Annotated in this window: 43 protein-coding genes (1 of these 43 running past the window's edge); 21 read left to right on the forward strand and 22 right to left on the reverse strand. The window is 45.6% G+C overall.

The genetic code is table 11. The annotated features are described in order from the left end of the window. Nucleotides 1-229: 229 nt before the first annotated feature. On the reverse strand, nt 230-2,887 hold the full coding sequence (locus tag BLV62_RS21655; RefSeq protein WP_089764235.1) for a TonB-dependent receptor: 2,658 nt from the start codon (nt 2,885-2,887) through the stop codon (nt 230-232). A 9-nt stretch (nt 2,888-2,896) separates the two neighbouring features. After that, nucleotides 2,897-3,733 carry a GLPGLI family protein gene (locus BLV62_RS21660; RefSeq protein WP_089764236.1) on the reverse strand — a complete coding sequence of 279 codons (837 nt, stop codon included), beginning with the start codon at nt 3,731-3,733 and terminating at the stop codon, nt 2,897-2,899. Between the two features lie 440 nt (nt 3,734-4,173). Between BLV62_RS21660 and BLV62_RS21670 the strand changes: the two genes are divergently transcribed. Together BLV62_RS21670 and BLV62_RS21675 are read left to right on the forward strand one after the other, a co-directional pair. Continuing rightward, nucleotides 4,174-6,084: a histidine kinase gene (locus BLV62_RS21670; protein WP_089764240.1), complete on the forward strand. Its 1,911-nt coding sequence runs from the start codon at nt 4,174-4,176 to the stop codon at nt 6,082-6,084. Nucleotides 6,085-6,095: 11 nt separating this feature from the next. Further along, nucleotides 6,096-6,842 carry a LytR/AlgR family response regulator transcription factor gene (locus BLV62_RS21675; protein WP_089764241.1) on the forward strand — a complete coding sequence of 249 codons (747 nt, stop codon included), beginning with the start codon at nt 6,096-6,098 and terminating at the stop codon, nt 6,840-6,842. Nucleotides 6,843-6,908: 66 nt separating this feature from the next. Here BLV62_RS21675 and BLV62_RS21680 read toward each other — a convergent pair whose 3' ends face one another. Both BLV62_RS21680 and BLV62_RS21685 read right to left on the reverse strand, forming a co-directional pair. Beyond that, nucleotides 6,909-8,432, reverse strand: a complete 1,524-nt coding sequence (locus BLV62_RS21680; RefSeq protein WP_089764243.1) for a RagB/SusD family nutrient uptake outer membrane protein — start codon at nt 8,430-8,432, stop codon at nt 6,909-6,911. 21 nt (nt 8,433-8,453) lie between these two features. After that, on the reverse strand, nt 8,454-11,696 hold the full coding sequence (locus BLV62_RS21685) for a SusC/RagA family TonB-linked outer membrane protein (protein WP_225889676.1): 3,243 nt from the start codon (nt 11,694-11,696) through the stop codon (nt 8,454-8,456). Between the two features lie 332 nt (nt 11,697-12,028). Here BLV62_RS21685 and BLV62_RS21690 point away from each other — a divergent pair, with 332 nt between their 5' ends. After that, nucleotides 12,029-12,898: a hypothetical protein gene (locus BLV62_RS21690; RefSeq protein WP_089764246.1), complete on the forward strand. Its 870-nt coding sequence runs from the start codon at nt 12,029-12,031 to the stop codon at nt 12,896-12,898. A 73-nt stretch (nt 12,899-12,971) separates the two neighbouring features. Here BLV62_RS21690 and BLV62_RS21695 read toward each other — a convergent pair whose 3' ends face one another. From BLV62_RS21695 to BLV62_RS21740, 10 genes are all read right to left on the reverse strand, one after another. Then, entirely contained in the window at nt 12,972-13,394 is a 423-nt protein-coding gene (locus tag BLV62_RS21695; protein WP_089764248.1) for an ester cyclase, read from the reverse strand. A 64-nt stretch (nt 13,395-13,458) separates the two neighbouring features. Continuing rightward, nucleotides 13,459-14,022: a Crp/Fnr family transcriptional regulator gene (locus BLV62_RS21700; RefSeq protein ID WP_089764249.1), complete on the reverse strand. Its 564-nt coding sequence runs from the start codon at nt 14,020-14,022 to the stop codon at nt 13,459-13,461. Between the two features lie 7 nt (nt 14,023-14,029). Beyond that, the gene (locus tag BLV62_RS21705; protein WP_168927946.1) at nt 14,030-14,602 is read right to left on the reverse strand and encodes a TetR/AcrR family transcriptional regulator; all 573 of its coding nucleotides are present in this window, start codon (nt 14,600-14,602) and stop codon (nt 14,030-14,032) included. A 10-nt stretch (nt 14,603-14,612) separates the two neighbouring features. After that, nucleotides 14,613-15,494 (reverse strand): leucine-rich repeat domain-containing protein, encoded by an 882-nt coding sequence (locus BLV62_RS21710; protein WP_089764252.1) that lies wholly within the window; start codon nt 15,492-15,494, stop codon nt 14,613-14,615. 82 nt (nt 15,495-15,576) lie between these two features. Beyond that, nucleotides 15,577-16,347, reverse strand: coding sequence for a hypothetical protein (locus BLV62_RS21715; protein ID WP_089764254.1), 771 nt, complete (start codon nt 16,345-16,347; stop codon nt 15,577-15,579). Between the two features lie 152 nt (nt 16,348-16,499). After that, nucleotides 16,500-17,129, reverse strand: a complete 630-nt coding sequence (locus BLV62_RS21720; RefSeq protein WP_089764256.1) for a Pr6Pr family membrane protein — start codon at nt 17,127-17,129, stop codon at nt 16,500-16,502. Between the two features lie 13 nt (nt 17,130-17,142). Then, nucleotides 17,143-17,775 carry a hypothetical protein gene (locus tag BLV62_RS21725; protein WP_139170341.1) on the reverse strand — a complete coding sequence of 211 codons (633 nt, stop codon included), beginning with the start codon at nt 17,773-17,775 and terminating at the stop codon, nt 17,143-17,145. Nucleotides 17,776-17,823: 48 nt separating this feature from the next. Beyond that, nucleotides 17,824-18,288 carry a VOC family protein gene (locus BLV62_RS21730; protein WP_089764259.1) on the reverse strand — a complete coding sequence of 155 codons (465 nt, stop codon included), beginning with the start codon at nt 18,286-18,288 and terminating at the stop codon, nt 17,824-17,826. 39 nt (nt 18,289-18,327) lie between these two features. Then, a complete protein-coding gene (locus BLV62_RS21735; RefSeq protein ID WP_089764260.1) occupies nt 18,328-19,422 on the reverse strand; it encodes a hypothetical protein in 1,095 nt (364 codons plus the stop codon). A 204-nt stretch (nt 19,423-19,626) separates the two neighbouring features. After that, on the reverse strand, nt 19,627-20,430 hold the full coding sequence (locus BLV62_RS21740; RefSeq protein WP_139170342.1) for a DUF6515 family protein: 804 nt from the start codon (nt 20,428-20,430) through the stop codon (nt 19,627-19,629). Between the two features lie 880 nt (nt 20,431-21,310). Here BLV62_RS21740 and BLV62_RS28390 point away from each other — a divergent pair. The 5 genes from BLV62_RS28390 (at nt 21,311) to BLV62_RS21760 (ending at nt 25,841) form a co-directional block, all read left to right on the forward strand. Further along, a complete protein-coding gene (locus BLV62_RS28390; protein WP_168927945.1) occupies nt 21,311-21,457 on the forward strand; it encodes a hypothetical protein in 147 nt (48 codons plus the stop codon). Nucleotides 21,458-22,724: 1,267 nt separating this feature from the next. Further along, nucleotides 22,725-23,624 (forward strand): aldo/keto reductase, encoded by a 900-nt coding sequence (locus BLV62_RS21745; protein WP_089764263.1) that lies wholly within the window; start codon nt 22,725-22,727, stop codon nt 23,622-23,624. A gap of 55 nt (nt 23,625-23,679) precedes the next feature. Further along, nucleotides 23,680-24,372 carry a DJ-1/PfpI family protein gene (locus BLV62_RS21750; protein WP_089764265.1) on the forward strand — a complete coding sequence of 231 codons (693 nt, stop codon included), beginning with the start codon at nt 23,680-23,682 and terminating at the stop codon, nt 24,370-24,372. A 97-nt stretch (nt 24,373-24,469) separates the two neighbouring features. Continuing rightward, entirely contained in the window at nt 24,470-25,285 is an 816-nt protein-coding gene (locus tag BLV62_RS21755; protein ID WP_089764267.1) for an N-acetylmuramoyl-L-alanine amidase, read from the forward strand. Between the two features lie 163 nt (nt 25,286-25,448). Continuing rightward, nucleotides 25,449-25,841: a hypothetical protein gene (locus BLV62_RS21760; RefSeq protein WP_089764268.1), complete on the forward strand. Its 393-nt coding sequence runs from the start codon at nt 25,449-25,451 to the stop codon at nt 25,839-25,841. A gap of 38 nt (nt 25,842-25,879) precedes the next feature. On the opposite strand, the gene BLV62_RS21765 is transcribed toward BLV62_RS21760, so the two are convergent. From BLV62_RS21765 to BLV62_RS21775, 3 genes are all read right to left on the reverse strand, one after another. Next, complete coding sequence (locus BLV62_RS21765) at nt 25,880-26,467, reverse strand: LutC/YkgG family protein (RefSeq protein WP_089764270.1); 588 nt, start codon at nt 26,465-26,467, stop codon at nt 25,880-25,882. 517 nt (nt 26,468-26,984) lie between these two features. After that, the gene (locus BLV62_RS21770) at nt 26,985-27,770 is read right to left on the reverse strand and encodes an SDR family oxidoreductase (protein WP_089764373.1); all 786 of its coding nucleotides are present in this window, start codon (nt 27,768-27,770) and stop codon (nt 26,985-26,987) included. A 273-nt stretch (nt 27,771-28,043) separates the two neighbouring features. Continuing rightward, nucleotides 28,044-29,168, reverse strand: coding sequence for an acyltransferase family protein (locus tag BLV62_RS21775; RefSeq protein WP_089764271.1), 1,125 nt, complete (start codon nt 29,166-29,168; stop codon nt 28,044-28,046). 1,041 nt (nt 29,169-30,209) lie between these two features. Between BLV62_RS21775 and BLV62_RS21780 the strand changes: the two genes are divergently transcribed. The 6 genes from BLV62_RS21780 (at nt 30,210) to BLV62_RS21810 (ending at nt 38,769) form a co-directional block, all read left to right on the forward strand. Then, nucleotides 30,210-31,055: an energy transducer TonB gene (locus BLV62_RS21780; protein ID WP_089764273.1), complete on the forward strand. Its 846-nt coding sequence runs from the start codon at nt 30,210-30,212 to the stop codon at nt 31,053-31,055. A gap of 268 nt (nt 31,056-31,323) precedes the next feature. Beyond that, nucleotides 31,324-33,903 (forward strand): phosphoenolpyruvate carboxylase, encoded by a 2,580-nt coding sequence (locus BLV62_RS21785; protein ID WP_089764274.1) that lies wholly within the window; start codon nt 31,324-31,326, stop codon nt 33,901-33,903. Between the two features lie 111 nt (nt 33,904-34,014). Beyond that, nucleotides 34,015-35,436, forward strand: a complete 1,422-nt coding sequence (gene gndA, locus BLV62_RS21790; RefSeq protein WP_089764276.1) for an NADP-dependent phosphogluconate dehydrogenase — start codon at nt 34,015-34,017, stop codon at nt 35,434-35,436. A gap of 21 nt (nt 35,437-35,457) precedes the next feature. Next, nucleotides 35,458-36,963, forward strand: coding sequence for a glucose-6-phosphate dehydrogenase (zwf, locus tag BLV62_RS21795; protein ID WP_089764278.1), 1,506 nt, complete (start codon nt 35,458-35,460; stop codon nt 36,961-36,963). Nucleotides 36,964-36,979: 16 nt separating this feature from the next. Beyond that, a complete protein-coding gene (pgl, locus tag BLV62_RS21800) occupies nt 36,980-37,705 on the forward strand; it encodes a 6-phosphogluconolactonase (RefSeq protein ID WP_089764279.1) in 726 nt (241 codons plus the stop codon). Nucleotides 37,706-38,007: 302 nt separating this feature from the next. Beyond that, nucleotides 38,008-38,769 (forward strand): amidohydrolase family protein, encoded by a 762-nt coding sequence (locus tag BLV62_RS21810; RefSeq protein ID WP_089764283.1) that lies wholly within the window; start codon nt 38,008-38,010, stop codon nt 38,767-38,769. A gap of 195 nt (nt 38,770-38,964) precedes the next feature. On the opposite strand, the gene BLV62_RS21815 is transcribed toward BLV62_RS21810, so the two are convergent. Further along, nucleotides 38,965-40,524 (reverse strand): FMN-binding glutamate synthase family protein, encoded by a 1,560-nt coding sequence (locus tag BLV62_RS21815; RefSeq protein ID WP_089764284.1) that lies wholly within the window; start codon nt 40,522-40,524, stop codon nt 38,965-38,967. Between the two features lie 205 nt (nt 40,525-40,729). Here BLV62_RS21815 and BLV62_RS21820 point away from each other — a divergent pair, with 205 nt between their 5' ends. From BLV62_RS21820 to BLV62_RS21840, 5 genes are all read left to right on the forward strand, one after another. Further along, entirely contained in the window at nt 40,730-43,333 is a 2,604-nt protein-coding gene (locus BLV62_RS21820) for a family 20 glycosylhydrolase (protein WP_089764286.1), read from the forward strand. A gap of 144 nt (nt 43,334-43,477) precedes the next feature. Further along, complete coding sequence (locus BLV62_RS21825; RefSeq protein WP_089764288.1) at nt 43,478-45,658, forward strand: carbohydrate binding family 9 domain-containing protein; 2,181 nt, start codon at nt 43,478-43,480, stop codon at nt 45,656-45,658. A 194-nt stretch (nt 45,659-45,852) separates the two neighbouring features. Further along, nucleotides 45,853-47,208, forward strand: a complete 1,356-nt coding sequence (locus tag BLV62_RS21830) for a peroxiredoxin family protein (RefSeq protein WP_139170343.1) — start codon at nt 45,853-45,855, stop codon at nt 47,206-47,208. 220 nt (nt 47,209-47,428) lie between these two features. Then, the gene (locus BLV62_RS21835; protein ID WP_089764291.1) at nt 47,429-47,704 is read left to right on the forward strand and encodes an HTH domain-containing protein; all 276 of its coding nucleotides are present in this window, start codon (nt 47,429-47,431) and stop codon (nt 47,702-47,704) included. Between the two features lie 420 nt (nt 47,705-48,124). Beyond that, the gene (locus BLV62_RS21840; protein WP_089764292.1) at nt 48,125-48,817 is read left to right on the forward strand and encodes a LytR/AlgR family response regulator transcription factor; all 693 of its coding nucleotides are present in this window, start codon (nt 48,125-48,127) and stop codon (nt 48,815-48,817) included. Between the two features lie 2 nt (nt 48,818-48,819). On the opposite strand, the gene BLV62_RS21845 is transcribed toward BLV62_RS21840, so the two are convergent. The 4 genes from BLV62_RS21845 to BLV62_RS21860 all read right to left on the reverse strand — a co-directional run bounded on the left by BLV62_RS21845 (nt 48,820) and on the right by BLV62_RS21860 (nt 53,374). Continuing rightward, on the reverse strand, nt 48,820-49,515 hold the full coding sequence (locus BLV62_RS21845) for an AcvB/VirJ family lysyl-phosphatidylglycerol hydrolase (RefSeq protein ID WP_089764294.1): 696 nt from the start codon (nt 49,513-49,515) through the stop codon (nt 48,820-48,822). Nucleotides 49,516-49,570: 55 nt separating this feature from the next. Then, entirely contained in the window at nt 49,571-52,150 is a 2,580-nt protein-coding gene (locus tag BLV62_RS21850; protein ID WP_225889675.1) for a phosphatidylglycerol lysyltransferase domain-containing protein, read from the reverse strand. A gap of 176 nt (nt 52,151-52,326) precedes the next feature. Continuing rightward, nucleotides 52,327-52,764, reverse strand: coding sequence for a universal stress protein (locus BLV62_RS21855; protein ID WP_168928048.1), 438 nt, complete (start codon nt 52,762-52,764; stop codon nt 52,327-52,329). Nucleotides 52,765-52,801: 37 nt separating this feature from the next. Then, nucleotides 52,802-53,374, reverse strand: coding sequence for a TetR/AcrR family transcriptional regulator (locus BLV62_RS21860; protein ID WP_089764299.1), 573 nt, complete (start codon nt 53,372-53,374; stop codon nt 52,802-52,804). Nucleotides 53,375-54,017: 643 nt separating this feature from the next. Here BLV62_RS21860 and BLV62_RS21865 point away from each other — a divergent pair. After that, on the forward strand, nt 54,018-55,772 hold the full coding sequence (locus BLV62_RS21865) for an alpha-L-fucosidase (protein ID WP_089764300.1): 1,755 nt from the start codon (nt 54,018-54,020) through the stop codon (nt 55,770-55,772). Between the two features lie 19 nt (nt 55,773-55,791). Next, nucleotides 55,792-57,671, forward strand: partial view of an alpha-galactosidase gene (locus BLV62_RS21870; RefSeq protein WP_139170344.1) — the 5' portion only. Its footprint extends 268 nt past the window's final position; the window shows 1,880 of its 2,148 coding nt (coding positions 1-1,880); the start codon lies at nt 55,792-55,794; the stop codon falls past the right edge of the window.

Here is a 57,671-nt window from a genome sequence, read left to right on the forward strand (position 1 = left end):
AATGCCCTTAAAAATCCACCTCAAACCCACGACCAGGTGCTGGATACCCTCGAAAAATGCGGGCTGAAAAAAAGTGTTGGAACCATTAGGGGAGCGCTCCATGAGTAAATCTAACCCGAATCTGCTAAAAAGCCTATCAATCTATAATCTACTAAATTTTCTAAAAGCATTTCTTATTTGTAATAGAATATGAAATGACTATTCTGCAAAAATCAACAATCTAACATTTTTACAAACTCACCACATACTTCACCAAAACCGTCCGCTCCCGTAACGGGAACTGAAGCACCGATAACTGGTTAGTACCCGATGTAACCTGGCGGTACTGGCTTTGCCCGAGGAAATTGATGCACTGCACTTCAAAATAGCTTTTCCACTTGGCAGGGATATACCTCACATCCAGGTCCAGGAAGTTATTCCTGATCGTTTCCTGGCCGCTCTGCCGGAAAGAGGTAAAATTGTAAGCCAGCTTATAGTAGACAGCCGAAGATAAATTATGCTGCCATTCAGCCCTGATCTTCCCCGTGCCAATAACGTTTTCTGTGATCGCCTTGCTGGTACATTGCCTGTTCACGATCTCCCCGGCCTCCCCGGTAACGGACATGGATATACTTTTCCGGATCTTTTTTCTTAAAGTGGCGGCCAGGATGGTGTTGTACGAGTTAAAGGGAGTGATTTCTCCATTGTAAAACACATTTCCCTTACCATAACTGATACTGGCATTGCCCGACAGGTTAAGCGCCAGGAAGAAAAGGTACTTGGATATATTCCCGTTTAACGAATATTTTTCCTGCCGGTTGTCGAAAGCCATGGCCGTCGCTTTGGTTATGCCGCGGTCGATGACATAAGAAGTGATAAAATTTTGTTTGGTTTGGTCGGCAGTGAGAAACAGGTTATAGAAAAACATTTTTATTGGCTTCCTATAGGTATAGCGTAACGACCCTGATGTTCTGTCCGTTTTAGGCAAAGGAGTTTCATTAAAACTGAATTCGCGGTAGTTAACCAGTATGGCGCCGGTGTAAATATCATTGATCTGCCCAAACTCCGTGCTGGCTGCATATCTCAGGTTTATTTCAGCGTACCTGCCAAGGTTTTTACGAAATTCAAATATGGGGTTGGCTGTAAAGTATTTTTCGGAGGTTCCCTTTACTCCATACCGGATGCTGTTGTATGTTGGCGTGGCCTCTGCAATAATAGCGCCTTTAGGCAGCAGGTAAATAGCTGAAAGTTTCCCGGATAATGATGCGTTTTCAAAAGATAGATTGTTGGCGAACTGACTGCCCGCTTCATGGACTGCGTTCAAAGAATCTGTTTTCCAAAGACTGGAAGCCAGGCGGTCGCGCTCAAAGGAAATACCTGCGGTTGCAGAAAGAATAAGACGGTCTGTCTTTGTTTTATAAGTGGCCGATTGATTAATAAATAAGCTTTTGCTAAGCACCTCCTGGCTAAGGGAAAGATATGGTTCGTTATTATTTACAATGTCGGTATGCAGGCCGGGGAAGATCTGCAGGTTCTCGGTCAGCTTGTAATACTGAATACTGGAGTTATATTGAAAGAGATCTTTTGTTCCCAATATTTTTATGATGCTGGTTTCGTTGCTGATCATCTGTTGATGACTGGGCAGATGCTGCCGGAAGTACTCATCATTTTGCGTTGTATTGCCTGTTCTGTTCCATTTGGGAATATCCAATTTGGTAATTGATTTCAGGTAGATGGATGGGCTGTTCTTTTCCAGCTGTGCTTCTACCTGCCACTGGTTAAGTTTATAAACGTTGTGCTGGATTTCATTGTAGCGTATAGTGTCGGCTGTTGCCAGGAAATAGTTCATGACATTGGTGTAATCATATTTCCGCTTTAACTGCAGGGTAGAAACGTTTAGCCGTAATCCCCAATCGGACTTCATTTTTAACAGGGCGTTGATGTTGCCTGCATGGTCAGTGTTCCTCAGGTAATATTTCTCATCTACGACCGGTAAATTATCACTGGTCATAGAAAGGTAGGGTTGAGGAGATGGCAATACGGGGTTGTTATCGTTAAGAGAAACGCCAAGACTGGCATTCTCGTTCTGCAAATTTTGGCCAACGTTATTGCTCTTTAGGTTGTTGATACTTTTGATTTTTCGTTGAAAGATAAGGTTATTCAGTTCTGCGGTGTAGGCGTTATTGCCGATGCCTGCCTGGCCGGTATTGATAGTTCTTATACGTGCGCTGTCTGTAAGTTTCAGATTTAGCGATACGCTGTTACTTACCGTAAAGCCGTTCAATGCTTTTATAGGTTGATCGCGTTCAATAACCTGTACCTGTTCTATAGCGTTAACAGGTACATTGTTGGTAGCAACGTTGTATCTGCCGCCCAAAAGGTTGTCGCCATCTATATACACATTGGAAATACGCTTGCCATTATAGCTGATAGCTCCTTTATCGTCTACTTCTATACCCGGCAACTTTTTCAGCAGGTCGGCAACTACACGGTCATTTTTATCTTTAAATGCATTTACGTTATACTTCAGGGTATCGCTCGACAGTTGAATTTTAGCAGTAGCCTTTACCGTTACTGCTGCCAGTTCCCTTTTAGCCGCTTTCATTACGATCTGGTAAGGCTGTTCATTGGGTTGGATCACCGGCAGGATATATGGCTGGTAACCGAGTGCAGTTGCTTTAACAGACCAGCGCTCGCCCGGCTCCTGGAACCGGCATTCAAACCCGCCTTGCTGGTCGGTTTTGGTAAAGCTGATACCAGCTCCCTGGGGGGTAACAATGGTGATTGATGCGGCAATAACAGGACTACCAGTACTATCTTTTACCACACCCCTCACCATTACCATTTTCTGGGCCGAAAGGAACAGCCCCTGAAAGATTAGCAGAAACAATAGTGAAAGGCACTTCATGTACGAGGGTTATTGGGCTAATTCCAATGGGTAGTTAACGGCGTTCCTGTTGCCGGCTGCCTTAAATGATGCGCCGTTCATGGTTACATTCTCAACTTTGATATCGCTTCCATTGGCTGCATCCATGCTGATCCCTTCCCTGAACGCCTTTTCCATGCGCTGGTACTCGGCCTGGGTAGTGGTGATCCCGTCAAGCGGCAGATCCAGCGACAGTTGATGCGGCACTGCTGTATTAGCTGAAAGGCTGGTGCAGGTGAACTTGATCCGTTGGGCAACATCACTGGCTTCCAGTATCAACCCCGGCAATCCCTGTAATTTCCAGGGACCAAAGCCCGCAGGGATATCGGTAGTGAACCAGGCTATATATTTCCTGCCTTTGCAGGTTCCCGTTGCTTTCTGGCAGGTATACCCCAGCAGCTGCTTCGTTTCTTTTTCAATGGTCCAGTTAATTTTTTCAAGCGGTTCGCGGATAATGTAACTATCCTCGTTCATGTTTTTATTAACATAGACGGCGTTGTTTTGAATAAACACGCTTTCTGTAGTGACCGGCTTTAATACACCCATCTGGATTGTAACGCTGCCCGCCTGCTCGGCGGCTTTCATTTTGGCCAGGTTGGCAGAATCCTGGTCGATCCGGGTGCTGCTGGTATACATACTTTTCTCATTATTGAATACCAGGATAAAATCTTCGTTCCAGATGCGATGGGGGTTATTGGTGTCCCTCAGGTGAGTGAAATGATAGTAGGCAACACCCGCCTGGGTTACCGGTTCTCCTTTATGTACGTAACTGAAAGAATAAAGAGTACAGAGCAATAATGCAGCAATAACAAAATTTAAATAACGCATATTTTAAAGTCTTGATTGGTAAATACAAATGCTGTCTTTTTGTTTCATACAGTTCCTTTGTATCGTATTGTGAATGTAAAAATGAGGCTATTTGGATGTTTGTTTAAAGGGGAACTGACATTTGAAGGGAAGCAACCCTTATTCGCTGAATTTGAGCCTAAATTTGCACCTGCTTCATTTGTCTGGATATCGTGATAGGTAAATGCTATTACAGATCATTTCAAAGAGGACATTTTTGAATGAAAAAAGAATGAAAGGAAAAATTGAACCTTTATTCGCTACGTTTGAACCTATATTTGATGTGAGCATTTCCACTGCAGGGCAACGGATATTGACCGAAATCCCTCGAATATACACCGGCGTATCTGTATTGGATTCCTGTTTATAACTTTATAAATATTTCCCTGGTTCCCGGATGGGGGAGGCTAATATATATACAAATGAATGTAAGAGCGGTACTTGCAATAGCAGGAATAGCAGTCCTGTTTATTGCTTCATGTAAGAATAGTCCGGAGCCGCAGCACAGCCAGCAGAAGGTTGCGCAGGCGGTTCCCAGGAAAGATTACCTGGAGTTGATCCTTTCTTTGGATACCTTGCCATTTGACGGGTACAGGAAAGCTGTTTACCGGGAAGATAGCCTGCTGTCGGGGACTGTCGACAGCGCTAACGTCCCGTTCCATCACTTTTTCAGGGGTAAAAAATACCTCCAGGCTAAGCAGCGGGACAGCGCTGTGGCCGAGTTCCGGCAAATGAAGGGATTAAAGACGAATGATGATATTGAACTACTGAAAACATACAGCCTGTTAACCCAGGCCATCCCTACCGGCGCAATTGTGGAAGCGGAGCTCATGAACCAGATACTGGCCGCAATGCAGGTTGCCGAAAAGCAGAACAGCAGGATCACTCACTGGTTTTATGATCTTATGGCCAAAGCATACTACCAGAATCAGAATGCCAATGAATCGCTGGACTATGCAGAAAGATATTATAACAAGCATCCCTATAAACGGCATCCGGTTATTATGCAGCGGCATTACGACATTTCTTTCCTGCTTGCCTCCCGGATGAACGACTATGATAAAATGATGTTCTATAACGTGCAGGCCAGGAACCTGGCGCTCAGGATAAACGATAGCCTGGCTATAGCCCGGACATATGATAACGAGGCACAGGTTTTTTCGCGCAGGGGAGAGAACGATAAAGCGTTGGCCAGCAGTAAAAAGTATTTCGATTTCCTTAAAAGAACCAACAACCTGAATGCTATAGCGTACAATAACCTGGCAACCAGCTATGTCCGCAATAACCAGCCGGATTCCGCTATTTATTACTATCAGGCGGCTATCAGGTTTGTCCAGAATGATCCAACAGGCAAACAAAGCCCTATCTATTATAAAGGGCTGATAAATGCCTATAAGATCAAAGGCGATTACAAAGCAGCCTTACAGATCGCCGATTCTGCATATGCCATCGAGGTAAACAATATCAAGGAAGTTGAAGCGGTTAAATTTGCGGAGATACACGAGAAGTATGAAACTGAGAAAAAGGACAAAAACATCTCCATACTTCAGGGACAAAACGTCTTTAACGAAAAGATCATCAGGCAGCAGAAATGGATGCTCATCCTGGCAATACTGGTATTCCTGGGAATATTGCTCTTCTTTTACTTTATGCACAGGCAATACCGGTTGCAGGAAAAGAACAAATTGTTAGAATCCGAAAACCAAAGGTTGAATATGGAGCAAAAACTGTTACAAGTTCAACTCAATCCTCATTTTATCTTCAATGCTATTGCCAATCTCCAAAGCCTGGTAGCCTCGGGCGATACCAGCAAATCTGTGCGTTACCTCTCTGCCTTTTCCGGGCTCCTGAGAAACGTACTGGAACACAGCCGCCGGGATCTTATTGGCCTGAACGAAGAGATCACCTACCTGGAAAATTATCTGCAATTAAATCAAATGCGCTTTGCCGGCCTTTTTGATTACGAGATAAATGTGGATGACAATATCTACCCGGCAGACTACCTGGTACCGCCTATGCTGATACAGCCGTTCGTGGAAAACGCCATTGAACACGGCTTCAGAAATATTAATTATAAAGGGAATCTCTCTATCTCCTTCAACATAAAAAACCAACAGATGTTCATTACCGTAGAAGATAACGGGGTTGGCCTGATCAGTAAAGAACCGGGCGAACAGAAGAAACAATCGCTGGCCGGGATTATACTGAAAGAAAGATTGGAAGTATTATTTAAGACAAAGGGCCAGGATGCGAAATATGAGATAGAAGATAAAAAGAGACGGGGAGGACAAGGAGTATTGGTTAATATTGTTATTCCGGAAATTAAAGACTAAACATAGCAAGCATGAAGCTCTATATCTTAGAAGACGAAGCATTGATCCTGCAACACCTGCTGCAGGTTGTTCAGAACATCCCTTATGTGGAAGTGCTGGGTCATGCAGCCGAAATTGCCAAAGCTGCCGGCGAGATACCGGTTTTAAAACCAGATATCATCCTGGCAGATATCAGGTTGAAAGACGGGGATAGTTTTCGTTTATTCCATGAACTGGGAAGCGGCGATTTCCAGGTGATCTTCCTGACGGCTTACGATCAGTACGCCATCCAGGCGTTGAATATGGGCGCCTTTGGCTATTTGCTTAAACCAATAGATGAAGTGGCCCTGGCTTCGATGCTCAGCAAATGTTACCAGCACAGGCAACAGGAACAGTTCAATAGCCAGCAGTTAGAAATTGCCCGCCAGCATTACGCGGCACAGGGAGTAATAAGCTCCAAACGCATTGCGCTGAAGTTGCTGGAATATGTGGAGATCGTGTCGGTAGAAGATATTATGTACTGCAAAAGCGATAAAGGCTACACTACTTTCTTCCTGAAAGATAAACGGGAGATATTGGTATCAAAAGGCCTCATCGAGTACGAAGCTGCATTGCTGCCATTAGGCTTTGTAAGATGCCATCAGTCTTACCTGGTTAACTTCCAGTATGTAAAAAAATATTACAGGGAAGGGGTGTTGCAGATGATGAACAATGAACAGATCCCTGTTTCCAGCCGCAAAAAAGAAGAAGTGATGAAATACCTGGAAAATATATCCTGATCAGGTAAATAAAAAATGTGGCGCCCGAAATTCAGGCGCCACATTTTTTATTTACCTGACCAGGTATTAATATCCTGGATTCTGGTACATCTTTTCCGGGTTAAGTTTATACTCATCGAACGGAATCGGGAAGTACCGGTCTTTTTTGCTGAAGTTGGATAATTTGGCATTTCCGTAGTTCGCCTGCGACTTCGCCTTGAAGAAAGCTACCAGTTCATCGGTTGTGAAAAACCTCAGCAGGTCGAACCACCGCTGGTGTTCGAATGCCAGTTCTACCCGGCGTTCATGCAAAATAGCCAGTTTCAGTGTCGGATATTTAGCCTTGTAATCGGGATCTGATTTTGCCACTGCATATAAAGGCATGCCCGCCCGTTCGCGGACCATGTCCAGGTAGGTAATGGCTTCTGCCTCGTTACCCTGCAACATATTCACTTCCGCCAGCATAAGGATAATATCTGCATATCTCATTATCGGCGTATCGTTTCCTCCATAACCATTTACTCCTGCGGCATCGCTGGCGTCGCGGTACTTGGTGATAAACCAGTCCTGCACCTGCGGATTAGCGGCAAATTTCACTGAGAATGTCTTTCTTGGATCATTAGGCTCGTAGTCCAGGATCAGGTCGTGCGTTACGTTGCCGCCCACTCCCAATGCTTTTTTCTGCGAATTGATAGTTTCGCCCAATGCCTGGTTATTGGCTGCAATGCTGGAACCATAAGTGATGTCGCCCTGTTTGTAAACAATCTGGAAGATCATTTCCTTATTGCTTGTTTTCTTGCTCACATCAAAAACATCGGCATATGGGATTTCACTCAGCCTGCCGAACGGACGCATGTTGTATGCAGCCGTCAGGTATGTTTTGGCGTTGGCCAGGTTGTCTGCCCTGTTATCCTGGAAGGTAGAGGCCATTGTCAGGTACACTTGTCCGAGCAAGCCGTTAATAGCCGCTTTGGAAGCGCGACCAACACCTGCGCCGGTTTGCAGATCTGGCAGTTTGCTTTGCAGCGCATCTTTCAGATCGGCAACGATCTGGGCATACACGGTTGCCTGCGGCTGGCGATAGGTATTAGCGGTTATCTCTTCTGTTGTGTTCAGCGTTTTTGTTACCAATGGAACATCTCCCCATTTCCTCACCAGGTGAAAATAGATCATAGCGCGAATGAACTTGGCTTCTGCCAGGTATTGCGCTTTTGTATCCGGGTTGGCAAAGCTTACTTTGTCAATATAGGTAGTGATGGTATTGCATTGAGTGATGGTCTGGTATAAACTCAGCCAGTGCGATTTCAGGTAAGTATTGCTGGGCAGCAGGCTGAAATCATTGAACTGGAAAGGCTCGCCGGCGTTGGATTGTGCGTCGTCCCGCCCCGTATCGTCAGACCGTTCATCAGTATATAAACCGCTGTTCTCTCCAATATTATTGCTGCCTCTTAAAGTACTGTACGCCCCGTTCACTGCCAGCAACACACTGTTCTCCGATGTGAAGAAATCATTCACGGTTGTGCCGTTCGGATTATTCTTCTCAATAAAATCTTTGCTGCATGATGCCAGTGATATTGTTGCCAGCAATAACATGCTTGTATATCTTCTCATTACTATTTTTTTAAAAGGACTTTAGAAAGTTAATTTAGCTCCCAGGTTAAATGTTCTCGCTAACGGGTAGTTGCCGTAATCCACGCCGGGAGAAAGGTTAGCTCCGATGTTATAATCAACATCCGGGTTGTATCCTTTGTATTTTGTCCATGTGAATACATTGTCTATGCTTCCGTATATCCTGATCCTTTCAACATGTTTGCCCAGTACTTTAGGAAGCGTATAACCTACTGCTATATTTGTCAGTCTCAGGTACGAGCCATCCTGTAGATAGAAGGAAGACAAACGGGTGCTGTTGCTTTGCGTACCAGCCCTGGATGCACGGTAATTCAAGCCGCTGCCAGGTTGAGAGGGATTCCTGTACCTTTCGGCAACCTGCACGTATTGGTTGCCCGAGCCTTCGAAGTTATAGAGGTAATAATCCTGGCCGTCCAGCACCTGGTTGCCGTAAGAACCGTTGAAAGAAGCGCGGAGGTCAAATGATTTGTAATTGGCAGACAGGTTGAAGCCGTAAGTGAATTTGGCGTAAGGACTTCCTATCACCTGTTTATCCTGGTCGTTGACAATGCCGTCGTGGTTTACGTCTTCGAAATAGAGATCGCCTACTTTCAGGGGATTGGAAGAAGAACCGGATGGAGCAACTTTATTCAGGATATCTTCAGTTACCCTGCCTAATACTTTGTAGCCATAGAACATGCCGATTGGCTTGCCTGCCCTGGTGATATGAGTATTATAGGAACGTTCTGCGCCGGAAGTGATAATTGTACTTGCAGCACCTAAGTCGAGCACCTTGTTACGGTTGATAGAAATGTTACCTCCCAGGTTAACACTGAAATCCTTTCCTCTTACCACCTGCCCGTCTACCTGGATATCAAAACCTTTGTTCTGCACTTTACTGTCTTTCAGGTTGGTCAGGATGCTGGAGCTGCCGGAAACTGCTGAAATAGGCTGGTTGTAAAGGAGGTTGAAAGAGCGGCTCAGGTAATAGTTAACGATAACGGATAAACGATTATCGAACACTGTTACATCGGCGCCCACGTTGTATTGGGAAGTAGATTCCCAACCCAGCCGCTGGTCTTTCACCCCGCCGATCGTTACAGCAGAAGCAATGGTGTTAGCCCCGAATACTGCGCCGGTAGGAGAGTTCACGGTCTGGATAGCATTGTAGTTACCGATGTTGTTGTTGCCGCTCAAGCCCCAGCTCATTCTCAGTTTTACGCTGGAGTTCCGGCCAAGGAAATCGTTATACCAGTTCTCCTGCGACAGGTTCCAGCCTGCGGCCACGGAAGGGAAAGTACCCCATTTGTTCAGGGGGCCAAACCGTGAAGAACCATCTCTGCGCAACGATCCTGTAAGGAAATACTTGCCGGCAAAATTGTAGCTGATACGCCCGAAGTAGGAGAGCAGCGTGGTAGATGATTTGCCGGTATTGTTGTTGTCTAAGGTGAACAGGCTTGGATCGGCGCCCTTGTCGGTAATTTCGCCGATCATATCATTGGTGAAGCCTTTCGCTACAAGGCGGATCTTATCTGAAGTGGTTTCCTGGGCAGAGTAACCGGCCAGGGCGTTCAGGCTATGCCTGCCGAAGGTTTTGCTATAGTTCAGGGTGAACTCAGCGAGTTTATCGACCTGTGTTAAAGTTTGCGCTACTGCATTTGCCGCAGCGATAGAAGAAGGAGAATAAGGAGGATTTCCACCGCCGTTACTTAAACTGGTAGGCAGGTAATAATCGTATTTCTCGTTATAGAACTGCGTACCTAAGTTGGCTTTGAATGAAAGACCATCTAAGATCTCGTATATAGCGTTGGCATTGATAGTTCCCCTGTAGCCTAACCTGTTGCTTTTGGTTTCAGATACGGATGCCAGCGGGTTTTCAATACCCTGGAACCCGAATTGGTTAGCCAGTGCGTTCATGCCATATTTGATATAGTTGCCCTTTTCATCGAAGGCCGGCAAATATGGGATATACAGCAAAGATGCCATCATGGGGCTAAAGCGGCCTTCGCCTACTTCTTTGCTGGTTGTCTGGGTATAAGATGCATTACCGTTTATTTTCAGTTTTTTGGTAACGTCTGCATCGATGTTGGATCTGAAGTTCAGCGTTTTCATACCGGTGTTGGATACGATACCGCTTTGATCCTGGTATCCGCCGCTTACGTAATATCTTACGTCTTTCCCGCCACCGGAGAAGGAGAGATTATGGCGTTGGAAAGGCGCGTTCCTGTACAGCACATCCTGCCAGTCGGTGTTGTATTTGGCATCAATGCGTTTCTGATTCTTAAAATCGTAAATATCTTCCGGGATACTTACAGATGAACCATTACCAACTTTGGATATCCTGGTAGCATTGTCGTCAGAGAACATGGCGTCTGTCCACGGTTTACCGGAATTGATCACCAGGTCTTTATAGGAGTTGTTGCGGCCATCTATCACCAGGTCAATAAACTGGTTAGCGTCCAGCAGTTTTACTTTCTTCTCCAGGTTGCTGAAGCCAGCCTGTACATCGTATTCAAATCTGCCTTTTCCTTCTTTTCCTCTTTTGGTTGTGATCATCACCACGCCGCCGGATGCCCTGGAACCATAGATAGCGGCGGAAGCGGCGTCTTTTAAGATGTCTATTGTTTCAATGTCTTCCGGGTTGATGAAAACGTTGTTGCCGGCAGGATACCCGTCGATCACATATAAAGGATCGGAGCTGGCAGTGAGCGACCCGATGCCGCGTACCCGGATCTTTGTACCTGCATAAGGCGCGCCGCTGGTTTGCGACACCTGTACCCCTGCTACTTTACCTACCAATGCCTGGCTAACGGTTGGCGCGGTAAGGTTAAGTTCCGAATTTTTTACACTGCTGATAGCGCCGGTAACATCGGACTTCCTGATCTTCTGATAACCGATGGCTACTACTTCATTTAACTGGCTGCTGCTTTCTTTCAGCACAAGGTTGATCACAGATCTCCCCCGTACGGGGATTTCCTGCGCTTCATACCCGATAAAAGAGAATACTAATGTTGAACCTTCCTCTACGGTAATTGAATATTGTCCACTGGCATTTGTTACTGTTCCTTTCTTGCTTTGTTTGTCATAAACGGTTACACCAGGTAAAGGTTGTTTTTGTGAATCTGTAACTGCACCTGTAATAGTAATTCCCGCTCTGTTCACGTTTCGGACGCTATAGGAATAATCGTTTCCCATTGCCATTCCCGGCACATTGCACATCGTTACGAGACCGACAGGCAATAACAAGTTCCTGCAAACATTTTTCATGTTTGCGGTTAGATGAGTTAAATACATTTGATTTTTAATTAAATGATGCTTGGTTCCTTAAATCGATTTAGCTGTTTCGGGTGTAAAACTAATAGCAAGGTTTTAAGACTTATAATCTTCACTATTAACTTATCATGAACAAACTGTAAACTCCTTTACAACTTACCTTCCTTGTATAGTTTTGCAGCATGTTTAAGTTCAGAACTGTGATGGCATGGTTATGCCTTTATCTTCTTAGCTTATTCACAGAAATAACGATTGTCATCAACAGCAATGGAGTGTTATTCAGACATGCTCTCTTTACAACTGGATTACGATAAACCGCTTGACCCATGAAAATATTATACACCATATTAGCTTCGGCGGCTATACTGCTAATGGCCGATAGGGCGCCCGACATGAATATCAGGAATAGCTATACGCTGGATTTTTTAGGCGCCTGCCAGGGCATTTCGTTACAGGACGGAAAATATTACCTGTATGGCGACAGGGAAGTAGGCGTGATGCGGGAATACAGGCTGGAAAATAACACGCTGGTATATCAACAAAAAGAATACAGGTTTACGGCGCATGACAGCAATATTATCAAACACCCTACAGGGTTGGCTTACCATGAAGGATTACCGGTATTTATTGGAAATTCTGTTCGTTTAAATAAAGAAGGAACAAGCTGGAAAGCCCTTATTTATTGCATTAACTGGGAGGGATTCCTGAAAACAGGTACGCTGGACGGAAACCTGCTCAATACCATACACGACGATGTTTGCATACAAGGTACCAGGCCCGAATACGTGGAATACAAGGGCAAATGGTATGTTGCCACGGCTGATTATGGTTCCAGGGCCAACGAGGTACGCCTGTATGATCCTGCGGCTTTACAGAAAGCAGCTAAGACCACGGAAAGCGGTGTATTGGTCAGGAAATTTAAATGTTCGCCCTGGGTGCAGAACCTGCACTGGATAGCCAATAAAGGAATCCTGGTGTTGATCCAGAATAAAACAGAAGGAAGAGGATGGAGATTTACCTACCTGGACCTGGAACAATCAATTGAGCGGGGAGAGGAAAAAGTGCTGAAGGTCGTGGACCTGGAAAAGCCGGACGAACTGGAAGGTTTTACATTAACGAACGATCCTGCACTGGGAATAGGCGTTAGTTCTTCGCGGAAAGAGAATATCAGCCTGCTCAACCTGCAGTGGAAGTAATAAATTTAGCGGTAGTTTAAAAAATGATGGCCTTGCAATTTCTTGCAGGGCCTTCTCTTTAATATATCGCTATTTACCTGGCCCGCTGGCAACCATGCGAAGTGCCCAATAGTTCGTTCTCCAGTGTTTGACCGTCGATCAGGGCCCAATGCGCGATGATCCGGCCATCTTCCAGTTTAAAGTGGCGGTAACCACTGGTAGATACTTCTTTGCCCGTTGCTGCTATATTGCGCCAGGGACCAATATGCCTGCAGTGCATGGTGATCTTTGCAATACAATTATTTCCTTCGCAAACCAGTTCTTCGACCTGGGTATGGTGTTTAAAGGAGTGACTGGTAGTGGTTATCCATTTTTGTAATCCGTCCTGCCCCGGAGGAAAGGTGGCAGGAAGAGAATAGTCTTTGAATGCCGGATGCAGCAAATCCGGGAGTAGTTGGAATTGTTCGCGGTTCCATACTTGCTCAATAAAGGTGTTGATGATTGTTGAATTTTGCATTTGGATGTTTTAGTGCAAAATTCAGTTGAACGGGGTATCCGGACCTGCGGCAAAAGTCACAAAATCATTTCTCTGCCCTGATCCTGCTTAAAGTTTCCCGGCTGATTCCCAGGTAGGAAGATAGTTGGGTTAATGATACCCGTTGCAGGATATGCGGATGTTGTTGCACCAGCCGGTGGTATTGTTCCGAGGGCGTGTATAATTTAAAGCTGTTGCTGTGTTCTTCCTGTTTAAGGGAAATTAGTTCCAGTACTTTCCGCCCAAACGTTTCCAGCTGATGCGATTTTTTATATGCTTCCAGCAGCGCTGTTTTGTTGATCGAGAAAATTTTACTCTTTTCGCCGGTTCTGATAAAGTATTCGGACCTGGATGAAGTAGTAAGGCTTTTAAGATTTGTCACGAAGTCGTTCTCAAAATAAAAACCGGTATTGATCTCCCGGCCATCTTGCAGGTAAAAACTCCTGCAATAACCTTCCGCCAGGAAATAAACAGCATTGCATTTTTCTCCTTCTTTCAGGATGTCTGTATTTCTGGCTGCATCAATAACAGTAATGCAACCTTGCAGTATAGCCCAGCTCTCGTCTGAAAATTCAGTAATGCTTGCAATATATTTCTTCAGCCGGTCCATTACAATATTAATTTAGGGAGAAGAATAATGAGAGGAATTTCCTGGTATCCTGCAAAAAGCTCTTATGTTGCTCCTGCAATGATTTATTGGTTGGCCTTAACTGTGCATCCAGCAGCCGGAAACGAAAAGACAACAGGAGATGGCGAACGATCAGCGGTACATCCATATGGTTGTTGGAGTGAACGGGAGGCAATTGTTTAAGCAAAGTGCCCAGCTGCTGCCGACGCTGCGTTTCAAGTTTACTGGTCCGTTCTACCAGTTCTGGGACTGCCGCAATTGCGCCGATGCTGATGAAAAGGCAACGGAATTCGTCCTGTAACAACAGGCTTTTTTGCAGGAAGGGTTTAAGGCTGTTCCAGTCGGAGATCCCTGAACTGAGCGCCAGCAGTTCGTTTTGCCGGCTTTCGAACAGCTCGAAGATGGCCGTGATCAGGTCGGTTTTTGATGGAAAATAGTAAGAAACATTTCCTGGACTCATAGAAAGGGAGCGGGCTATTTCACGTATACCGGCGGTTTCTATTCCGTGCTCATTGAACATTTCCAGTGCTTTGGCGAGAATGATTTCTTTTGTTTTCTTCATTTGCATCATCTTAATAAACTACTACACAACCTTTCTGTTTCAGTATTTCTATCTGCGCCGGGGAAATTGGATTACCGCTGAGGTTTATGAACTCCAACGATGTCAATTCGCCCAGTGGCGATATATCATCTACCTGGTTGCCCGACAGATCCAGTATTCTTAACCTGTTAAGGTAGCTAAGGGTATCTATGTAGCCAATGTTGTTGCCCGCCAGGTAGAGTTCTTCCAGGTACGCTAAACCTTCCATGCCTTCCAGGTTGGTTAGCCGGTTGTCGGAAAGGTCGAGTGTTACAAGGTGTATGCAATGTTCTATTCCTTCAAGGCTATCCATTCCCCGGCCGGAGAGTTCCAGTTCGTCTATGTCTTCGAGCAACTGGTGAGGCAGCATGATATTTTGTCTTCCATATAAACTCTTCTTCATGACAGAATAAAAACTATTGTCATCTTCTCCATAATAAAAATCATACTCCATATCATCATCAAACTCCCGCAGGTTACCGGTTTCATCTACCTCGTCCCAGGCGTATTCTTCATCGTCCAGGTCTACTGACGAACTGAAAGACCCCGATGCCGGCGAATATCCGCCAAATAATTCATCAGCTTCCAGCGTGATGAGGATATGGCTTATCGATGCCAGGGCATTCTGATTGCCGGCCTGTATGATCTGGAGGTAATGGCTAAGTTTATCCGGATGATAGAGCATCATCAGTTTCGATAGCAATTGCCGGTCTCCCCCTTTTTCGTTTACCGGTTCGCCGATCTTTGCAAGTAAAGCTCTGAGCCGGTTATATTGCCTGGCGTTGTAGCATTGCAGGATTTGCCCACTTATGCGATTGAGATTTTCCAGGGTATATGCAGCTGCAAGCTGTTTAACATCGATATCGCCCTTCATTTTCCTGTTTTTAGTACATTGTACAAAAATATAAAAAATAGTTTTTGCACAAAAAAAGAGGCAGAATTTTCTGCCTCTTTTACTATCTCTTTAACTGTATGCCACGGTCTATCCGTTCTTCCACGATCTTTAATTTATCGGCATACTGGTCTGTTTGGTCGATTCTTCCTAATAACACATAGGCGTCTTTCAGCGCTGTAAGGGAAATAATATCTTCCAGCGTGGCCTGTTCCGCTGTACTGGCAATAAAACGTTCAAAATCGCCTAACACTGCCTGGGCATATTGCTTAGCCAGATCTTTCTCATCTACCTCTTCGAGGATCTCTGCGGTTGCAACCATATCCGGCCCCACGAAATGCGGATAATGACTCATTACTGCACAGGTGATCTTGCTTTTATTCTGCCATACTGCCGCTTTAGCCCTTGGAATATTCAAAGCGGTGAACAGGTCTATCAGTGTATTGCACCATTCTCTTAATACCACGCCATAAAACCAGATATCCGGGGTGACCGGCCGATCGGTGAACGCTTCTGCCAGGCTCATTACTTCGGAGGCGAGGCTTGTCAGCTGCTCAATGGTGATCAGGCGCAAGGAATTAGCCTGTTCAGGGAAATTTCCATTTTCGTATACGGCAGCGAGTAAACGCACCAGGTCTGTGAACTGGCTTTCTCCATTTGCTTTCAGAGAAAGTGTGAAGTTATCGCCCAGGGGCGATGAAGATAATACTTCAGCAGCCAAACGCACCGGGATATACTCCGTATCTCTCAGCTTCTCCCTGGCTTTATCAAGGTCGCCCGAGGCTATTGCTTGCCAAAGTTGTGTATAATTGCTTTTTTCGAAAATCGTATTCATGGTTAAGGATATTGACTTCCGACCCAAATATAAGACGTTTTTAGGCTAGAGATCAAATTGCAGGAAGGGTATCTTGATAAGAAATGGATTGAACGTTGTTAATAGCTAATTAGATAGGAAGAAATATTTTTTATATATTATTGCTTAGCCTGTTATGAACGGGCTATCTTTTTTCCTATAAAGATCATTAACAATGAAAGACCGATAAAGAAGGCCGACAGCAGGACGATGGAAACCAGTGTAGCCGGCCACCCCTGTTGGGTCACATCCAGGAAGGGATACGGATAGAAATCAGTGGCAGCGCCGCGGGCCATCGTGTAAATAATGTATACTATCGGGAATACGAGCATGCCGGGAAAGCTGCTGTATTGCAATTCTTTTTTCGGTACAAACCAGGTCCAGTACAGGATAAATAAAATAGGCAATACAGTATGCAGCAATTCATCTACCGTTTTCTGAAGACCCTGCGGGTCCCACAACGGGCGTAACACAATGTTGTAAACAAGTCCGACAATAATGATATATACTGAAAGCGCCGTAGCTACCTGGGGTTTCAAAAACCAGCACCCTGGCCTGCGGTTCGGGAAGAACAGGATAGCTGTACTGCTAACCGCTATCAGCAGGTTAGAGAGAAGCGTAAAATAGCTGAAGAACCTGATAATTAATTCGCCCCGGGGAGCCGACTTGGTTTGCATCAGCAATATGAACTGGGCTATAAGTGCAAACCATTCACCGGTCGCAAGGGTAATAAGGATAATTGTTTGTAAGGTTTTCTTTCGCATAGTTATTAAAATGTCAGCCTATCCGGCTACTGTATTCATTTATCAGCCTGGCATGTTCGCCTATTTCGTAGTCGGCATTGATGACCGGGTTGTATTTAAAATGAAACCGATGCAGTTGAAGCAAATCAGCAGCGGTTTGCGAAGTAGGGTGAAAGATCCCATTGCTGGTATCAAACAACTGGTTATCTTCCTGGCGGGCCTGGCATATGGAGCAATGGTTTAACCACAGGTACTTGCCTGCAATTTCAGACCAGGCGTATTTATAGAAAGGAAATTTGTTGCGGAGGAAGGCCTGGAGATGATCCGAGATATCTGTCACCTGTTCAAATACAGCAAAGAAATCCTGCAGCATCCAGGTTAACTCGTCTCTTTCGTTATGGTCTTTTTCATAGAAATACCCGGCGGCCAGGGCAATGAACCGGTTGGTATGGTCGCATTTCCAGCAGTTGCCGCTGGCATACAGGACGGTCACAGGATCCGGGAGGATGATGCATGGATGTTGTTGGGGTATCCATGCATCTATTTCTACCAGCCGGTCAAAATCTTCCGCAGGTAAATACCAGGATTGGTCTATATCATTCCATTTAGCGCCTTTTGCTTTGGCCAGTTCAACCTGAGCCGGGGGAACATTCAATAACAATGACATAACGACTATTTGAGTGTTATACGCCTATTATTGAATTTAAGCAAAAAATCAGTATTTATCGTCGTTGATTTCCAGCCAGTAGCCGTCGGGATCACGTAAATAGATCTGCTGTACGCCGTCGACCCGTTTGGTGATGGCGCCGGCTTTTCCGGGCCAGTCTTCAAAGTTTACATTATTCTTTTTAAGGTTGGCGACGAAATCTTCCATGGAAGGTACGCTGAAGCAAAGGTGTGTGTTTTTATCGTGCCAGGTGGCCGCTTTAGCGCCTGAGATAATATGTACCTGGCTATGTTCTCCTACTTTAAACCAGCTATGACGTCCATCTTTAAACGGTTCGTCCATAGATTCCAGTCCGATGATGTCCCTGTAGAATGCCGTGCTTTTATCCAGGTCAACCACATATAAAGCCATATGATTGAGCGAAGGATATTTCTTCTTCGTTTGTCCGTTCATTTGAGTAGCGATACCCGTAAATAACAGGAAAAGTCCTGATGCTATTAAAAACTGTTTCATAGACGACAAGATAAAAAATTGCTGTCGCTATTCATACGATTAATTTGCTCCTTTGAAAGCGATGGATTCTATGATCACATCCAGTTTTTTCAGGGCGGGCATGTCAGATCTCAGCGTTTTATCGCCGGTTGCCTGGTCGTACTGTTTAGGGTCTCCTGTGTTGTTTGCTTTCAGTACTATGGTTACTCCTTTTCCTTCCAGGGCGCCTCCCTGCCAGTTGGTTACCAGGCCGCTGTTGGTCCATTCAAAAGCATTGAGCTTGAATGGACGGCCATTCACCTTGTTTAATTTATCCAGTGGATCGCCGGCTTTGATGCCATAGGGCGATTTCCATTTTGATGGGAAATGAGAAAAAGTTACAATATTTCCATTCTCACCGTCGAACTGTACTTCTACTTCGTTATCGGTATCCGGGTAGATGACATATGCTTCTCCTTCTTTATCGCCTGCCAGGTTGATGGCATCGCGTTGCGTAACATTAGCTTCTCCGTACATTTCAACCAGTTGTTCGGGTTTGCGAACCTGGAACAGGGGGCGAACTTCCCAGTTACGGGTATCTGCTGCCGGGGCAGATTCTGTGTTGGCGGCCGTTGCGCCATCTGCGGCTGCAGTTCCGCTTGTTTCTTCAGCCGGGGTGGTAGTGGCGGCGTTGGCGTTATTATTAGCAGCAATTACATCGGCAATGGAAGCAGGTGGTTTTTTGCCGGTATTAGGACCCGCGTAGGTAACGAGGAAATCCTTTTTATCGTCCAGCAATGCTTTTGCTTCGTCCTTGTATTTATTAACCGTATAAGTAGCGATAGGGAACACGCTGTTGGTTTGCAGTCCCAGGCTTCTCAGGTTGGCAATATATCGTTGCCTGTTGCAATCGCTGTATTGGTACAGGTATTTCAGGGCGGCGTCAAAGGCAACCATATCTTTCTTCAGGTCAAACACTGTAGAGTCGATATCCAGGCCGGCATTACCGCTACGGGTAAGTTGTTCGGCGATATACCCGGAAATGGAGTCGTTCGGCAACTGGTAATGAGCTGCAATCCTTGCAGAGAAATCGTTGATAATGTTCTGGCTGAGCTTTGACTGGGCATTCGAAACGAAGGGTACCAGGAGTGCAACAAGTATGAAAAACCGTTTCATGGGTAGCGTTTGAACGTGAATACTATGCTAATTACTGCTTTATGGTCGCTAATTTAGGCAAACTTTGAATTACAAAGAATTCAGCAAGCAAAATGTAGAACGTTAAAAGAGGAAATATAGTATTTAAAGTTGTTCCCAGGAGATATTAATAAAAAAACTGCCCTGGAAATACCAGGGCAGCTTGATAGGAGGATGTAGCCCTATCTATTGTTCGTCGGTCAGTTTCCCAACCACTTTATAACCAGCTAACGAGTTATCGCTATTGTAAACGGGCTGATAATACATCCCGTCTGGCGACAGGTAGAGCTGTTGACCATTGATGGTAACATTCTTGCAATTCTCCGGAAGCTCAGAAACCAGGGAATTCGGGTCGTAAGGCGCATTGTTGTCATTGTTGTCGGTTGTTACCGTCTGATCGCCGATCTTACCGTTTTTGCCCACTACTACATATCGTCTGCCGTTGTCGGTCATGGTTTCCTGGTAGAAAGTACCATTCAGCTCGTAGTAGGTGTTGCCGTTGAATTCCACCTCTTGCGCTCCTTCCGGCAGATCGATAACTGCGGCGCCCATTGGGGCTTCTACTACTTTATAGCCCCTGTTGTCGCCTGTCGATTCGTAATACGTTCCCCCGTAATAGTATACCGAGCCAAAGGCTGGGCCAAGGGAATAGTAGCCAAAAGGCAGTGTTGAGAAATATAAGCCTATTGACGGAAAATATGGTCTGTAGTAGGGCCTGTAAACCCGGTAATACGGGCGATAATAATAATGCGGGTGTCCTACATAGACCCTGCCGGTAGTTACAGGGCCGCGATACCGGTATGATGAAACTGAAGGCCGTGGCGCTACATAAACTCTGCCGCTGCTATGAAATCCGCCGCCGCCACCGACTCTTCCTCCTACGCTAACCCTTCCGCCTCCGCCGTGGCCTCTCTGAGCATAGGTTTCGGAAACTGTAAATATGCTGAGTAGCCCGGCCAGCATAAACAGTGTGAGATATCTGCTTTTCATTTTCTTTAACATTAAGAGTAGATCTTCAATTCGCTTTGTTTCGCAGTTAATGATTAGACTATTTTAGTTGGCTTTAGTTTAATCGGAAATATGTATGCAAAAAGTTGGCCGGATTTGTAGAATCCAATGCTGTAGCAGGTTTGAAGGTGTTAATGAATTTGTAAATCTGGCGGCCGGCTAATTAAAATATGCTTTGTTCATTCCGTTCATGGCTTATTCTCTGTTCAGCCTATGATCCGTTTGTTCGCTCTTGTTCATTTGTAAAATGTGTAATAAGCTGGTTTTTAAAATGATACAGTTTGTATCTTTGCCTTATAACGATTGAAAATCGAGAGCGATTAACCCAACAATCCTATTCTCTTTAGCCATGTCTGTAGCCATTTAAACAAGTTCAACTAACCTGAGTAAAATCAGTTTATCCTTTATTAACCAGAAATAGATAACCTAATGCAATCTTTTTTATTTAACCGTCAATATCAAACGTATATTTTCCTCGGTTATTATCATTATCGGTTTTTCTCTTTTGTATTGAACTAGTTTATCTGCCGGATCTCTGTCTTTGGGCGTAGCTGAATGGCATTGGCAGAAGAATGCGATGTAGGATAGTTTGGCAGATAGGGTGCGAAGGAGAGAAACGTGCCGGCAATAGGATTGAGGCGACTGGAAGCAATGGGATAAGTATGGAGATGGGTTAGGAATGAAGAATGAAGAATGAGGAATAAAGAATGAGGAATAAAGAATAAAGAATAAAGAATGAGAATGGTTGGCTAAAGGTAATCGCATGGGGTGGCGAGCATAATACTGAAGGGAGCATAATACTGAAGGGATGGCGGGAGTAGTGCCGAAAGTTAGCCCCCTATGGCGTTAACAGCATAAGACTATGGAACGCAACTCAGTACAGATGATGGGTAAATCGGTAAGTGTAATACAGGATAAAGAAACGCGAGGGATACAGCAAAAGAACCAGGAAAGAGTGGAATCATGCGAAAATCCCGTGTGGTATAGAGATATAAGAACCTGGGAATAGAGTAGAAGTTGTTAAAAAGAAAAATTAGAAAACAGGTAAGACGAAAGGGCATATGGTGGAGGATCAAGCAGGTCTGGATAACTGCATTTTTAGAGAGCAACATAGAAAATCAACCTTATATGTTAAACTAATTAAGATTTTATGACCAGTATCTTTTTTGTTAACCTGTTCTCATTATTGTTTCATTACTCACTAATGGGGTGATAGTACATACAGCTGCAAGGACTGTTTTTCTAAGCGGTCCTCCTTTTCCCGAGTATATACATCAGGTTTGTACTACATGGTTGTAATGTTATTGCAATGCCCGGAATATCAGAAAGGATGCCCCGGCAAAGCTAACAGTATGCCATCCATGACATAATTGGAGTGCAAATACATGATGGAAGCTGAATCCGGACTGTTTTTCCAGACAGTCCCTCTGCCAGGAAATTCCAGCAGTCCTGTAAGCTGCTGTCAATATATCACAAACGAAATTTTAACCAATGTTCTACGAAGGGTATGAAGGGAAAGAAGAACAACCGGGTGGAACCTGGAAGGAAGCTTTATGACCGCTAAACCGGCAGGCGTACCTGCAGTGAAGGCAAAAGATTGAGGTACAGACAGCAGGAACGATGCCAGGTAAAGCCGTAAAGAAGCCAACAGCTAAACATTCGGTCCTGAGTTTATAACAGCGTGAATACCGGATTTGACGCAGCCTTACTACTGTTATTAACTCAACAGGAACTGTTTGTCTAAACAGTTCCTTTATAAAACAATCTTTATTAAACAACATGCATCAAGAGGCTTTTTCATAGGTGATGTTTGATTGGGAATGTTAAGGGACCATCATTTCTGGTGGTCCTCACCCAAAACTTTGTTACCATAACAGTCAGAATTCGATGGATCGGACATACTAAAGAGTGGGCTGTTTGTCTAGGCGGCCCTTATCAACAACAACAGGCAGCTGACTGAGTTTTTCAGGAAGCGTTAATATACTCATTTGAGGTGGACGAAAATTGAATACAAGGGCTGTTTGTCAAGACGGCCCCCCTTTTTTAACCTGGAACAGGCCAATACATCTGTCTCCGGGTTTTATTACGGACCTTGCTAAATGATAACATGAATACAGGTTCGCAGGTTGCCGGAAACAGAAGTTGCCAAACTGCCTGAATGCTGGGAACTGGCGGCTCCAAATCACTTGCCCGATTTCTTTGGCCGCAACATCCGTATTACTCTGTTATTATTATTTAATTTAGTGGACTAACAAGTAAAACTAAAACAGAACAATATGGAATATGCTATCCTCGGAAATTCGCAGCTAAAGATCAGCAGGATCGGGTTCGGTTGCATGTCGCTCAACGCAGGCGACGAAACCTCAAAGCATATTATTGAAACAGCCATAGAAAAAGGGATCAACTTCTTCGATACTGCCGACCTCTATGACCATGGTGACAATGAGATCATGCTCGGCAAAGTGCTGCAGCAAAAAAGAAAAGATGTGATCATTGCCACGAAAGTAGGCAACCAATGGCGGAAAGACGGATCGGGATGGGACTGGAACCCTACCAAACAATATATACTTACCTCGGTAGAGGAAAGCCTCAGAAGGCTGAATACAGACTATATCGATCTTTACCAACTTCACGGAGGTACCATCCAGGACCCGATAGACGAGACAATCGAAGCCTTTGAAACTTTGCTTAAACAAGGCAAGATCAGGTATTACGGGATCTCTTCTATCAGGCCTAATGTGATCAGTGAATATGTGCGACGCTCTCACATCGTTAGTGTAATGATGCAATACAGCCTGCTCGACAGGCGGCCGGAAGAAACTTGTTTTCCTTTGCTAAAAGAACATAATATCGGCGTATTGGTCAGAGGAAGCCTGGCGAAAGGGTTGCTTGTCAATAAACCGGCAACTGGTTATCTCAACTATAAAACCAGTGAGGTAGCCGCTGCGGCAAAGGCAGTGCAGGCATTAACCGTTCAAGGCCGCGAAGCTACCCAAACCGCCCTGCAATTTGTTTTGCAGCAGCCGGCCGTAACCAGCAGCGTAGTGGGTATACGAACTTTGGAACAATTAGACGAAGCCGTTAAAACCATCGGAACTGCCCCGTTAACCGATACAGAACTGGAAAAACTTCGTAACTCCATCCCTATAAACAGGTATGAAGAACACAGGAACTGAACGCATCGACTTTACAGTTCCAGTTAGTATCTTGTAGTGGAACCACAATGATATCATGCAAAAACTAAAAATCGGGATGCTCCTGTTCCCCGACCTGACAACACTGGATTTGGTAGGCCCTTACGATGTATTCGTTAAAGCGCCTTGTTTTGAAGTATTGCTGGTAGGAGAAAGCACAGATGTTATCAGGGCTGAAGGAGGCCTGTTGCTGAAACCTTCGGTGTCGCTGCAGGACTGCCCGCAACTCGACATCTTATTCGTGCCGGGCGGGAAGGGAATCAATGAACTGCTTACTAATAGTAATGTGATCAGTTTCCTTCAGGAGCAGGCAAAGAAGGCCAAATACATTACCTCTGTTTGTACAGGGTCTTTGGTCCTCGCAGCCGCCGGGTTATTGGACGGATATAAAGCCACTACTCACTGGCGCTCTATTGAGCTGCTGAAAATGTTCGGCGTAGCCGTCCAGGATTCCCGCGTGGTTAGGGACCGTAACCGGATCACGGGGGGAGGCGTTACTTCCGGGATCGATTTTGGGTTGATGCTTACTGCACTTATAGGAGGTGATGAAATGGCCAGGATCGTGCAATTGCAGCTCGAATACCATCCCGAACCGCCTTTTCATGCGGGATCTCCGCAAACTGCCGGCTTGCCCGTGCTTCAACGAACCAAAGAATTAACCCAACCCATGTTCAATCTCCGTAAAAAGATCATCCAGGATCTGCTCAAAGGAAAAAAGCAGGATATCTGAGGCGCTATTTTTGCTAAAGGTTTATCATCATTACCCTGAATGAATAAATTAGAAGTAATGATTATCTTTATTTTTCAGCTTTAATAAACCTTTACGCATGAGAAATATTACCAGTGCCCTAGTGATATTGGGAGTAATGACCTGTTTCACTTATTGCTCCAGGAACCCTTATGCAGCTACCAATAAAGTTTACCGGCAGGAGGCAAAGACTTTTGCTAAAGAACTGAAAGCCCAGCCGGCAGCTATTCCCGGAACCCCGCAAAGCGACTGGGTGGGAACAACCAATTTCAATCTCCGTAAACCGGCATTCGTTATTATTCATCATACCGCCCAGAACTCCTGCGATCAAACGCTGAAAACATTTACCATGCAAAAAACGCAGGTTAGCGCCCATTACGTGATCTGCCGGAATGGTACTGTACATCATATGCTGAACGATTACCTCCGCGCATGGCACGGAGGAGTTGCCCGTTGGGGAAATCTTACAGATATTAACTCATCCTCCATCGGTATCGAGTTGGATAATAACGGTAATGAACCATTCGATTCCTTACAGATCAATAGCCTAATTACGCTTCTGACCCAGCTGAAAAGCAAGTATGCGATCCCGGTAGCCAACTTCATTGGGCACGGAGATATTGCTCCCGGAAGAAAAGTAGATCCCAGCGCTTATTTTCCATGGCAACAGCTGGCAGATAAAGGATTTGGGCTCTGGTATAAAGATACCAGCCTCATTACTGTACCTCCCACTTTTGACGCGGTTACCGCACTCCGGATAGTTGGCTATGATGTAAAAGACAGCGTGGCGGCTATAAAGGCGTTCAAGCGCCATTTCATACCTACTGATACTACTGTAATATTCGACGACGGAGGCAGGAAGATTCTTTATAGTATTGAATCGCAAAGCCGTTAACAGCAATTTTTCCTTATACCCTCCCTGCCAGAGTTTTTTTGCAAAAGTGGAATAAATATGCTATTTTAATAATGAGTTAGATCAATATACCAAAATCAGAGATTCTCTATTCGGACTTGTTATTTATCGCTTGTTATTTACCAATGTAACTAATCTCTCTGCCATGAATAGCTTACAGAAATTCCCGTTATTTCTATTAGCAGCGGGCGCGCTGTTAGTACTTATCCCCCATCATCAAAGCATGGCAACCAAACATGCTGTTGCTGCTTATGATTCTTCCTGCCTGGTCAAGACCGAGGCAAATTTTGATTTCACCGATCAGCAGCGTAAAAAGGTAATTGAAGTGATTGAAAACAAAGTGGCTGGTGGTATAGAGGAGGCAGGAAAGATCACCTGGGAAAATTCACCTAATGCGACGGAGTATTACCAGATTGTATTAAAGAAAGGGAGGGTTTCCATTAAATATAAGGGAACCGAATGCCAGGACAGGCTGATCTGGCAGGATATTGAGGATTGCAAAGCGGAATTGAAAAAGCTGCTTGGTAACCAGTCGTAATATTAAAGCGGGCCAGGGCCACCTGACCCGCTTTAATATCAAATAAGATAAACACTCAGACTTCTTGCTCCCTGCGCTCCATGAACCAGTACCGCGCCGATATCAGCGGTTGCGGATGGCCCCATCATGAAACACCCATAGGCAGAATCTTCAAGGCATACTTTCAGGTAAGCGTCATACATATCGGCAACCAATTCTGATGGGTTTAATAAAACAACCAGGTGTTGTGATAGAAATCCCAGGGCATTGACTACCAGGTCTTCCTGGGCTAACCATACCATCCCGTTTTCGGCTACTCCAAAACGGGCGCGGATAACGCCTACATCTACATCCGCCAGTTCATGCGGATTTTTAACTGCGTGAATGTCGCGATTTCCCTGTATGTCGGGCGTTGCAGAGCAAATCACCCTGGCATCGGGGAACTGCTGCGACAGCAGTTTTTGAGCAGCGGAGAGGTCAGATGGCCGGTAAATACTTCCACCGGCGTCTTTAATACGTTCTTCAAATTCAGGTAACAGTGCAGTGATCTTCTTCGGAAATTCCGGTGTAGCCGGGCAGGCGACCTGACTGTGAGGCAGCTGACTGCGAACAGCAGACAGCACTTGGTTGCGGGTGTTACTGTCCATGATCTTTAACTTTATATTGTAAATACCATTTCTTAGCAAAAACGGGGAGGTTTCCTTTGTTATCCCCAGGGATCTAATGCTCAGTTGTAGTAAAAAAATGTGGAATGAATCTTAATGCTCTATCAGCTGTATTCCGTTCCCCAGGCTAAGCCGGGTGTCCAAAAATCTTGCCTGCCGTATCAAAAACCAATCGTATGCAGATAGGAAGATACTTCTTTTCTGTCATTACTTCGCGCCATTTTATTATTTGATAACAATTCGCTGTGTTAACGTGGCGTATTCTTTTACAGAAGCGGCAAAGACCGGATCATAACGTTGTTCACTGTATGGACTGATAAAGGTTTTCCAGGTGCTATGCTTTGTGGATTATCTTCTCAATACCTCTACTCACAGTGTGTAGGTGAGGAATCGTTGGATTAAACCAACTGATTTTCATACAGTGTTATTTGATACATCCCTATATTTCATAACACTTCATTAACCAGATGGTTTAATCCTGCTACTATTCTTTTCCTGGTTACATTGCAGGCGTTTTTCCTCCGTCTACTGCCGTACTGGTGCCTGTGATATAAGACGCGGCAGGAGATGCCAGGAATGCCGCCAGCGCTGCAATTTCATGCGCTTCGCCAAAACGCTGCATCGGTATTTCTTTGAGCCATTCCGATGATACAACATCAGGAGTTACATTCCTTGCCGCCGCCAGGTTGGAGAATAACGACTCAAGTCGGGCAGTCGCAGTACTTCCCGGTAATACATTATTTACCGTTATACCGAAAGGCGCCAGTTCTGTAGCCAGCGTTTTAGCCCAGGAAGCAACCGCCCATCTGATAGTATTGCTCACACCAAGGTTTTTGAGCGGTGTTTTTACAGAAGTGGAAATTATATTGATGATCCTGCCATAACCTGCCAGTTTCATGGTAGGAACCAATACCTGCGCCAGGGCCTGGTTGCAAAGTACATGCATGGAAAACGCCTTGGCGAAATCATCAGTCGCTGCATCCAGTATCGGACCTGCGGCTGGTCCACCGGTATTGTTGATCAGTATGTGAACAGGTGTTTGCGCTACAAGTTTGGTTGCTGCCTCTTTTACCTGTGCAACATCCGAAAAATCAGCAACCACATAACTGTGTTGCTGGCCTTTTTCGGCAGGAAGGCCTGGAATAATGGATTGCAACTTCTCTTCATTTCTGGCCATCAGCACACAGTTAGCACCCAACGAGGCCAGCTCTTCTGCGGTAGCTAATCCAATACCCTGGGTACTGCCACAGACTAACGCAGTTTTTCCGTTTAATGAAAGATTCATAGTTTTCGAATTTACCTCCAATTTACGGGGTTGCACGCAGAGTTGCAAAGGAAGGCAAAGGGGCGTAAGTTTTTTTCCCCGCAAAGCTGCATAAGGCGCAAAAGGGGCATAAGATTTTTTTAAGATAGACTAAGAAAGCGAAGATTATGTTATAAAACACGATCTTCGCTTCCTTTGTTTTCTTAGTTTATCTTTGCTTCTTTGCGCCTTATGCAGCTTTGCGGGGAAAAAAAACTTACGCCCCTTTGCCTTCCTTTGCCTCTCTGCGTGCCCCTACACGCGGACGTATATTTTTCGTTTATCAAGGATGTAGCCTACGAGCCAGCAAGTGAGCATGAAGGCCAACGAGAAGAGCAGCGATCCGAATTTTCCGGGGGAAATAGGTTGGAAGATGGTGTCATTGATCCACTGGTACAACGAAACGCCATTCACCCGGAAGAACCAGAACAGGATAGCGAGTACTTCAGATAACAGGTAAAGGAATAATGGGTTCTTACCGAATACGGTAAAAAATCCTGATCCCTTGGTGAACCCGAGAATGTCTATAACAAAGATCAGCAGGGATAATAACAGCAGGTCAATGCCCACTGTCAGCAATACATACGAGCTGGTCCAGAGTTTTTTGTTGATAGGGAATACGGTATTCCACACATAGGCCAGGGCAATTAAAATAGCGCCGGCTGCAACCATTCTGCCAATTCCGGCCTTGGTGCGTCCTTGTTGCTGCACAAACACCCCTGTATAATAACCTGCAATTACATTCACAACAGCAGGAATGGTACTAAGGAAGCCTTCAGGATCAAAAGCGATGCCTTCTCCATGGTACATGTGATTATCGCCGATCAGGAACTTATCCAGCAGGATACCGGCATTACCATTAATACCATACTGATCGCCGGGTACTCCGCAGAACCACATGATAGCCCAATACCCCAGCAGGAATGCAGCGCTGATAGCCCATACAGTTTTCTTGGAAAAATAATGGATTAACAGTGATGCAATGCAGTAACATAAGGCAATCCGTTGCAACACCCCCAGGATGCGGGTATGATCAAACGGTCTGAAAACATAACCGCCGCCTTCCGCATGATCTACAAACGGGAACCAATACATGAGGAACCCAAGCAGGAAGATGATAAGCGTTCTTTTAAAGATCTTTCCAAGAACCGCCGAATTTCCCAGCTGCAAATATTTCTTCATGCTGAAGCTCATAGCATTCCCTACGGCAAAAAGAAAGGAAGGGAAAACGAGGTCGGTCGGTGTCCATCCATGCCAGGCTGCATGGTCGAGTGGCCAATAGGTTCCGCCAGTTCCTCCGGTGTTTACGATGATCATAAAACATACCGTCATACCCCGGAATACATCTAACGGCAAGAAGCGTTGAGAGCCCTGTGTCATTTCCAAAATTGATTTTGGTTGATGAAAAATGGTAAGGATAAAAATTAATATCGTGAATGAGCCGGATACAATATAGATATCTTAATTCAAAATCCAAATAGCTTATTAAAAAAATTTATAAATGGGAGAGAAGTGCGCCTAAAACGTATTTTATACGTTCATCGCTACATTCCAATATATGGCGAGCCTACTGATGCAAACATTATAACCGGTCACCTGACCATGCTAAAAAAAAGTTGCATTAAATATTTGGAAATATTAAAAGCTGCTGTATATTTGTCTACCAATTCAGTAGACTAATAACTACTGGCCAACAGGGAACTTCAGGCAACCATGGTTCCCGGCATCCTTTGATCCACCAGCAAGGTGTTGCTGCCATCAATAAACTTATTGATTAATTGTGTAAATAAAATATACACTATGACAAGGCACACGCTAACAAGTGGAAGGCGTACTCAAACGCTTCAGTTTTCATATACCTGTTCCCGTTATCCAAATTTTGGATGCTGTTGTTACGGCATCAGTTGTTAAGATCTTGCGTTCTGTAAGCTGTAAATAGAATGCCTGGTTGGGCTTGCGGGAATGGTATGCTGCAAATTTATTGGTGGTAAATGATCAGCAATATACCTACCCGCATCCTCCCGGCATTTCAACAAAAAACAACCAATAACAGAACCCTGCTTTTAACGCCAATGTATAAACGTAAATGATCAGCATATTCAACTTCAGTTCACAGGGGCGTTGTCTCAACAATTCTGGTGGGTTTTGTAGGGCGTCGGCCCCTTGTTCTGGAGGAACTAAAGATATTAAACCAACCTGCTAATTAATTTATTTCCGGAAGAGACGACCTAACTCAAATGATTATACTTTTTCGGAAAGCCTGAATTATATCAATGGAACCACTTGTTTTCAGGTACGGTCCCCCAGTGCCAGCAAGTCCCGACTCCTGTCGGGACTTCTTTTTTTATCTCTCAGAAAAAAAATTTCACATCGTTTATGGAAAACGAATAATCCCCACATCTAATTAGTAAACCTATAGTTATGGACTCAACTAAAATCTTGAAGGCATCGTTTCTCGACATCCTCTTCGATGAAAGGAATAAAGCGTATGGCGCTTATGAACTGCGCAGCCATTATAACAGGAGAGTGCGTAATGCTGTAATAGGCACTTCTTCCATTGTATTATTGTTGATCGGCGGTTATGTACTGAATAACCGTTTGATGGCTGCCACGGATGTTAAACGCCCTTTCGAAGTAAAGAAAGAGATAACATTAACGGAGATACCCGACATCCCCGAAAAGCCGGTAATACCGCCGCCGCCTGCCGTGCAGAATACGCCCCCTCCCCAGGTAGCAACCAAAGCTTTTGTAGATCCGATCATCACCACCGACGATGTGCTGGAAACTGAAAAGCCTCCTAAACAAAGTGACCTGGAACATGTTGCCATTGGTACAAAGAATATTGATGGTATAGAAGATAATGGCATACCTGCTGAACTGGCACAGGGGACAGGAACAGGCAGCGGGGTGATTACAGTGGAAAAAGGAAATGCGGAAACGGACGTACCCGTATCGTTCGTAGAGATCATGCCCGAATTTCCCGGCGGAGAAGAAGCCCTGATGAAGTATCTGAAACGTACTACCCGTTACCCGCAAATGGCAATGGACAACGAAATACAAGGCATAGTGTATGTGCAGTTTGTGGTGAACCGCGATGGATCCATTTCTGATATTAAAACACTGGGTGCACAAAAAGGCGGCGGCCTGGAAGAGGAAGCAATGCGTGTAGTAAAAGGTATGCCTAAATGGAAACCCGGAAGGCAAAATGGAAAAAATGTATCCGTATACTTTAACCTGCCTATCAACTTCAAATTTACCAATCAATAGTTTTAGTATGTGGTAGTCCTATTATCCCGGCCTATGTCCATTTTTTATAACCCATGCCGCCCACTCTAATCCTGGTTACAATCCCGGTCTGCCCCGCAGATCGGGATTTGCCTTTTAAAAGAATCAAAAGAAAGGGTAGTTATTAGAGATTTTTCAAATTTTTCAATCGGAATTCATATAAAAATCAAAAAACTAAGAAATTAATATAATAATCCTTAATTTAACGCCCGCTTAGTTCTCTTCTTTAGCACTATAAACGGATTTTAGTATGGAAGCGCCGGTAAATAATTCGCTGCAACAGTTTAAGAACCTGGTAGGTACAAAGTTTCAGCTTTACAATAGCCTTTTTACCTCTCTACCCTTTCATAAGGTAGAAAAGACAGGTATTTTTCTATCCTTATTTTTGCTACACTGCGAAGAAGAATATAATAAGGGAAGCAGTCCCGAAGAGATTGTCAAGTCCTTCTTTCAACAATACACCACCTATACAGAAGAAAGACAACTAACCGATCTTTTATTCAGGTTTGTGCAATACGCAGAAAGACAGGTAGTATTGTTTGACGCACTCGAAGATGCGGCTTTCAAAAATATCAGGGATATGCAGGGGGTGGGAACTTTAAGACATCTCCAGTCAGAGGTTACCCAGGAGCAGGCACAGGACCAGTTGAAGGAAAAATTAAAGGATTTCTCCGTACGCCTGGTTTTAACAGCCCATCCAACCCAGTTCTACCCAAGCGAAGTACTGGGAATTATCAACGACCTTTCCAAGGCCCTGATAGATGAAAATACCAGCCAGGTAAATATGTATTTGCAACAGCTGGGAAAAACGCCTTTCTTCAAAAAGGAAAAGCCAACCCCATACGACGAAGCAATCAGCCTCGTATGGTTCCTGGAAAATATATTTTACCAGTCGGCCGGCCGTATCCTTTCGTTTATACGAGGTCAGTTCCCCGGCCTGCTGCCTGAAAACAACTCCCTGATCCGTATGGGATTCTGGCCGGGAGGCGACAGGGATGGCAATCCATTCGTAAAAGCGCCAACAACTATAGAAGTAGCGGCAGCATTGCGCTCTTCCATAATGAAATGCTATTTCAGGGAAGTTAGGAACCTTCGCCGCAGGCTTACATTTAAAGGTGTAGAAAACGTGGTGGCCGCACTGGAAACCAAGCTTTCTGCCAATCTTTTCAAACCGGGGCATATCGCCGATATTACAAAAGAAGAAATATTGGAAACCCTGAACGGTATCCGTCAGACTATCATGACAGACCTGAACGGGTTGTTCGTTCACCTGGTCGATAACCTGATCAGCAAAGTGGAAGTGTTCGGCCTGTTCTTCGCCACGCTGGATATCCGCCAGGATAGCTCTGTTCACCAGGCGGTACTGGAAACCATTTCTCAAACCACTTCCGCATTGCCAGACAACTACCCGGCTATGAGCGATGCAGAGAAGATCCAGGTATTATTAAATATTAAGGAGGCATTAGATCCGAATGTCCTGGAAAATCCTTTGCACCAGGACACTCTCCAGTCTATAGCCGCTATTAAGGCCATACAGCAGTCGAACGGTGAGGAAGGCTGCAACCGTTATATCATCAGCCACAGTACCAGCGTACTGAACGTGATGGAAGTATATGGCCTTTTCCTGTTGAGTGGTTGGAAGAAGGAAGAAATGACAGTAGACATTGTTCCGCTGTTTGAAACGATAGACGACCTTCGGCATGCCGGCCAGGTAATGAAAGAGCTGTACGAGAATGCAGAGTACCGCGAACACCTGCGCCGCCGTAAATGCAAGCAGACCATTATGCTTGGCTTCTCCGACGGTACAAAAGACGGTGGGTACCTGATGGCCAACTGGAGTATTTACAAGGCCAAAGAAGAATTGACAAGTATTTCCAAAGAATATGGTATCAATGTCCTGTTCTTTGACGGCAGGGGAGGTCCTCCTGCTCGTGGCGGTGGAAAAACCCACCAGTTCTATGCTTCAATGGGCAGGAACATTGCCAATAAAGAGATCCAGCAAACGATCCAGGGGCAAACCATCAGCTCCAACTTTGGTACTGTGGATGCGGCCCAGTTCAACATGGAGCAGCTGATACATGCCGGCATCAGCAACGAACTATTCTCGTCCAGGGAGGTTACCCTTACCAAGGCAGAAGAGGAATTGCTGCAGTCACTGGCCGATGAGGGATACGCTGCCTATAATAAATTGAAGAACCATCCTTACTTCCTGGCTTACCTGGATCACGCAAGTCCTTTACGTTACTATGCTGAAGCCAACATCGGCAGCCGGCCTAGTAAACGTAACGCCTCGGCCAAACTTAACCTTAACGATTTAAGGGCGGTGCCCTATGTGGGTGCATGGAGCCAGCTTAAACAAAACGTACCTGGCTACTACGGCGTAGGAAGCGCATTGCAGGAACTGGACAAACAAGGAAAATGGGAAGAAGTAAATCATCTTTACCAGCATTCCCTGTTCTTCAGAACATTGCTGGATAACTGTGAAATGGCGATGAAGAAAAGCTATTTCCCATTGACCGCTTACCTGGCTAAACATCCGCAATACGGGGAAGTATGGCAGATGATCTATGATGAATTTGAACTGACTCAAAAATACCTGCTTCGCCTGAGCGGAGAAGCAGAACTGATGGCAGGAAGCCCGATCGACCAGCTATCTATCCAGATGAGAGAAAGGATTGTATTGCCGTTACTGACCATCCAGCAATATGCACTGACCAAACTCCGGGAGCTGGATGCACAAAATGGCAATGGTCATGGCCGGGAAACCTATGAAAAACTGATCATGCGCTGCTCATTCGGAATTATCAATGCGGGCAGGAACTCTGCATAAAATAATGAAAATTATATACTTAGGATTTATGGACCCATTGGGGTCCATAAATCCAATCTTGTAATTCGTATTTCTTCCCTACTTTTACATCTCCTTAAGTAACAACTCTATATGGCAAACACCTTATATGACTTTGGAATGATCGGTTTGGGAGTAATGGGACGCAACCTGTTGCTCAACATGGCCGATCATGGCTTTTCCGTTATCGGTTTTGATAAAGATGCAGCTAAGAACAACGCTTTGGAAGCGGCTGCAACTCCTGGTACCACTGTAAAGGGTGTTTCAGAGTTATCAACAATGATCCAACTTTTAGAGCGTCCCCGCAAAGTAATGATGCTGGTACCGGCAGGTCAGCCGGTAGACGATGTGATCGCCTCCCTGTCTCCTTTACTGGAGCCCGGCGACGTGATCATCGACGGCGGAAACTCTCACTATACCGACACCCTCCGCAGGGTTCAGCAACTCCGCGAGAAAAATCTCCATTTTATGGGGATAGGGGTTAGCGGCGGCGAACAGGGCGCGCGTACCGGTCCAAGCATTATGCCGGGTGGCGACCAGGAAGCCTATGCTAAAGTAAAACCTATGCTGGAAGCGATTGCGGCGAAAGTAAAAGGAGAACCTTGCGTAGCTTATTTAGGTAAAGAAGGAGCAGGTCACTACGTGAAAATGGTACATAATGGTATTGAGTATGCCATTATGCAGCTGATCAGCGAAAGCTATACCTTACTGCAGCAGGGAGCAGGCCTGAACAACGACCAGCTTCATGAAGTATTTAAAAGCTGGAACCAGGGAGCTTTACAATCGTTCCTGGTAGAGATCACAGCAGACATCTTCCTGCAAAACGACGATAAAACAGATAAACGCCTGGTAGACGTAATATCTGATAAAGCTGGTTCCAAAGGAACCGGTAAATGGACCTCCCAGGATTCAATGGAATTACCGGTTGCAGTACCAACCATTGATACAGCAGTAGCCATGCGTACAATTTCTGGGTATAAAGACCAGCGCCTGGAAGCTGCCGGTATCTACAAGGCGCCGGAAAGCACTTTACATGTGCCGGCAGAAATGTGGATCAAACAAGTACACGACGCTTTATACTTTGCTACCATCCTCAGTTATGCACAAGGACTTGCAATGCTGTTCGAAGCGTCTAAAGACCTGAAAATGGATATCCCGTTACCGGAGGTGGTAAAAGTATGGAGAGGCGGTTGCATCATCCGTTCTACCCTCCTGGAAGTCTTTACACAAGCATACCAGCAACGCCCTGACCTGCCAAATATCCTGCTCGACAAAGGAGTAGCTTATTTACTGGAGTCGGTAGAAGCTAACACCCGCAGCGTAGTAGCCCAGGCTGCAACTGCAGGAGTACCGGTTGCCGGATTAATGTCGGCCCTGTCGTATTTTGACGCCTTCCGCACGGGTCGTATGGCTACCAATCTGATTCAGGCCCAACGTGATTATTTTGGTGCGCATACCTATCAGCGTATAGACATGCCAGGTACCTTCCATACAGAATGGCAGCATCACGAGTAACATTCACCTTCAATTAAGTATATGCAAGTTCATAAACGCCCACCTGCTTCCATCGTATTCATTTTCGGAGGTAGCGGCGATTTAAACTACCGGAAACTAACACCTGCGCTTTATAATCTCTTCCTGGACCAGTGGATGCCCGAGAAGTTCGCAATCGTAGGAATAGGTCGAAGCCCGTATAATAACGAAGACTATAGCAAACACCTGCTGGAAGGGATCACTAAATTCTCCCGCCGGAAAGGTGAGCAGAATGGCCACTGGAAAGAGTTTAGCCAAAACGTCTCTTATTTGCAAATGGATGCAGAAGACCCATCTGCATTTGGCAAGCTTTCCGACTTTGTAAAAGACAAGGAAGCCGAATGGGGTGTGCATCCTAACGTGGTATTCTACCTCGCGGTAGCTCCCCAACTGGTGCCGAACATCGCTACCCGCCTCGGTGACCTGAACCTGTGCTCCGATAAGAACTTTACCCGCATCGTTATAGAAAAGCCTTTCGGGCATGACCTGAAAAGCGCCCATGAGCTGAACGAATTGCTGGCGCAGAAATTTACAGAAGAGCAGATCTACCGTATAGACCACTACTTAGGTAAAGAAACCATCCAGAATATCCTGGCCTTCCGTTTTGCCAACGCGTTATTCGAACCTGTATGGAACCGCAGCTATATTGATAACATCCAGATCACAGCTGCAGAAAGTGTAGGATTGGAAGGACGTGGCGGTTATTATGAAAGGGCGGGGGCGCTGCGGGACATGGTGCAAAACCATATCCTGCAGATACTGTGTATCCTGGCAATGGAACCTCCTGTATCTTTCGATGCCAACGAGGTAAGGAACAAAAAGGTGGATGTATTGAACGCCATCCGCCGCATTACTCCCGACAAAGTACACGAGTTTGCAGTAAGAGGCCAATACTCATCCGGCTGGATGAAAGGCGAGAAAGTAGTAGGTTATCGTGAAGAAAAAGGAGTTGATCCTAATTCCAACATCGAAACTTACGCCGCTGTGAAATTCTTCGTAGACAACTGGCGCTGGCAGGGAGTGCCTTTCTATGTTCGTACCGGCAAGTACCTGCACCAGAAAGCTACCAATATTATCATTACGTTTAAAGAGGCGCCTCCTTATTCGTTCCCGATAGAAGCTGCACAAACCTGGAGGCCTAACAGGCTTACCATCAGCATACAGCCGGAAATGGACATCCGTATCCGCTTCCAGGCTAAACGCCCGGGTCAGACAATGACCCTTGACCCGGTAGATATGACCTTCAATTACGACGCCGCCAACGGAGAACATGCTCCTGAAGCATACGAAACCCTGTTGCTGGATGTAATGGAAGGAGATGCTACCCTGTTCATGCGTGGCGACCAGGTAGATGCTGCCTGGAGAGTGATCATGCCGATCCTGGAAACATGGGAGAACCGCATACCGCAAGACTTCCCTAACTATGCTCCAGATTCCTGGGGCCCGGATGAAGCAGATGCACTGGTAGCCCGTGACGGTCATACCTGGATTAACTTACCAACTAAATAGCCTGAGTACAGCGACCATGGAATTACACATAGCTAAAGACGCCGCACAGTTAAGCGAAAACGTTGCTGCCTGGATCAGCAACTATATATTGGAAGTATTACAGCGCCAGGAAAGATTTACGTTCGTATTGTCTGGCGGCAATACTCCAAAACAGTTATACGCTTTACTGGCTAAAGCGCCGTATAACCAGATCATTCCCTGGGAGCGTATCCATTTCTTCTGGGGCGACGAAAGAGCCGTTCCGTTTGAAGATGAGCGCAATAATGCGAAAATGGCTTTTGATACCCTGCTTGATAAAGTGAGCGTAAACCCGGATAATATCCATGTAATGAGAACGGATATCAGCCCGGACGCGTCTGCTGCCGAATATGAGAAAACACTGAAAACATATTTCGGCAAAGAGCAAGTCACTTTTGATCTTGTATTGCTGGGTATGGGAGATGATGGACACACACTGTCTTTATTCCCCGGTTTACCTATCGTTCACGAGCAAAAAGCATGGGTGAAAGCTTTCTGGCTGGAAGCCCAGGATATGTACCGCATTACCCTCACCGCACCAGTAGTAAATAACTCGGCATGCGTGTTATTTATGGCTACCGGCGCCGGCAAGGCCATTACGCTGAAGAACGTGATCGAAGGAACATTCGACGCCGAAAAATTCCCCAGCCAGTTGATCCGCCCTCAAAACGGGCAACTCCACTGGTTTGTAGATGAAGCTGCGGCGGGTGCGCTTGAAATATAGTTGCTGTTTCACGCAAAGCGGCATTTCACGCAAAGCGGCATAAGGAGCATAAGAGGCATAAGGATTTTTTTAAGAGAAATAAGAAAGCAAAGATTTATTAAGAAAGCAAAGGAGATCAAAATTGTGTTAAATAACATGATCTTGATCTCCTTTGCTTTCTTAATTTGTCTTAAAAAACTTCCTTATGCCTCTTATGCTCCTTATGCCGCTTTGCGTGAAACCCCGCTTTGCGTGAAAAAAAAACTTGCGGTCAGATCTCAGGTATTTTAAGTAGCTTGTAGCCTGAACGAAACAACGATGATATGAAGTTTGATAAGCCCATTTTTGATTCGCATCTGCATATTATTGATGACCGGTTTCCCCTTAAACCAAATCAGGGATATTTGCCACCTACCTTTACTGTAGCCGATTATCGCCAACAAACAGCTGATTTGAACATAAAAGGAGGCGCTGTAGTGTCAGGCTCATTCCAGGAATTTGACCAGGAATACCTGAAATCTGCGCTGGCAGAACTGGGGCCGGGTTACGTAGGCGTAACACAGATACCGGCCAGTACAACAGATGAAGAGATCCTCGCTCTTAACAGCGCAGGCATCCGGGGAGTAAGATTTAATATCCAGAGAGGAGGTTCAGAAAGTATCACCTTTCTTGAACAACTGGCAAAACGGGTGTACGACCTGGTTAAATGGCATGTGGAGCTCTATGTGGATTCGCGCCAGCTGCCTTCCCTTTTTACTACCCTGCAAAAACTGCCGGTGGTAGTGATAGATCATCTCGGGTTATCTAAAGCCGGTTTCAAACACCTGCTACAATTAGTAGATAAAGGCGCATACGTAAAAGCAACAGGTTTTAGCCGCTGCGATTTCGATGTTGTGACAGGCATGCGGCAGATCGTTGCAGCTAACCCCAATGCTTTGGTTTTTGGTACCGACCTGCCATCAACCCGCGCCCCGCGTCCATTCTCGGAACAGGACCTGCAACTGGTGATCAACAATTTCCCGGCCCCTACAGTAGAAAAAATACTCTGGAGCAACGCCGCCAAACTGTATAAGCTCCCAACCTGACCGATGGTTTCGCGCAAAGGCGCAAAGGAAAGCAAAGGCGCAAAGATCTTTTGATCGAAGCGAATTTTAAGAAGCAAAGGAGTAAAGATTGTGTTATATAACATATAATCTAATCTTTACTCCTTTGCTTCTTATTTTACTTAAAACAAAATCTTTGCGCCTTTGCTTTCCTTTGCACCTTTGCGTGAAACCCCGCTACCAGTTATTGGTGGTAACATGTTGCACCGAGGGGTGGTTAAGAAGGGAGCCTGCGCTTGCCGCCGGGTAAATATCTTCGAATGTTCTTATTTCGTTCATGAAAACACGGCGATAGATATGGCTGCGCGTTACATCGTGCGGATGCCTTAGTCCCGCTGCTCCCGCAAGTTCTACAGCACTTTCAACGGTATCCTGGTGATAGTTGGCCACTCTTTGTTTTTTATCGTCCACTACCAGTCCGGCGGCCAGCCATTTATCCTGTGTTGCTACGCCAGTGGGACATTTATTGGTATTGCATACCAATGCCTGGATACAGCCTAATGCCATCATCATGGCCCTGGCGCTGTTGCAGGTATCGGCGCCTAATGCCATCGCTCTTAAAATATGGAAGCCGGTTAATATCTTGCCTGAGGCAATGAGCTTCATATGATGACGGATATTGAATCCTACCAGGGTGTCGTGTACGAACGCCAGTCCGTCCATCAGCGGCATGCCAACAGAATTGGAGAATTCAGGAGGCGCGGCGCCGGTTCCTCCTTCTCCTCCGTCTACGGTAATAAAATCTGGATAGATGTCTGTTTCTATCATAGCTTTACAGATCGCATAAAATTCCCTGGGCTGGCCTATGCAAAGCTTAAAGCCTACAGGTTTACCCTCGCTTAGCTCCCTCATTTGTTTGATGAAGTACATCATTTCTTTGGGGTTTCCGAAAGCGGTATGGTAGGGAGGAGAGAATACGGTAGTATAAGGTTCTACATGCCTGATAGCGGCTATTTCAGGGGTGTTCTTGGCGGCAGGTAATATACCTCCGTGTCCTGGTTTGGCGCCCTGCGATATTTTGAGTTCTATCATTTTTACCTGTGGAAGTGCAGTTTTCTCGGCAAACAGGGAAGGAGAGAAATTACCGTTGGCATCACGGCATCCGAAATATCCTGTGCCTATCTGCCAGATGATATCGCCGCCTTGTTTCAGGTGAAAATCACTGATCCCGCCTTCGCCGGTGTTATGGGCAAAGTTGCCCAGTTTGGCGCCTCCGTTCAGCGCCTGCACAGCATTGGAACTCAAAGAACCGTAGCTCATGGCGCTAACATTGAGGATGCTGGCAGAATAAGGTTGTTTGCAATCGCGGCCTCCGAATAATACCCGCGGGTCTTTTTCCATCTTGTCGAAATTCCGGGGCTGGATAGAATGCGCCATCCATTCGTAACCTTCCGCATATACATTGAATTGCGTACCGAAAGGTTGTGAGTTCAGTTCTCTTTTGGCCCGCTGGTAAATGGTAGATCTGTCTACCCGGTTAATTGGGCTGCCATCAATATCGCTTTCCACGAAATACTGGTAGATCTTAGGCCTCAATGCCTCCATCCAGAAACGCATACGACCCACGATCGGGTAGTTGCGCATGATTGCATGTTTTTTTTGAAACATGTCTAAAAGTCCCATTACCACAATAGGAACAACTAATATCAACAACCAATTTACCCAAGGGAAAAGTAATCCCAGTCCAATGACCACTGCCAGGCTAATTGCCGAAAACACTAAAAACGCTTTTGCCATACTATTGATTTTTAAGATAAAACGCCGATACTAAATATTCTTAATTTCTGATATATAAATCTACATAACATCTTCCAGGAAATTTTGTTAAAAATGGCCGCTCAATGGAACTATCCATTTATCCTTGATTTCTCCCGCTATCATACATAATCAAATTAAGTTTTTAAATTATTTTATTATCTTTCACAATAGCCAATCTCCACATATGAACAGATACAATTATCTAGGTAAGCTACTTACCGGGTTACTATTGCTGCTTACAGCCAGCAGTAAGGCCCAGCAAGCCCCCTCGTTTGATGCCAGCCAGCTCAGAACTTCCTGGGAAGTTGTTGAAAATAACTATAAAGGCGGCATGAACTTCTTATCCAATTTTACTTTTGTAAATACTGCCAAAAAACCTTTTCCTGCCAGGGGTTGGAAGTTGTATTTCAACTTTGTAAGAATGGTAAAGCCGGAAGAACTGCCTTCACGTATTAAAGTAGAACATGTGAACGGCGACCTGTACTACTTAACGCCTCTCGAAGGGTTCAAAGGCATAGCGCCGGGCGACTCCCTGAAAGTGGGCATGGTAGGCGACGCCTGGGCGGTGAACTTCACGGATGCTCCTTCCGGTCTATACCTGGTATGGGATGAACAGCCGGCAAAGGGTTATTCTGTACGCGATTATGAGATCCGTCCTTCTACCACTGCCAAACAGCTTTTAAGATATCCCGGCGATAAAACAGCCGTTATAACGCCAACGGATATATTCAAACAGAACAGTGTGATTAAAGATATTCCGCTGGCCGATCTCCCACCTGTATTCCCTACGCCGGTAGAATACCAGAAAAAGGGGAGCAGCCTGGTAATAGATGCGGTTCCTGTTATCGATGCCGACCAGGAACTGGAAAACAGCGCTACCTTTTTAAAGAATGAATTGTCGGCTCTTTTAAGTAAGAAATCCGGAGGGAAAACCACTATTTCCCTGAAAAAAGATGCTTCGCTGAACGCAGATGCCTATACGCTGGAAGTAAATGCAGATGGCATTAAGATCACAGCCGGCAGCGACGAAGGCGCATTTTATGCGGTACAGTCGCTCCGTACACTGATCCCGCCTGCCGCATGGGCAGCGCCGCAGAGATCCGTCACCCTAACAGGCGTTAAAGTAAAAGACTATCCGAGGTTTGGCTATCGTGCCTTTATGATAGACGTATCAAGGAACTTCCATAACAAACGTGATATTATCCGCATCCTGGACGCCATGGCATTGTACAAGCTCAATGTCCTGCACTTCCATTTCAGCGACGATGAAGGCTGGCGGTTGGAAATACCGGGACTGCCTGAACTGACAGCGGTTGGCGCCAAACGGGGTCATAGCGCAGATTGGAGAGATATGCTTCCTCCTTCTTATGGCTCGGGGCCCGACACTACCAATACTGCCGGAACAGGATATTTCAGCCGCAACGATTTTATTGAAATATTAAAGTATGCCACCGCAAGGCATATCAAAGTATTGCCTGAAATAGAAAGTCCCGGCCATGCCAGGGCGGCTGTTAAATCTATGGAATCCCGCTACTATAAGCTGAAAGCTGCCGGTAACGAGGCGGGCGCTAAAGAGTATTTATTGACCGACCTGGAAGATAAATCAGATTACCATTCGGTTCAGTACTGGAACGATAACGTCATGAACGTGGCTTTACCATCTACCTATCATTTCCTCGAGAAAGTGATAACAGAGATCCAGGCGATGTATAAAGAAGCCGGGGCGCCGCTGACGCATATACACATGGGAGGCGACGAAGTGCCGGGCGGAGTGTTCGAGAAGTCGCCGGCCTGTATTGCGCTGATGAAATCTGAACCCGGCGTTAAGAACGTAAACGACCTTTGGTACTATTACTACCGTAAAGTGAACAATATCCTCAAAGCCAAAGGCCTGACAGTGGCGGGATGGGAAGAAGCAGGTATGCGCAAAACCGCTATGGGAGGCGCTCCGCACAGCATTCCGAATCCTGATTTTGCCAATGATAATTTCCAGTTGAACGTCTGGAACAATGTAATAGGGGAAGGACAGGAAGATCTCTCGTACCGCCTGGCCAATGCAGGTTATAAAGTGGTCCTTTCGGGGGTGAGTAACTTCTACTTCGATATGGCCTATATGAAATCGTTCGATGAACCTGGATTTTATTGGGGTGGTTTTGTGGATGTAGATAAACCTTTCTATTTTATTCCTTTTGATTATTATAAGAATGCCAAGGTAGATGCAAGAGGCAATCCTATAAAACCGGAAACATTCGCAGGAAAAGACAGGCTAACGGAATATGGAGCCCGGAACATTCCCGGCATCCAGGGATTGTTGTGGAGTGAAACAGTGATCAACTCCGAAAGGATGGAATACATGATGTTGCCTAAGCTGCTGCCGTTGGCAGAAAGGGCCTGGGCGCAGGACCCGGCATGGGCAAGGGAACAGGAACCAATGAAAGCGGAAACTATGTACAATGAAGCCTGGAGCGTTTTCTGTAATGTGATGGGTAAAAAGGAAATGCAGCGGCTGGACAATCTGAACGGCGGGTACAACACCCGTGTTCCTAACGCCGGTGCAAAAACAGAGAATGGCGTGCTTACTGCTAATGTACAGTTCCCGGGATTGATCATACGTTATACAGTGAACGGAGAAGAACCAACATCGAAAAGTCCGGTATACAATGGCCCCATCCAGGCAGCCGGAAAAACAGTGAAATTGAAAGTTTATACAACAAAAGGGCATGCAAGCAAGACAATAACTGTAAAGGTTCCACAGCCCGACAATCAACTCAAGAACAAAAAATTATAATTTCCGCAAAGCTGCCAAGTTGTTTAAAGAAGCATAATATTTTTTATTAAGGAAGATGATGGGATAGAAAACAAAACACCATTCTTCCTTATTTTTCTTATGCCTCTTTAAACGGCTTAGCCCTTTGCGAGCCAAATCAACGCTATGTTTCGAATAATTCCACTATTGTGTTGTTGCCTGTTTGTATTACCGTTGTCGGCGCAAAAGAAGAACGACGCTTACCAGTTACAGATAAAGAAAACCAATTCTCCCGTAAAGATCGATGGGGTAATAGATGAAGAAGCCTGGCAGCAGGCGCAGGTAGCAAGCAACTTCCATATGGTGCTGCCTATGGATACGAGCGCTGCCCGTTTGCGTACTGATGTAAGGATGACGTACGACGATAAATATCTTTACCTGGTAGTGGAGAATTTCACGGAGGGGGATGGACCTTATATGGTAGAATCATTACGCCGTGACTTCGCGTTTCTGAAAAACGATAATTTCCTCTTATTCATGGACCCCTTCGACGATCAGACGAATGGATTTTCGTTCGGGGCCAACGCGGCAGGAGCGCAATGGGACGGACTGATGTACGATGGCGGAAAGGTAGACCTGAGCTGGGATAACAAATGGGTGTCTGTTGTGAAGAACTACCCTGATAAATGGGTATTTGAAGCGGCTATTCCTTTTAAAACGATACGGTATAAAAAAGGCATCACCAAATGGGGAATTAACTTCAGCCGGAATGATCTGAAAACTACGGAGAAGTCGGCCTGGGCGCCGGTACCGCGGCAATTTGCCACGGCTTCTTTAGCTTATACAGGCAACCTGGTATGGGATAACCCTCCGCCGGCGGCGGGACCTAATATTTCCCTTATCCCGTATGTGCTGGGAGGTTTGTCGAAAGACTATGATAAGCAAACTACCACGAAATACAGGAGAGATGCAGGGATAGACGCCAAAGTAGCGGTTACTTCTTCCCTGAACCTGGACCTGACGGTGAACCCTGACTTTTCGCAGGTCGATGTAGATAAGCAGGTGACCAACCTGGATAGGTTTGAATTGTTCTATCCCGAAAAGAGGCAGTTTTTCCTGGAGAACGGAGACCAGCTGTCCAACTTCGGGTATAGTACCATACGGCCGTTCTTTAGCCGCCGTATCGGGTTGGGAGGAGTGCCGATACGTTTCGGCGCCAGGTTAAGCGGTAAACTGAATAAGGATTGGAGAGTGGGTATAATGAATATGGAAACCGGGAAGCAGGAGGAGACAGGTCTGCCTGCCCAGAATTTTACGGTAGCCGCCATCCAGCGCCGGGTCTTTTCACGGTCGAACCTGGGATTTATTTTTATCAACAAAGAGTCTATCAATTATACGCCCGACAAAACTTCCGGCCTGCCGGTCTATAACCGTTATAACCGTAATGCCGGCTTCGAATACAACCTGGCCTCTTCCAACAACTTCTGGACGGGGAAGGCAATGGTGCTGAAATCGTATACTCCCGGTAAAAGCGGGCATGACTGGGCGCATGCGGCCAACCTGCAATACACCAGCAAAACATGGAATATTGGCTGGCAGCATGAGTATGTAGGGAGCAATTACAATGCGGAGGTTGGATATGTTCCGCGGCAGGGGTATGTAAAAATAGCCCCGCAGATCACCCGTTTGTTTTTTCCTGTATCGGGGGCTGTGCTGAGCCATGGACCGCAGGTTACCAGTACCTGGTTCTTTGATGAACACGGGCTTTCGCGTACCGATAATGAAACGATGTTAAACTATGGGATCGTGTTCCGTAAACGGAATACCCTGAACGTCTGGGCGTCTAATACGTATATTAAACTGCTGTCGTTTTTTGATCCAACCAACCTGAATAAAGATACCCTGGCGAGAGGAAGCCAGCATAACTGGAATACCATTGGAGCAGACTATGTATCCAAGCCTCAAAGCCTGTTTACCTATGCGTTGTCGGCCCGTTACGGAGGGTATTACGATAATGGCCATCGCCTGATGACCAATACAGAGTTAGGCTACAGGTTCCAGCCGTATGTAAGTATCGCCTTAAGCGCTAACTATAACTATATCCAGCTGCCAAAGCCCTGGGGAAATACTTCTTTCTGGCTGGTGGGACCCCGTTTGGATGTAACCATGACCAATACTTTGTTCTTTACGGGCTTTATGCAATACAACGGGCAGCAGAAGAATATGAACCTGAATACAAGGTTCCAGTGGCGTTACAGGCCAGCTTCAGATCTTTTTATTGTTTATACGGATAATTACCTGCCCGACCCCTTTTACGTGAAAAACCGTGCCCTGGTACTTAAGCTGGTTTATTGGTTTAATATTTAACTAAAAAAAATATTAACGTTTAGATTGTATTAACACTTCGGTTTGATAATACCGTTATCATTGTATTACAAAATCGTGAATTTGAGCTTTGGAACAGTTGTATATATATTGATTGAAATTTTTCATTTACTATCGTTGTGAATACAAGCCCCCTATGGTTTTTACCATGGGGATTCCTTTTAAAACCTGAATTTATGCGCCGGATTACACCTTTGTTGCTCCTGGTAGGTAGCTTGTTATCTATCAGCCCCCTGACCGTCTTATCCCAACGATCCGCTATTCTGACGGGTAGGACAACTGACCATCGATTGCAAAAGCTATCTGTCTCCTGGTGGCAGGATGGTAGTTTTATCCCTTCGACCATGAGCATCGCGGAAGGAAGCGATTCCTTTTATTTCAAGATACCTGTAACTGCAGGTAAGCCGCTGTTCTATTACCTGGAAGGAAGCGGCACACAACCTGTTTTCGGACTGATAGAAGCTGGAGACAGCCTTTATTTTAAACAACTGCCCGACAGCCTGCAGATAACAGGAAAAGGCGCTGCAGCCAGCCGGTTGATGAATATGATACAACGGTTGCAGGATGGAATTAAGCCAAACGGAACGGATGCAACATCCCTGCAACGGTTATACAGCGAGCAAATAAAAGTGGCGGCAACGGTATTGCAACAGAACAAAAACAGTATAAATGAAACTGTTTATAAGTTACTGGAAGCGCATACCATGTCGGGGCCCGCAACCAGGTTAACTGGGATGATCTGGAAGGTGCCTGCTAACCCGGATAGTACCCTGGAAGAAAGGCAGGTAGATTTTTACAGGCGGGATATTTTGCCGGCATTACCCGTGATTGAAGTGAATGAAACAACGGTAACGTCTACACGCTTTGTTAACTACCTGCTGCAAAAATCGGAAGTCGACTTTTATATCAAGCATCGGTTTGAATCCAATACCACAGCGGTTTATGATTGGGTGAAGCAGCACTACGCAGGCAGGGTGCGCGATAGGTTGCTGGCACAAACATTAATACAGGGATACGCTGCTGGAAATATGCCTGAAGAACAGGAAACTTGTGTTAAAGACTATCTTTCCATTGCAGTGGACTCGGCTTGCAAACAGGCTGTGGCCAGGCTTTACGGCCGAACGAAAAAAGGATTGAGCAGGGGAGCGGCAGCGCCTTCATTCAATCTTCCTGATGCTTCAGGTAAACTTGTAAGTTTACCGCAGTTCCTCGGAAAAGTAGTGCTGCTGCACTTTTACGACAGTGACACAATAGTATCAGGCGAGTTGATAGCTTTGAAAAAATGTTTTGATGATAAAGATGTGAGTTTTGTAAATATAGGCAATCGTGCTATGGCAGAAGGTTTGCCAGGTATGCAGTTGTTGTTGGATGACGCATCTAAAGCAATATTATCGCAGTATGAGATTAACAGGTATCCTTCTTTCATAGTAGTAGGAAAGGATGGAAAAATATTTGCAACGAAACCCCCAAACCCTTTGTCAGACCACGGTACAGCCTTGGCTAACATTATCTATGAAGCATTATTGCAGTAGTGTTTTTTTACTTCTTCCACCAATAAAAAGTGCACATAAACGTTTAATAAAAGTACGCAGATCAATAGCGTTGATGTAACAGACCCGCAGCCTAGTTTAGCGAAATGTATTTAAACCAGTTTCTTAATATTTACATTTAAATATATATATGATAATGCTGGTTTAATCGGTGCAATTGCCGTAAATTCAATATATAACCGTTAAGACCCCTCTATGCCACATGCCAAAGCGTTATTTTGACAGACTGCAGACCATTGATTACCTTATCAGGATCAAAGGGACCGGTAAGCCCGCTCAGTTAGCCAAGCGGCTTCGTATTTCCGAAAGAACACTCTATGAATTCCTCAAAATGATGAAGGAGTTAGGTGCTCCAATTGAGTACGACCGGTACAAAGAAAGCTACTATTACTCAGAAAAAGGCGGATTTAACGTCAGGTTCTCCAAAAACCTGATCCCCGCGGGTATGATGTTGCTTTTCTTCCTGATTTCATGGTAATAAGTTGGTCCGCGCAAAACGTTGTTAACCAATTGTTCTAACGTTGTTGCGCCTACGATACCCGCTGTTGCCGGGTTTAGATCTGATTGCGCAGCTGTAATTACAGTTGTTACTGGATCTTTTATGTAATTCACCTGAAGGTGAACTGGCACTGTTTTGCCCTAATCAAGGCAAGCCGGCAGCCGGTTCGCCTTTTTTTCGCACTTAACATTGAATTAACTATTCGATAGATTTTTAAGCTGAAATTTAATGACGAAAAGAGAGTCACCTTGTTAGATGGATAACAGCATTATTCTTTTCGTATTGCGGTTTAGATTAGATTTTAGTTTTAATACGCGGGTCTCTCTTTAGTCACCTGCCCCATTTTTTCGTCTACCTGCCTGCAATAGAGAGACTATTATTAGGCACAAAAACAGCTATATGGCATTGAACTGTATTATCATCGGAGCGGACCCACAAGGGTTCCATAAGCTGGAGAGCTATCTATGCGAAATCCCCGGCCTATACCTGATCGGACGATTTGCCACTTTCGAAGATGCAGATGAACTGATCGAAGAAGGCGTTATAGATATTTTGATAGTAGGCTTAATGGAAAATGATCCGGAATTAGATACTGCTGCAATTGACTTGCTGCCCATTTTTGTTATGTTGTATGATGAAAGCCTTAAAGAAATAGTTGACCTCCTACCGGTCGGCAAACTAACGTTACCCATTACATTGTCAACCGTCAGCGATACATTTTTTCAAATAATCAACAAAATCAATATGGAAGGTATTCAGATCCCATCCCGCTTCTCTTCTTCCTTCAGCATCAGAACACTGGATCGTACAGAAAAAGTTCAGTATGCCGACCTGCAATATGTGGAAGTAATGAACGATCATATCATGCTTCATCTATCCGATCAGAAGATCGTAACAGAAGAAACACTCGATGTTATCATAGCACGGTTGCCAGCCAATATGTTTATGAGAGTACACCGCTGGTTCGTGGTGAACTTCAAACATATAGATCATATAGGTGAGAATTATGTAGCAGTAGCCGGCGGCGTACAGATCCGCCTTACATCGGCTACCCGGCAGGAATTGCTCAAGCGTTACAAAGCGGTGCAATAAGCTTATTTATGTAAAGCTGCCAGTATCTTGTCTGCAACCCCATTGGCATCTTCGTCGTAATTATGGCCTCCCGGCAACACCAGTTTCTGGTATTGAACATGCAATGAGCCAACGTTAAAGTCTTTCTCTTCATCCCCAAATACCAGCAACAAAGGCTTATCCTGGATCTTGTTGATCTCCGACAATACCGAGAACCCTTTGTTATTTGAGCGCCCCAGCATATCAGAAACATGTACTTCCAGGTCGGTATATGCAGAGGGCGACAGGAAAACCAGTTGCTTTACTTCTGCGGCAGTAGCGGGAGGCAGGTTGGTGTAAACAAAAGACAATACATCCGCACCCAACGAATAGCCTACCAGTATCACACCGTTCTTGGTATTCCATTGCGACTGGTAGTAATTAATAAGATCGGAAACGTCTTTGGCCGCCTGCTGAGGCGTTTTCTTATTCCAGAAATACTTAAGGGCATTTAACGCTACTACCGGGTAATTCCGCTGGTTAAAAGCGGAGATCATATTGGCAGAAAATTTCTTCATTCCGCCATCACCGGTAATATAAAGGATCAATGGCGCAGTAGTAGGGGAAGAAACGGGTGCTTTTACCAACGTCGGTAAACTGGTGACCTTATTTTGAGCAGCTGCAGTGGCCAGGCTTCCGGCAAAAAAACAGCAAAGAATTAATTTTCTAAACAATATCATATTTCCTATTAACGCTTGTCTATCCAACAAAATCCATTCCGCTATTGTTCGTCGGTTAGGGTTGCATCACTTTACTTAATGCTGCCGGAAGTTGGATCAGGTCAAAATCATGTTCGTAAACCAGGTATTTGTTGGTCCACTCTGTGGCATATTTTTCCTTGAACTCCCTCAATCCCTGGTAATGCCTGAAGAAGCGAAGTTTCTCGTAGGCGTATTTTACCATCTTTTCAGCGGTGTTCTGCGGCTGGCTGATACCCGACATCGGCACCATTCCAAGGTTCAGGTAATGCAGGTCTTTTGCCTGCGCATCCTGTATCAGTGCAATGATGAGGGCGTCCATCACCCCGCCGGGGACGTTGCTTTTTTTGCGGATCAGGTCATAGGTGCATTCGCCGGGCGCATAGTCGGGGATAATGTTCAGGAAAGCAACCACTTTTCCTTCACTGTCTGAAACGGTAATAACATCCTGCTCCCTGATCACTTCCGCATCAAAAAGACCCTGAGAAAAGGTTAACTCTTTTACCTCATACTGGTGCAGCCACTCATCGCTTACTTCTTTTAACTGGGCAACCAGTTCGGCAGGTTGCGGCGCCTTATGGAATGTAGTCACATATCCTTTTGCGGCCAGGCTGTTAAGTCCGTTGCGCAGCGATTTTTTGTCTTTACCGCTTAAAGTGAAATTGCGTATGTCCATAATGGCTTCCTGGCCTATCAGCATCTTCTTTTTCTTAAGACTGTTAAAGTAGTAGGTGCTGTCTTCATCCACGCGGTAGAAAGCAGGTCTTAATCCCATTTTCTTGCATTGCTGGTCGAATTCCTGCAATAAAGCGGTTTTATTTTCTTCTTTACAAACAGGTTCCTCCAGCACAATGGCGAAGCTGCCCGCTACACGGTAAGCTACAAAACCTTCATATTCTTCCGATACATACAGGATCTTATCCTGGCCTACTTTGAAATAATCCATAGGCGAATCGCCATACTGGCTTAAATAGAACCGTGCCTTTTCCAATGCATTGTTGGTGGGATGGGAAACCTGCAGGTAAGGCCTGATGATCGTGTAAAAGAGAAAAGCCCATGCGCTTACTCCCAGCACCCGCAGCGCCGACATGAATTCCCTGCCGAACCGTGTCAGCGGCCGCAGTCCATCATCTTCCAGCAACATAAAACAGTGGAAAGCATGGCGAAGCGATTGCTGCCAGGTAAAATCGATATTGAAATGACGGGCATTCAGGAAATAGAAACCAATGGTGCCGAAGATCAGCACAACAAAGAATGTGGCCACCGCCGTGACTATCCCAATATTAACCAGTTGAGGATTGCTTTTTACCCGGTATTGTTTGGATGTGATAAGCAGGATAATGCTGGTGATCAGCGCAAGGGAGGCTTCTTCGTAGTCCAGCGCTTTCCCTATGTGCCCGAAAACAGATAGCAGCGAAACGCAGAGGGCCACTATCCATGCGCTTCTGAGCCCGCGGATCAGGAAGGTGCCGGTTACCAGCAGTACCAGTCCGAGAAATACAACCAGCAAATTAGTGGCGTGTATAGAAGTGCCGGGTATGTATGCCCGCAGCAGATGCATGCGGTAGGCTAAAGGCGGCGTCAATACTGAAAAGATATTTACCATTCCCAGGAGGAAGATCAGGATAGGAGGGAGCAGGCGCAATACCAGTTCCCGGCCTTTAAGGGCGAAGGCGATCATTCCTGCAACCAGCGGCAGCCAGAATTCGAACAGCCTGAATAGCAAGGTGATTTCCAGCGCCTGTAAAGTAGAGTAGCCATAGCTGTTCAGGATAAAGGTGAGCGAAAGTTCAATGGCGCCCAGTCCTCTCAGGAATGGCGAAATGATCAGGAATATGGTAGCTACGATATATCCCACGCAGGAAGCTTCCAGAGAAGGAGGCGCTCCTACGGCCAGCATGCTGAGGTACAGATGCGCTACGCCGGCAATTTCTATCAATACGGAAGCCATTACCGTACCCATAAAAGCCGGCATTGATAACTGGAAAGTGAATATTTCATCTACCTGGTGTGCAGCCCCCGGAAAATACCTGGTAAGCAGCTGGTAAGCTTTGCCCTTTGTTTGCATGGATCTTACCAGCAGCACAACGGCGCCGAGCAGTACGCAAATGGCTACAAGTCCCCATGCTGCATCCCGCATGCTGCCGGCATGAAGCATGGCATAGCCTACAACGGGGATACCTACCAGGAATACGGATAAAATCCCTACAAACCCGTAGATCCCGGAGGCCTGGTGTATTTGCTGTTTATGCAAACTGCTTCGTTTCAAACTTTGCGGCAGGTAAGCCAGGGAGCTGACGCCGCCTGCGGGAAGGAATACAGACAACAGGTTCCGTTTCAGAAAAAGTTCAATGCAACGCAACCAGTCGAGCTGTGCACCGATAGCCCGGAAACTGAAAACGTACATTCCTGCCTGTAATAGTATATAGGCCGCTGTTACAATCACCCCTATCACTACCCATTGGATATCGGCATTTTCAATGGCAGGGATCAGGGAATAGAGTTCGTGGCGCTGGGATCTGAAAAAATAAATAGCCAGTAAAATGAATAAAACGGCCAGCAACTCTTTTAAATGGAGTTTACGTAGAAAAGCTGCAGTAAAAATCTTTCTTGCCAAGATGCGGTAGGTTTGGTTAAATGAGTTGTATTCGTAACCCGCAAAGTTACGGCAACTTTTAGATGTCCCTTTTTCTGTTTACCAGTTTAAGCGGATTTTAATACTGCCTGGCAACAAAAAAGCCAACTGTTTTACCAGCTGGCTTTTGTTGTTTTATTGATTGTTGAGTGTTAAAACTAATGTTCTGTGCTGTTGTAAGGTACCACCAGTACGGGGATGCGCGAATGGCGGATAATATACTCCGCGTTGCTGCCCAACAGCATATGATCGATGCCGGTTCTGCCGTGAGTGCCGGTAACAATCATGGATACACGGTTAGCCTCCGCCTGTGCCAGGATCTCTTCTTTCGGGTACCCGGTAGTGACTAATATCTGTATCGGGGTATCTGGATACTGCGCCTTATATGCAGCAAGCTGGTCTTCTACCTGTTTTACCCGTTCTGAAACATCATCTACATAAACAGGACCGGTTTCCGGCAGTCCAACACTTATACCTAGTTCCACAACCGATAGCAGGATCACGCTCCGCTGCGAAGATTGTGCTAATTGTACTCCTGTATGAATTACATGGCTGGAAAAGCTGCTAAGATCTACTGCAATCAAAATGTCTGACATACCTGTTGTATTATTGGTGAATAGTAATTCATTCATGTCAGGATTTCAATGCATCCCAACACATATCAAAGGTAGTATTAATCCTGGTCCTGGTAAGTGTAGTGCCGTGGTAATGGGTTTGTTTGACCAATTCATTCATTGACCCTACAAGAAAGGTGATCAGCAGGCCGGTATCCACAGGTTTGAGGAGTTGTTCTTTTTTTCCTCTTTCCAGCAGTTCATTATAGGGAGCTGCCAGCCGGGATGCTTTTTCCCTGGTTTCAGGAGTAATAAAAGGAGAGTGGTAACATTGTTCCATGAACACGGCTTCCTCGAAGTTATGTAAACGGTACCGGAGAATATTAAGCCAGACATGCTTAAAGCCTACTTTATACGGCTGGGCAGGATCATAGCCTTTAAAAGAATGTGCTACCGAGTTTTCCCTGCAGGCGGCAAACAACGCATTGATCAGTTCATCTTTGCTTTTAAAATAAACATACAATGTACCGGTTGCAATACCTGCAGCTTTTGAAATATCCCCCATGGTGATACCAGATAGACCTTTGCTGACAACCAATTTCAACGCAGCCTGGAATATCTGGCCCACTTTTCTGTCGTCTTTCCTTTTCACACTGCAAAGATAAGTGAATAAATATTCATTTTTAATGTTAAAAAATTATAAAAAAGCCTTCGCAGTGGATACTGTAAAGGCGCTGAAGCTAGATGATTAAATCAAAAACCCATTGATCATGATAAAACGATGGGCCCCTGTTTAACCGTTATGCGGATGGTTGCTAATTGCTGATATTAAAACCATCGGTCTGGAAAAACCAATGGAGCATTTTTGGTTGTATGCATTTGCATTAAGGTAAAATGAAGTACAATGGTAGTAATTATCCGATCTCCAAGCGTTAATAAAATCCAAACAAGAATAGAAATAACAAATGGCAACAAAAAAGCCCCTGCTGTGGACATACAGCAGAGGCCATTAAAACATTCACATGGCGCACTTTTAAGTGCTTTATATATCATTAAAAGCCCGTAGAAAACTTGTCAGTACAGCGTTTCAGCCTTCGGGTAATGAAATTAGATATAAATTTTCGTAATATTCGTTAATCGTTGGTTAATCCGGATTAATAGTAGCATTTTCCCTTTCCCTAATATGATTTTTCCAGTCATTTGCTTAAACCAACAGATATGTATATTTTTTGCCTGTTATTGAAAAAATGAATTCCATGTTCCATAAAATGCTATCAGTTCTAGCCTGTTCCTGTATGCTGCAAGCCACAGCAATGCAGGCGCAGGATATGCAGCAAGGATGGAACAAAGAAGCCGTCAATAAACCGCATCCTGGACTGAACTGGTTCTCCAGCGCCAAATTCGGTCTTTTTATACACTGGGGTTTATATTCGGAATTAGGCGGTAAATGGAAAGACAGCAGCTATTACGGGAGCGGCGAATGGATCATGCAACGGGCAAAAGCGCCGGCCGGCGAATATGCAAAAGTAGCGGCGTCGTTTAACCCAACAGGCTTCAATGCCGCCCAATGGGCCGCAAGGGCCAAAGCGGCAGGCATAAAATACCTGGTGATCACCGCCAAACACCACGAAGGTTTCAGCATGTTCGATTCCAGGGTAACGGACTTCGACATTGTGGATGCTACCCCTTATCACAAAGACCCAATGAAGGAACTGGCAGACGCCTGCCGTAAAGAAGGCCTGCAGTTCGGGTTTTATTATTCCCAGTTCCTTGATTGGCATGAACCCGACGGGGGTGGGAATAACTGGGATTTTAAGAACAGGAAGAAAGATTACCGGCAATATTATCAATCAAAATCTATCCCGCAGCTGAAAGAATTGCTAAACAATTACGGGCCTCTGGGCATCATCTGGTTCGACATGCCCGGCGGCTTGTCGGAGCAGGAAACGAAACAGATGATCGACAGCCTGAAGGCCATTCAGCCATCTTGTTTGTTCAGCAGCCGGGTAGGACACGGGCTGGGAGATTACATCGATTTCGGTGATTCAGAATTGCCACCCACGCCCATTGAAGGCGCATGGGAATCGATCTACACTCATAACGACTCCTGGGGCTATATCAGGCATGATATGAATTTTAAATCGCCTGCCGAAATAATCCGCCTCTTGTCCAGCGTGGCTTCCAAAGGCGGTAACCTGATGCTGAACGTGGGACCCGATGGGAAAGGCGAATGGCCGGCCTATAGCATCAAATACCTGGAAGAAACAGGAAAATGGCTGCAGCAATATGGGGAAAGCATTTATGGAACCACTCATGGCATCATACCTGCTCAACCCTGGGGTGTAACTACCAGCAAGCCCGGAAAAGTTTTCCTGCACGTCTGGCAACTGCCGGACAACGGGCAACTAAGGGTGCCTGGCCTTACTGCCAGGATCAACAGCGTTACACTGCTGGGAACCGCAATAGCCTTGCCCTGGAAACAATCTGCCGATGAAACGGTTATCACCCTGCCGGCAGAATGGCCCGATAAAAGAAATACGGTTATACAGGTCGAATACAGCGGTCAGCAACCTGACTGGTCACAACTGAGAACGCAAACTGTCAGCAAGCATTATCCGCAAGCCAATATCCCTGCTATTTGGGCGATATATAACGGCAACGCGCATACTAAACAGTATACGTTTTCGCATTATTTCGGCGATTGGAAACATGAAAATTGTGCAACCGGCATGGTAACGCCCAACGATGCCATCATTTTCCCGCTGGAAGTGCAGGACGAAGGCGATTATAAGGTGATACTCGACTACGCATGTGAACCAGCAAGCGCAGGGCAGCAGGGAATTGTTACGCTGTTAGGCCAGCGCCTTCCATTCCTTACCCTCGCTACTGGAATACAGGACAGTCACCGCCCGATGGCATTTATTCAGCATCCGGTAGGGATCATTCACATACAAGAACCAGGCAAACAAAATTTAACGATAAAACCGGTCGAAGGTAACAGGCAGGCACTATTTCAATTAAAACAGATCATCTTAGAACCAGTTAAGTAGCATAGTTGAATACAGGAACATGAAAATAAGTATACTAACAGGGATACTAACAGCATGTTATTGCTGTTTACAAGCCCAGACAACTACTTCCGCCGATTGGCTGATCAGCAACAAAGGATATAACACCACGGTTAATGAAAACAATAAAGAAATCACGATCTCAAATGGGTTAATCAGTCGCAGCTTTCGTACAAGTCCAAACGTGATTTGCACGGATTACCGGAACCTGTCGAATGGCGATCAGTTGTTAAGGGCTGTCAAGCCCGAGGCACGGCTGGTTATAGATGGGCAGGTCTACCAGGTAGGAGGCGCCGTCGGCCAACGGCAGCAAGCCTATCTGTTACCCGCCTGGCTTGACAATCTCTCTGCCAATACCGATTTCCAGTTTGTAAAATACGAAGTACAACCGTTGAAACCCGCGCTTCAATGGAAGTCGCGCAGTTGGATGCCGCCGGTAAAATCGCCCGCCGGCAAGGACCTGGTTTTTCATTATCGCTCGCCCGTTCCCTCACTGAAAGGCATCCTTGTAAAAGTACACTATGAAGTGATGGACGGGATACCCCTGCTTTGCAAATGGCTGGAAGTGGAAAACAACAGCGGCCAGCCGAAACAGTTAGATCAGGTCGTGAATGAAATACTGGCTACGCCGGAAGAAGAGTCGGCAGTTGTTGGAAGCGTACAGAAAATGCAGGTGCCTCACAATATTTACATAGAGAGCAATTATGCGTTCAATAACGCTATGAAAGCTAACCTGAGCGATCAGACCACGCACTGGAAGGCCGACAGCGCCTATACCTCCCAGGTGAATTACGACCTGCAGACTCCCTGCCTGCTGGAAGTTTATCCTGAAGTGCCGGTAGGAATAAACCTGGCGGCGGGAGAGCATTTTACTTCCATAAGAACTTACGAACTGCTGTTGGATAGCTACGACAGGGAGCGTAACGGGTTGGCCAAACGCCGGATGTACAGGACAATTGCGCCCTGGACCCTGCAAAACCCTGCGTTTATGCACCTGGTAAGCAGCGATCCGCAAAAGGTCCGGGATATCATTGATCAATGCGCCGCTACCGGATATGAAGGCGTGATCCTCAGTTTTGGCAGCGGTCTGAATATGGAGGATACCAGCGCCGCAAATATTGAGAAGTTTAAAGCCCTTGCCGGCTACGCGCACAGCAAAAGGATCCTGTTAGGCGGGTATTCGTTGTTCAGCAGCCGGAAGATCAGCGATGAAGATGATGTGATCAGTCCGCTGACCGGCAAGCCAGGTGGGGCATTTTTCGGCAATGCGCCTTGCCTGGGAAGTAAATGGGGACTCAGTTACCTTGCCAAACTCCATTATTTCTTCGACGCAACCGGCTTCGATATTTTCGAGAATGACGGTCCTTATCCCGGCGATGTCTGCGCTTCCACCACGCATCCGGGGCATACCGGATTAAAAGATTCGCAATGGAAGCAGATGCAGTTGCAGAAAGGATTATATCACTGGTTGAATGAAAGAGGTGTTTATATCAATGCGCCGGATTGGTATTTCCTGGATGGCACTAATAAAATAGCGTTGGGATACAGGGAAGTGAACTTTTCGTTACCCCGGGAGGAACAATTGATACTGAACAGGCAGAATATTTTTGATGGCACCTGGGAGAAAACGCCGGCTATGGGATGGGGATTTGTGCCATTGAGCGAGTATCACGGCGGCGGGGCGGCTGCTACAATTGAGCCCCTGAAAGATCACCTGGATGTTTACCGGCAACTGATGATGCAATATTATGGGGCAGGCATACAAGCCTGTTACAGGGGGCCGCGGCTTTATGATACAGACAGCACAAAGGCTATGGTGAAACAGGTGTTGAACTGGTACAAACAGTATCGCGAGATCCTGAATGCAGATGTTATTCACCT

It is taken from the genome of Chitinophaga terrae (ex Kim and Jung 2007), assembly GCF_900107795.1.
Lineage (GTDB): Bacteria > Bacteroidota > Bacteroidia > Chitinophagales > Chitinophagaceae > Chitinophaga > Chitinophaga terrae.

What these genes read in the sequence shown, in the direction of transcription:
- BLV62_RS21760 (WP_089764268.1), top strand. Translation starts at nt 25,449, where the DNA reads ATGAATAGCTTACAGAAATTCCCGTTATTTCTATTAGCAGCGGGCGCG.
- BLV62_RS21775 (WP_089764271.1), bottom strand. Translation starts at nt 29,168, where the DNA reads ATGACACAGGGCTCTCAACGCTTCTTGCCGTTAGATGTATTCCGGGGT.
- BLV62_RS21780 (WP_089764273.1), top strand. Translation starts at nt 30,210, where the DNA reads ATGGACTCAACTAAAATCTTGAAGGCATCGTTTCTCGACATCCTCTTC.
- BLV62_RS21670 (WP_089764240.1), top strand. Translation starts at nt 4,174, where the DNA reads ATGAATGTAAGAGCGGTACTTGCAATAGCAGGAATAGCAGTCCTGTTT.
- BLV62_RS21770 (WP_089764373.1), bottom strand. Translation starts at nt 27,770, where the DNA reads ATGAATCTTTCATTAAACGGAAAAACTGCGTTAGTCTGTGGCAGTACC.
- BLV62_RS21680 (WP_089764243.1), bottom strand. Translation starts at nt 8,432, where the DNA reads ATGAGAAGATATACAAGCATGTTATTGCTGGCAACAATATCACTGGCA.
- BLV62_RS21685 (WP_225889676.1), bottom strand. Translation starts at nt 11,696, where the DNA reads ATGAAAAATGTTTGCAGGAACTTGTTATTGCCTGTCGGTCTCGTAACG.
- BLV62_RS21815 (WP_089764284.1), bottom strand. Translation starts at nt 40,524, where the DNA reads ATGGCAAAAGCGTTTTTAGTGTTTTCGGCAATTAGCCTGGCAGTGGTC.
- BLV62_RS21700 (WP_089764249.1), bottom strand. Translation starts at nt 14,022, where the DNA reads ATGGACCGGCTGAAGAAATATATTGCAAGCATTACTGAATTTTCAGAC.
- BLV62_RS21840 (WP_089764292.1), top strand. Translation starts at nt 48,125, where the DNA reads ATGGCATTGAACTGTATTATCATCGGAGCGGACCCACAAGGGTTCCAT.
- BLV62_RS21720 (WP_089764256.1), bottom strand. Translation starts at nt 17,129, where the DNA reads ATGCGAAAGAAAACCTTACAAACAATTATCCTTATTACCCTTGCGACC.
- BLV62_RS21695 (WP_089764248.1), bottom strand. Translation starts at nt 13,394, where the DNA reads ATGCAAAATTCAACAATCATCAACACCTTTATTGAGCAAGTATGGAAC.
- BLV62_RS21675 (WP_089764241.1), top strand. Translation starts at nt 6,096, where the DNA reads ATGAAGCTCTATATCTTAGAAGACGAAGCATTGATCCTGCAACACCTG.
- BLV62_RS21810 (WP_089764283.1), top strand. Translation starts at nt 38,008, where the DNA reads ATGAAGTTTGATAAGCCCATTTTTGATTCGCATCTGCATATTATTGAT.
- pgl (WP_089764279.1), top strand. Translation starts at nt 36,980, where the DNA reads ATGGAATTACACATAGCTAAAGACGCCGCACAGTTAAGCGAAAACGTT.
- BLV62_RS21705 (WP_168927946.1), bottom strand. Translation starts at nt 14,602, where the DNA reads ATGAAGAAAACAAAAGAAATCATTCTCGCCAAAGCACTGGAAATGTTC.
- BLV62_RS21660 (WP_089764236.1), bottom strand. Translation starts at nt 3,733, where the DNA reads ATGCGTTATTTAAATTTTGTTATTGCTGCATTATTGCTCTGTACTCTT.
- BLV62_RS21690 (WP_089764246.1), top strand. Translation starts at nt 12,029, where the DNA reads ATGAAAATATTATACACCATATTAGCTTCGGCGGCTATACTGCTAATG.
- BLV62_RS21835 (WP_089764291.1), top strand. Translation starts at nt 47,429, where the DNA reads ATGCCAAAGCGTTATTTTGACAGACTGCAGACCATTGATTACCTTATC.
- BLV62_RS21825 (WP_089764288.1), top strand. Translation starts at nt 43,478, where the DNA reads ATGTTTCGAATAATTCCACTATTGTGTTGTTGCCTGTTTGTATTACCG.
- zwf (WP_089764278.1), top strand. Translation starts at nt 35,458, where the DNA reads ATGCAAGTTCATAAACGCCCACCTGCTTCCATCGTATTCATTTTCGGA.
- BLV62_RS21655 (WP_089764235.1), bottom strand. Translation starts at nt 2,887, where the DNA reads ATGAAGTGCCTTTCACTATTGTTTCTGCTAATCTTTCAGGGGCTGTTC.
- BLV62_RS21845 (WP_089764294.1), bottom strand. Translation starts at nt 49,515, where the DNA reads ATGATATTGTTTAGAAAATTAATTCTTTGCTGTTTTTTTGCCGGAAGC.
- BLV62_RS21715 (WP_089764254.1), bottom strand. Translation starts at nt 16,347, where the DNA reads ATGAATACGATTTTCGAAAAAAGCAATTATACACAACTTTGGCAAGCA.
- BLV62_RS21755 (WP_089764267.1), top strand. Translation starts at nt 24,470, where the DNA reads ATGAGAAATATTACCAGTGCCCTAGTGATATTGGGAGTAATGACCTGT.
- BLV62_RS21740 (WP_139170342.1), bottom strand. Translation starts at nt 20,430, where the DNA reads ATGAAAAGCAGATATCTCACACTGTTTATGCTGGCCGGGCTACTCAGC.
- BLV62_RS21855 (WP_168928048.1), bottom strand. Translation starts at nt 52,764, where the DNA reads ATGTCAGACATTTTGATTGCAGTAGATCTTAGCAGCTTTTCCAGCCAT.
- BLV62_RS21750 (WP_089764265.1), top strand. Translation starts at nt 23,680, where the DNA reads ATGCAAAAACTAAAAATCGGGATGCTCCTGTTCCCCGACCTGACAACA.
- BLV62_RS21725 (WP_139170341.1), bottom strand. Translation starts at nt 17,775, where the DNA reads ATGTCATTGTTATTGAATGTTCCCCCGGCTCAGGTTGAACTGGCCAAA.
- BLV62_RS21710 (WP_089764252.1), bottom strand. Translation starts at nt 15,494, where the DNA reads ATGAAGGGCGATATCGATGTTAAACAGCTTGCAGCTGCATATACCCTG.
- BLV62_RS21730 (WP_089764259.1), bottom strand. Translation starts at nt 18,288, where the DNA reads ATGAAACAGTTTTTAATAGCATCAGGACTTTTCCTGTTATTTACGGGT.
- BLV62_RS21820 (WP_089764286.1), top strand. Translation starts at nt 40,730, where the DNA reads ATGAACAGATACAATTATCTAGGTAAGCTACTTACCGGGTTACTATTG.
- BLV62_RS21745 (WP_089764263.1), top strand. Translation starts at nt 22,725, where the DNA reads ATGGAATATGCTATCCTCGGAAATTCGCAGCTAAAGATCAGCAGGATC.
- BLV62_RS28390 (WP_168927945.1), top strand. Translation starts at nt 21,311, where the DNA reads ATGGAACGCAACTCAGTACAGATGATGGGTAAATCGGTAAGTGTAATA.
- BLV62_RS21865 (WP_089764300.1), top strand. Translation starts at nt 54,018, where the DNA reads ATGCTGCAAGCCACAGCAATGCAGGCGCAGGATATGCAGCAAGGATGG.
- BLV62_RS21765 (WP_089764270.1), bottom strand. Translation starts at nt 26,467, where the DNA reads ATGGACAGTAACACCCGCAACCAAGTGCTGTCTGCTGTTCGCAGTCAG.
- gndA (WP_089764276.1), top strand. Translation starts at nt 34,015, where the DNA reads ATGGCAAACACCTTATATGACTTTGGAATGATCGGTTTGGGAGTAATG.
- BLV62_RS21785 (WP_089764274.1), top strand. Translation starts at nt 31,324, where the DNA reads ATGGAAGCGCCGGTAAATAATTCGCTGCAACAGTTTAAGAACCTGGTA.
- BLV62_RS21830 (WP_139170343.1), top strand. Translation starts at nt 45,853, where the DNA reads ATGCGCCGGATTACACCTTTGTTGCTCCTGGTAGGTAGCTTGTTATCT.
- BLV62_RS21735 (WP_089764260.1), bottom strand. Translation starts at nt 19,422, where the DNA reads ATGAAACGGTTTTTCATACTTGTTGCACTCCTGGTACCCTTCGTTTCG.